Annotated in this window: 53 protein-coding genes, 2 tRNA genes and 1 pseudogene; 33 read left to right on the top strand and 23 right to left on the bottom strand. The window is 68.7% G+C overall.

The annotated features are described in order from the left end of the window. Positions 1 to 216 precede the first annotated feature (216 nt). The 5 genes from J0I43_RS11025 (at position 217) to J0I43_RS11005 (ending at position 6020) form a co-directional block, all read left to right on the top strand. Positions 217 to 966 carry a phosphate ABC transporter ATP-binding protein gene (locus tag J0I43_RS11025; protein ID WP_367267556.1) on the top strand — a complete coding sequence of 250 codons (750 nt, stop codon included), beginning with the start codon at positions 217 to 219 and terminating at the stop codon, positions 964 to 966. A 10-nt stretch (positions 967 to 976) separates the two neighbouring features. After that, on the top strand, positions 977 to 1852 hold the full coding sequence (locus J0I43_RS11020) for a lytic transglycosylase domain-containing protein (RefSeq protein WP_292863424.1): 876 nt from the start codon (positions 977 to 979) through the stop codon (positions 1850 to 1852). A gap of 143 nt (positions 1853 to 1995) precedes the next feature. Continuing rightward, positions 1996 to 3294 carry an aspartate kinase gene (locus tag J0I43_RS11015; protein WP_292863421.1) on the top strand — a complete coding sequence of 433 codons (1299 nt, stop codon included), beginning with the start codon at positions 1996 to 1998 and terminating at the stop codon, positions 3292 to 3294. An 84-nt stretch (positions 3295 to 3378) separates the two neighbouring features. Beyond that, positions 3379 to 4452, top strand: a complete 1074-nt coding sequence (locus tag J0I43_RS11010; protein WP_292863418.1) for an aspartate-semialdehyde dehydrogenase — start codon at positions 3379 to 3381, stop codon at positions 4450 to 4452. 95 nt (positions 4453 to 4547) lie between these two features. Further along, positions 4548 to 6020, top strand: a complete 1473-nt coding sequence (locus J0I43_RS11005; RefSeq protein ID WP_292863415.1) for a malate:quinone oxidoreductase — start codon at positions 4548 to 4550, stop codon at positions 6018 to 6020. On the opposite strand, the gene J0I43_RS11000 is transcribed toward J0I43_RS11005, so the two are convergent. Both J0I43_RS11000 and J0I43_RS10995 read right to left on the bottom strand, forming a co-directional pair. Then, positions 6010 to 7245, bottom strand: coding sequence for a sigma-70 family RNA polymerase sigma factor (locus J0I43_RS11000; protein ID WP_292863412.1), 1236 nt, complete (start codon positions 7243 to 7245; stop codon positions 6010 to 6012). The genes J0I43_RS11005 and J0I43_RS11000 overlap by 11 nt on opposite strands. Next, positions 7242 to 7673, bottom strand: coding sequence for a YciI family protein (locus J0I43_RS10995; protein ID WP_292863409.1), 432 nt, complete (start codon positions 7671 to 7673; stop codon positions 7242 to 7244). The genes J0I43_RS11000 and J0I43_RS10995 overlap by 4 nt, the downstream gene beginning before the upstream one ends. Before the next feature lie 94 nt (positions 7674 to 7767). Between J0I43_RS10995 and J0I43_RS10990 the strand changes: the two genes are divergently transcribed. Then, positions 7768 to 8370, top strand: coding sequence for a thymidine kinase (locus J0I43_RS10990; RefSeq protein ID WP_292863406.1), 603 nt, complete (start codon positions 7768 to 7770; stop codon positions 8368 to 8370). Here J0I43_RS10990 and J0I43_RS10985 read toward each other — a convergent pair. Continuing rightward, the gene (locus J0I43_RS10985) at positions 8363 to 9202 is read right to left on the bottom strand and encodes a DUF1295 domain-containing protein (protein ID WP_292863403.1); all 840 of its coding nucleotides are present in this window, start codon (positions 9200 to 9202) and stop codon (positions 8363 to 8365) included. The genes J0I43_RS10990 and J0I43_RS10985 overlap by 8 nt on opposite strands. A 112-nt stretch (positions 9203 to 9314) precedes the next feature. Here J0I43_RS10985 and J0I43_RS10980 point away from each other — a divergent pair, with 112 nt between their 5' ends. After that, the gene (locus J0I43_RS10980; RefSeq protein ID WP_292863401.1) at positions 9315 to 10067 is read left to right on the top strand and encodes a FadR/GntR family transcriptional regulator; all 753 of its coding nucleotides are present in this window, start codon (positions 9315 to 9317) and stop codon (positions 10065 to 10067) included. A gap of 11 nt (positions 10068 to 10078) precedes the next feature. Beyond that, the gene (locus J0I43_RS10975) at positions 10079 to 11335 is read left to right on the top strand and encodes an alpha-hydroxy acid oxidase (RefSeq protein WP_292863399.1); all 1257 of its coding nucleotides are present in this window, start codon (positions 10079 to 10081) and stop codon (positions 11333 to 11335) included. Between the two features lie 94 nt (positions 11336 to 11429). Here J0I43_RS10975 and J0I43_RS10970 read toward each other — a convergent pair whose 3' ends face one another. From J0I43_RS10970 to J0I43_RS10955, 4 genes are all read right to left on the bottom strand, one after another. Further along, entirely contained in the window at positions 11430 to 12194 is a 765-nt protein-coding gene (locus J0I43_RS10970) for an HAD-IIB family hydrolase (RefSeq protein WP_292863396.1), read from the bottom strand. Positions 12195 to 12296: 102 nt separating this feature from the next. Continuing rightward, positions 12297 to 12370 (bottom strand) — tRNA-Pro (locus tag J0I43_RS10965). A 48-nt stretch (positions 12371 to 12418) separates the two neighbouring features. After that, complete coding sequence (locus J0I43_RS10960) at positions 12419 to 13372, bottom strand: metallophosphoesterase (RefSeq protein WP_292863394.1); 954 nt, start codon at positions 13370 to 13372, stop codon at positions 12419 to 12421. After that, a complete protein-coding gene (locus J0I43_RS10955; RefSeq protein ID WP_292863391.1) occupies positions 13372 to 15945 on the bottom strand; it encodes a transglycosylase domain-containing protein in 2574 nt (857 codons plus the stop codon). Before J0I43_RS10955 ends, J0I43_RS10960 begins: the two co-directional genes overlap by 1 nt. Before the next feature lie 138 nt (positions 15946 to 16083). Between J0I43_RS10955 and J0I43_RS10950 the strand changes: the two genes are divergently transcribed. The 4 genes from J0I43_RS10950 to J0I43_RS10935 are packed head-to-tail and all read left to right on the top strand — an operon-like array spanning position 16084 to position 17533. After that, entirely contained in the window at positions 16084 to 16308 is a 225-nt protein-coding gene (locus tag J0I43_RS10950; RefSeq protein WP_292863388.1) for a hypothetical protein, read from the top strand. Continuing rightward, positions 16305 to 16769, top strand: a complete 465-nt coding sequence (locus J0I43_RS10945) for a RidA family protein (RefSeq protein WP_292863385.1) — start codon at positions 16305 to 16307, stop codon at positions 16767 to 16769. Before J0I43_RS10950 ends, J0I43_RS10945 begins: the two co-directional genes overlap by 4 nt. 60 nt (positions 16770 to 16829) lie before the next feature. After that, entirely contained in the window at positions 16830 to 17228 is a 399-nt protein-coding gene (locus tag J0I43_RS10940) for a VOC family protein (RefSeq protein WP_292863382.1), read from the top strand. Further along, a complete protein-coding gene (locus J0I43_RS10935) occupies positions 17225 to 17533 on the top strand; it encodes a helix-turn-helix domain-containing protein (RefSeq protein WP_292864432.1) in 309 nt (102 codons plus the stop codon). The genes J0I43_RS10940 and J0I43_RS10935 overlap by 4 nt, the downstream gene beginning before the upstream one ends. Here J0I43_RS10935 and acs read toward each other — a convergent pair. Continuing rightward, entirely contained in the window at positions 17526 to 19490 is a 1965-nt protein-coding gene (gene acs / locus J0I43_RS10930) for an acetate--CoA ligase (protein ID WP_292863379.1), read from the bottom strand. The two genes, J0I43_RS10935 and acs, sit on opposite strands and share 8 nt — an antisense overlap. 454 nt (positions 19491 to 19944) lie before the next feature. Here acs and J0I43_RS10925 point away from each other — a divergent pair, with 454 nt between their 5' ends. The 6 genes from J0I43_RS10925 (at position 19945) to J0I43_RS10900 (ending at position 24342) form a co-directional block, all read left to right on the top strand. After that, positions 19945 to 21084, top strand: coding sequence for a TadA family conjugal transfer-associated ATPase (locus J0I43_RS10925; protein ID WP_292863376.1), 1140 nt, complete (start codon positions 19945 to 19947; stop codon positions 21082 to 21084). Beyond that, on the top strand, positions 21081 to 21974 hold the full coding sequence (locus J0I43_RS10920; RefSeq protein ID WP_292863372.1) for a type II secretion system F family protein: 894 nt from the start codon (positions 21081 to 21083) through the stop codon (positions 21972 to 21974). Before J0I43_RS10925 ends, J0I43_RS10920 begins: the two co-directional genes overlap by 4 nt. Positions 21975 to 22020: 46 nt before the next feature. Continuing rightward, positions 22021 to 22272 (top strand): DUF4244 domain-containing protein, encoded by a 252-nt coding sequence (locus J0I43_RS10915; protein WP_292863369.1) that lies wholly within the window; start codon positions 22021 to 22023, stop codon positions 22270 to 22272. Further along, positions 22269 to 22637: a TadE family type IV pilus minor pilin gene (locus J0I43_RS10910; protein ID WP_292863366.1), complete on the top strand. Its 369-nt coding sequence runs from the start codon at positions 22269 to 22271 to the stop codon at positions 22635 to 22637. Before J0I43_RS10915 ends, J0I43_RS10910 begins: the two co-directional genes overlap by 4 nt. Next, positions 22637 to 22972: an Rv3654c family TadE-like protein gene (locus J0I43_RS10905; protein WP_292863363.1), complete on the top strand. Its 336-nt coding sequence runs from the start codon at positions 22637 to 22639 to the stop codon at positions 22970 to 22972. Before J0I43_RS10910 ends, J0I43_RS10905 begins: the two co-directional genes overlap by 1 nt. A 464-nt stretch (positions 22973 to 23436) precedes the next feature. Continuing rightward, the gene (locus J0I43_RS10900) at positions 23437 to 24342 is read left to right on the top strand and encodes an NAD(P)-dependent oxidoreductase (RefSeq protein WP_292863360.1); all 906 of its coding nucleotides are present in this window, start codon (positions 23437 to 23439) and stop codon (positions 24340 to 24342) included. 14 nt (positions 24343 to 24356) lie between these two features. On the opposite strand, the gene J0I43_RS10895 is transcribed toward J0I43_RS10900, so the two are convergent. From J0I43_RS10895 to J0I43_RS10875, 5 genes are all read right to left on the bottom strand, one after another. Beyond that, positions 24357 to 25262 (bottom strand): AfsA-related hotdog domain-containing protein, encoded by a 906-nt coding sequence (locus J0I43_RS10895; protein ID WP_292863357.1) that lies wholly within the window; start codon positions 25260 to 25262, stop codon positions 24357 to 24359. Then, on the bottom strand, positions 25259 to 26350 hold the full coding sequence (locus tag J0I43_RS10890; protein WP_292863354.1) for a hypothetical protein: 1092 nt from the start codon (positions 26348 to 26350) through the stop codon (positions 25259 to 25261). The genes J0I43_RS10895 and J0I43_RS10890 overlap by 4 nt, the downstream gene beginning before the upstream one ends. Beyond that, positions 26313 to 26945 carry an ATP-binding cassette domain-containing protein gene (locus tag J0I43_RS10885; protein ID WP_292863351.1) on the bottom strand — a complete coding sequence of 211 codons (633 nt, stop codon included), beginning with the start codon at positions 26943 to 26945 and terminating at the stop codon, positions 26313 to 26315. The genes J0I43_RS10890 and J0I43_RS10885 overlap by 38 nt, the downstream gene beginning before the upstream one ends. 73 nt (positions 26946 to 27018) lie before the next feature. Further along, entirely contained in the window at positions 27019 to 28080 is a 1062-nt protein-coding gene (locus J0I43_RS10880; protein ID WP_292863349.1) for a peptidoglycan-binding domain-containing protein, read from the bottom strand. Further along, on the bottom strand, positions 28077 to 28721 hold the full coding sequence (locus J0I43_RS10875) for a hypothetical protein (RefSeq protein ID WP_292863346.1): 645 nt from the start codon (positions 28719 to 28721) through the stop codon (positions 28077 to 28079). Before J0I43_RS10875 ends, J0I43_RS10880 begins: the two co-directional genes overlap by 4 nt. 159 nt (positions 28722 to 28880) lie before the next feature. Here J0I43_RS10875 and J0I43_RS10870 point away from each other — a divergent pair, with 159 nt between their 5' ends. Beyond that, complete coding sequence (locus J0I43_RS10870) at positions 28881 to 29540, top strand: response regulator transcription factor (protein WP_367267551.1); 660 nt, start codon at positions 28881 to 28883, stop codon at positions 29538 to 29540. Next, positions 29537 to 30790, top strand: coding sequence for a HAMP domain-containing sensor histidine kinase (locus J0I43_RS10865; RefSeq protein ID WP_292863340.1), 1254 nt, complete (start codon positions 29537 to 29539; stop codon positions 30788 to 30790). Before J0I43_RS10870 ends, J0I43_RS10865 begins: the two co-directional genes overlap by 4 nt. 62 nt (positions 30791 to 30852) lie before the next feature. Here the strand turns inward: J0I43_RS10865 and J0I43_RS10860 are convergent, their stop codons facing one another. Then, on the bottom strand, positions 30853 to 31143 hold the full coding sequence (locus J0I43_RS10860) for a hypothetical protein (protein ID WP_292863337.1): 291 nt from the start codon (positions 31141 to 31143) through the stop codon (positions 30853 to 30855). A 235-nt stretch (positions 31144 to 31378) separates the two neighbouring features. Between J0I43_RS10860 and J0I43_RS10855 the strand changes: the two genes are divergently transcribed. From J0I43_RS10855 to J0I43_RS10835, 5 genes and pseudogenes are all read left to right on the top strand, one after another. Continuing rightward, positions 31379 to 32047, top strand: coding sequence for a ScbR family autoregulator-binding transcription factor (locus J0I43_RS10855; protein WP_292863334.1), 669 nt, complete (start codon positions 31379 to 31381; stop codon positions 32045 to 32047). Between the two features lie 711 nt (positions 32048 to 32758). Beyond that, a pseudogene (gene topA / locus J0I43_RS10850) lies at positions 32759 to 35428 on the top strand (type I DNA topoisomerase); the annotation flags it as partial. Continuing rightward, positions 35428 to 36048, top strand: a complete 621-nt coding sequence (gene tmk, locus J0I43_RS10845; protein WP_292863331.1) for a dTMP kinase — start codon at positions 35428 to 35430, stop codon at positions 36046 to 36048. The pseudogene topA and the gene tmk, both read left to right, overlap by 1 nt. A 55-nt stretch (positions 36049 to 36103) precedes the next feature. Beyond that, positions 36104 to 37258: a DNA polymerase III subunit delta' gene (locus J0I43_RS10840; RefSeq protein WP_292863328.1), complete on the top strand. Its 1155-nt coding sequence runs from the start codon at positions 36104 to 36106 to the stop codon at positions 37256 to 37258. Continuing rightward, the gene (locus J0I43_RS10835) at positions 37255 to 38817 is read left to right on the top strand and encodes an alpha/beta hydrolase (protein ID WP_292863325.1); all 1563 of its coding nucleotides are present in this window, start codon (positions 37255 to 37257) and stop codon (positions 38815 to 38817) included. The genes J0I43_RS10840 and J0I43_RS10835 overlap by 4 nt, the downstream gene beginning before the upstream one ends. A 38-nt stretch (positions 38818 to 38855) precedes the next feature. On the opposite strand, the gene J0I43_RS10830 is transcribed toward J0I43_RS10835, so the two are convergent. From J0I43_RS10830 to J0I43_RS10820, 3 genes are all read right to left on the bottom strand, one after another. Beyond that, entirely contained in the window at positions 38856 to 39515 is a 660-nt protein-coding gene (locus J0I43_RS10830; RefSeq protein ID WP_292863322.1) for a methionine ABC transporter permease, read from the bottom strand. After that, a complete protein-coding gene (locus tag J0I43_RS10825) occupies positions 39508 to 40560 on the bottom strand; it encodes a methionine ABC transporter ATP-binding protein (RefSeq protein WP_292863319.1) in 1053 nt (350 codons plus the stop codon). Before J0I43_RS10825 ends, J0I43_RS10830 begins: the two co-directional genes overlap by 8 nt. Positions 40561 to 40627: 67 nt before the next feature. Next, complete coding sequence (locus tag J0I43_RS10820) at positions 40628 to 41536, bottom strand: MetQ/NlpA family ABC transporter substrate-binding protein (RefSeq protein ID WP_292863316.1); 909 nt, start codon at positions 41534 to 41536, stop codon at positions 40628 to 40630. A 253-nt stretch (positions 41537 to 41789) separates the two neighbouring features. Between J0I43_RS10820 and J0I43_RS10815 the strand changes: the two genes are divergently transcribed. Next, a tRNA-Thr gene (locus J0I43_RS10815) sits at positions 41790 to 41865 on the top strand. A gap of 47 nt (positions 41866 to 41912) precedes the next feature. Here the strand turns inward: J0I43_RS10815 and J0I43_RS10810 are convergent. Next, the gene (locus J0I43_RS10810) at positions 41913 to 42086 is read right to left on the bottom strand and encodes a hypothetical protein (RefSeq protein WP_292863313.1); all 174 of its coding nucleotides are present in this window, start codon (positions 42084 to 42086) and stop codon (positions 41913 to 41915) included. 167 nt (positions 42087 to 42253) lie between these two features. Between J0I43_RS10810 and J0I43_RS10805 the strand changes: the two genes are divergently transcribed. The 4 genes from J0I43_RS10805 to J0I43_RS10790 are packed head-to-tail and all read left to right on the top strand — an operon-like array spanning position 42254 to position 46180. Then, positions 42254 to 42676, top strand: coding sequence for a hypothetical protein (locus J0I43_RS10805; RefSeq protein WP_292863310.1), 423 nt, complete (start codon positions 42254 to 42256; stop codon positions 42674 to 42676). 20 nt (positions 42677 to 42696) lie between these two features. Further along, the gene (locus tag J0I43_RS10800) at positions 42697 to 44961 is read left to right on the top strand and encodes an efflux RND transporter permease subunit (protein WP_292863307.1); all 2265 of its coding nucleotides are present in this window, start codon (positions 42697 to 42699) and stop codon (positions 44959 to 44961) included. Continuing rightward, positions 44958 to 45539 (top strand): isochorismatase family protein, encoded by a 582-nt coding sequence (locus tag J0I43_RS10795; protein ID WP_292863305.1) that lies wholly within the window; start codon positions 44958 to 44960, stop codon positions 45537 to 45539. Before J0I43_RS10800 ends, J0I43_RS10795 begins: the two co-directional genes overlap by 4 nt. Next, entirely contained in the window at positions 45536 to 46180 is a 645-nt protein-coding gene (locus J0I43_RS10790) for a DUF2510 domain-containing protein (protein WP_292863302.1), read from the top strand. Before J0I43_RS10795 ends, J0I43_RS10790 begins: the two co-directional genes overlap by 4 nt. A gap of 32 nt (positions 46181 to 46212) precedes the next feature. Here the strand turns inward: J0I43_RS10790 and J0I43_RS10785 are convergent, their stop codons facing one another. The 4 genes from J0I43_RS10785 to J0I43_RS10770 form a co-directional block, all read right to left on the bottom strand. Then, a complete protein-coding gene (locus J0I43_RS10785) occupies positions 46213 to 46959 on the bottom strand; it encodes a membrane protein insertase YidC (protein ID WP_292863299.1) in 747 nt (248 codons plus the stop codon). An 80-nt stretch (positions 46960 to 47039) separates the two neighbouring features. Beyond that, on the bottom strand, positions 47040 to 47330 hold the full coding sequence (locus J0I43_RS10780; RefSeq protein WP_292863296.1) for a DUF6412 domain-containing protein: 291 nt from the start codon (positions 47328 to 47330) through the stop codon (positions 47040 to 47042). 456 nt (positions 47331 to 47786) lie between these two features. Next, on the bottom strand, positions 47787 to 48206 hold the full coding sequence (locus tag J0I43_RS10775; RefSeq protein WP_292863293.1) for a recombinase family protein: 420 nt from the start codon (positions 48204 to 48206) through the stop codon (positions 47787 to 47789). After that, positions 48206 to 48580 carry a sulfate permease gene (locus J0I43_RS10770; protein WP_292863290.1) on the bottom strand — a complete coding sequence of 125 codons (375 nt, stop codon included), beginning with the start codon at positions 48578 to 48580 and terminating at the stop codon, positions 48206 to 48208. The genes J0I43_RS10775 and J0I43_RS10770 overlap by 1 nt, the downstream gene beginning before the upstream one ends. 204 nt (positions 48581 to 48784) lie before the next feature. Here J0I43_RS10770 and dprA point away from each other — a divergent pair, with 204 nt between their 5' ends. Further along, entirely contained in the window at positions 48785 to 49780 is a 996-nt protein-coding gene (gene dprA / locus J0I43_RS10765; RefSeq protein WP_292863287.1) for a DNA-processing protein DprA, read from the top strand. A gap of 69 nt (positions 49781 to 49849) precedes the next feature. After that, positions 49850 to 51103, top strand: a complete 1254-nt coding sequence (locus J0I43_RS10760; RefSeq protein ID WP_292863284.1) for an RNA-binding domain-containing protein — start codon at positions 49850 to 49852, stop codon at positions 51101 to 51103. A gap of 4 nt (positions 51104 to 51107) precedes the next feature. On the opposite strand, the gene mobF is transcribed toward J0I43_RS10760, so the two are convergent. Beyond that, positions 51108 to 54653 (bottom strand): MobF family relaxase, encoded by a 3546-nt coding sequence (mobF, locus tag J0I43_RS10755; protein WP_292864429.1) that lies wholly within the window; start codon positions 54651 to 54653, stop codon positions 51108 to 51110. A 251-nt stretch (positions 54654 to 54904) separates the two neighbouring features. Between mobF and J0I43_RS10750 the strand changes: the two genes are divergently transcribed. Then, positions 54905 to 55654, top strand: a complete 750-nt coding sequence (locus tag J0I43_RS10750) for a DNA cytosine methyltransferase (protein WP_292863281.1) — start codon at positions 54905 to 54907, stop codon at positions 55652 to 55654. The last annotated feature ends 143 nt before the right edge of the window (positions 55655 to 55797 follow it).

The raw sequence follows: 55797 nt of genomic DNA, 5'->3' as shown, positions 1-55797 counted from the left end.
ACCACCGTCGACACCGTCGAGCCGGCCGCCGCCTCCGACGCTCCGCAACCGCCGGCGGTTCGGCGCTTCCTCGGACGTCGGGCCGGGCGCGCGCCCGAGAAGTCCGCCACCCTCCCGCCGAGCGTCCTCTCCGACACCGCCGGCACTCTCCTCGCGCTCGAGACCCCCTTCGTGCGCGTGTCGTCGTCCTCACCCGCTCAGCTCGACGCCCGCGCCATCTCCGCCTGGTTCGGCGATCACCAGGTGCTCCATGACGTGTCGCTCACAATGCCGTCCGGTCAGGTGACGGCGCTCATCGGTCCGTCGGGCTGCGGCAAGTCGACCTTCCTGCGGATCCTCAACCGGATGCACGAGCTCGTGCCCTCGGCATCCCTCGCGGGCGAAGTCCTCCTTGACGGCGACGACATCTACGACGCGTCGCATCGGCTCGTCGATGCGCGCAAGAAGATCGGGATGGTGTTCCAGAAGCCCAATCCCTTCCCGGCGATGTCGATCTACGACAACGTCCTCGCCGGTCTCAAGCTCACCGGGGTGAAGGCGGGCCGCGACGAGAAGGATGCCATCGTCGAGCGCTCGCTCACCTCCGCGGGGCTGTGGAAGGAGGTGCGCGACCGGCTGCGGGCTCCCGGCGGCGGGCTCTCCGGCGGCCAGCAGCAGCGCCTCTGCATCGCCCGCTCGGTCGCGGTGCGCCCGCGGGTCCTGCTCATGGACGAGCCGTGCTCGGCACTCGACCCCACGTCGACGCGCGTGATCGAGGAGACGATGACCGAGCTCGCCCGCGAGGTCACGATCGTGATCGTCACCCACAACATGCAGCAGGCGCAGCGCGTGTCGCAGCAGTGCGCCTTCTTCCTCGCGTCGCAGGGCCAGCCCGGCCACATCGTCGAGCACGGCGACACCGACGTCATGTTCGATTCGCCCATCGACCCCCGCACGTACGACTACGTGAACGGCCGCTTCGGATGAGGCTCCGCCCATGACCTCCCTTCCTCCCTCGTTCCGCGAGCGGCGTCGCGATCGCGACCGTCTGCGCCCGGACTGGCCCGGTCGCGTCCTGGCCATCATCGGGGCGGCGGCCGTCGTCGTCGCCGTCGTCGCGTTCTTCCCGCACGACGGCCGCGTCACCGAAGCCGCTCCGCTCGCAAGTGCCCTCCGCGAGAGCATCGCCGTCCTGCCCGCGCACGGAGCGGTGCGCTCCGAGACCAGCGCCGCGGAGGACCTGTCGGATGCCGCGGCGTCCAGTCTCGGCGGCTCCGAGCCGGGCATGCAGGCGATCCGATCGGGGGTCGCGTCGCCGCAGCCCGATGCGGAGTGGGTCGGTCGGCTCTCCGCGGCCACCGGCATCCCCCCGCGCGCGCTGCGCGCCTACGCCGCGGCGCAGCTGCGCACCGACATCGACGACCCCGGATGCGGCGTGGGCTGGAACACGATCGCCGCGATCGGCGCCGTCGAGTCGGGGCACGGCACCCATGGGGGAGCGAGCGTCGGCGTCGACGGGCGGGTCAGTCCGGCGATCCTCGGCCCGGCGCTCGACGGCGACGGCGTCGCGCTCATCGCCGACACCGACGGCGGCGCGCTCGACGGCGACACCCGATGGGATCGTGCCGTCGGCCCGATGCAGTTCATCCCCGAGACCTGGCAGCGCGTCGGGATCGACGCCGACGGCGACGGCGTGGCCGACCCCCAGGACATCGACGACGCCGCCGCAGCGACCGCACGCTACCTGTGTGCGGCGGGATCCATGACCGACGCCGTGGGCTGGCGCCGTGCCGTGTTCAGCTACAACCACCTCGATGCATACGTCGACGACGTGGCCCATCAGGCGAACACGTACGCAGCGGCGCGCGGGTAGCGGACCCCCGCCGCGGCCCCGTCACATGGCCGGACGGGCATCCGCCGCTCTCTACAATGGGCGAGGGCGCGGATGCGCCCGGCTGAGCGGTGCGGCATCCGCACACGCTCGACACCACCACCGACCTACGCGGAGTTCCACACGTGGCGCTGATCGTCCAGAAGTACGGCGGGTCCTCCGTCGCCGACGCGGAGAGCATCAAGCGCGTCGCCAAGCGCATCGTCGACGCTCGGCGAGCGGGTCACGACGTCGTCGTCGCCGTCTCGGCGATGGGCGACACGACCGATGAGCTCCTCGACCTGGCACACGATGTCGCCCCGATCCCGGCGCCGCGCGAACTCGACATGCTGCTGAGCTCGGGGGAGCGCATCTCGATGGCGCTTCTGGCCATGGCGATCCACTCGATGGGCTTCGAGGCGCGCTCCTTCACCGGCAGCCAGGCCGGCATGATCACCGACGGCACCCACGGCGCCGCGCGCATCGTGGACGTGACGCCCGTGCGGCTGCGCGAAGCGCTCGACGAGGGCGCCATCGTGATCGTCGCGGGGTTCCAGGGCTTCAACCGCGACACCCGCGACATCACGACGCTCGGCCGCGGCGGCTCCGACACGACCGCCGTCGCGCTCGCCGCCGCCCTGCAGGCCGACGTCTGCGAGATCTACAGCGACGTCGACGGCATCTTCACCGCCGACCCCCGCGTCGTCCCGAAGGCACGCAAGCTCGAGGTCGTCTCCGCCGAGGAGATGCTCGAGCTCGCCGCCAACGGCGCCAAAGTGCTCTACATCCGTGCCGTCGAGTACGCGCGCCGTCACGGCGTCATGATCAACGCCCGTTCCACCTTCAGCTCCGGCCAGGGCACGTTCGTGCTCGGCGAGGGCATGACCGTCCCCGCCGCGATCGCGGCCGTCGCAGAGGAGTCCGCCATGGAAGAGCCCATCGTCGCCGGTGTCGCCACCGACCTCGGCCAGGCCAAAGTCACGGTCATCGGGGTTCCCGACGTCCCCGGCAAGGCGGCGGAGATCTTCAGCGTCGTCGCCAAGAGCGGCGCGAACGTCGACATGATCGTGCAGAACGTGTCGGCGGCCGCGACCGGTCGCACCGACATCTCCTTCACGCTTCCCAAGTCGGATGCCGCGGTCGCGCTCCGCGCCCTCGCCGGCGAGCAGGGCTCGGTCGGTTTCGAGAGTCTCGTCCACGACGACCAGATCGGCAAGCTCTCCGTGGTCGGCGCCGGCATGCGCACGCACTCGGGTGTCTCAGCGACGCTCTTCGAGGCGCTGTCGACGGCGGGAGTGAACATCGAGATGATCTCGACGTCCGAGATCCGCATCTCGGTCGTGGTGCGCGGCGACGACCTCGCCGAGGCGGCGCGCCTCGTGCACACCGCTTTCGGTCTGGACGGCGATGTCGAGGCCGTCGTCCACGCCGGCACGGGGCGCTGACACGGCATCCCGCCTCGTCGCCAGGTCCCCGGCCTCCGCGACCCCGGTAGAATCGCCGAAACCCACTCCACGCAAGGATCCGCCATGACCCGCATCTCCGATTCAGGACTCTCCGTCGCCGTCGTCGGCGCCACCGGCCAGGTCGGCACGGTCATGCGCGAGATTCTCGTGGAACGTGCGTTCCCGATCCGTGAGCTGCGCCTGTTCGCGACGGCGCGTTCGGCCGGTCAGGCAGTCGAGTTCGGCGGCGAGACGGTGATCGTCGAGGATGTCGCCACGGCCGACCCGGCCGGCATTGACATCGCCCTGTTCTCCGCCGGCGCGACCGGTTCGCGCGCACACGCCCCGCGCTTCGCCGCGGCCGGCGCGGTCGTCATCGACAACTCCAGCGCCTGGCGGATGGACCCCGAGGTTCCGCTCGTCGTCAGCGAGGTCAACCCGCACGCGGCGGTGAACCCGCCCAAGGGCATCATCGCGAACCCCAACTGCACGACGATGGCCGCGATGCCCGTGCTGAAGCCCCTGCACGAGGCGGCCGGTCTCGAGCGCCTCATCGTCAGCACGTACCAGGCGGTGTCCGGTTCCGGTCTCGCCGGCGCGCAGGAGCTTCTCGGCCAGGTCGAGGGCGTCCTCGCGCAGAACCACACCCTCGATCTCGTCCACGACGGCTCCGCGGTCGACTTCCCGCAGCCGGAGAAGTACGTCGCCCCGATCGCCTTCGACGTGATCCCCTTCGCCGGGAACCTCGTCGACGACGGCGACAACGAGACCGACGAGGAGAAGAAGCTCCGCAACGAGAGCCGCAAGATCCTCGAGCTGCCGGGCCTCCTCGTCGCCGGTACGTGCGTACGCGTTCCGGTCTTCACCGGTCACTCGCTGTCGATCCACGCCGAGTTCGCCGAGGACATCACCCCCGAGCGCGCACGCGAGATCCTGGCATCCGCGCCCGGTGTCGTCCTCGAAGAGGTGCCCACGCCGCTGCAGGCGGCCGGCAACGACCCGAGCTACGTGGGCCGCATCCGCGCCGACCAGTCCGCGCCTGCCGGCAAGGGGCTCGTCCTGTTCGTGAGCAACGACAACCTCCGCAAGGGCGCCGCCCTGAACGCGGTGCAGATCGCGGAGCTCGTCGCGGCACGGCTGGGTGCGCACGCCGCCTGAGCGTCTTCACCGATCGGCAAGAACCGCGATCCTTGACGAGCGTGGATGCCGCTGACGTCGGCGCGCGCCGAGAACGCCGCCTAGACTGGGACATCGTGAGTGAACCCGTCGACGTCGTCCTGATCGGCGGTGGCATCATGAGTGCCACCCTCGGAACCCTCCTGCAGCGACTGCAGCCGGACTGGAAGATCGTCGTGCTCGAGCGGCTCAGCGAGGTCGCCGAGGAGTCGTCCAACGCGTGGAACAACGCCGGCACCGGCCACGCCGCCCTCTGCGAGCTGAACTACATGCCCGAAGGCAAGGACGGCTCGGTCGACCCCGCCAAGGCGATCGCCATCAACGAGCAGTTCCAGCAGAGCCGCCAGCTGTGGTCCAGCCTGATCGAGCAGGGCGTCCTCGACGAGCCGAAGACGTTCATCAACGCGACGCCGCACATGACGTTCGTCCGCGGCGAGAAGGATGTCACCTACCTCCGCAAGCGCTACGAGGAGCTCAGGAAGCAGCCGCTGTTCGCCGGCATCGAGTACTCCGAGGACTCCCGCGTCATCAACCAGTGGGCCCCGCTGCTCATGCAGAAGCGCAAGAAGGGTGAGCCGTTCGCGGCGACCCGGGTGCCTGCCGGCACCGACGTCGATTTCGGCGCGCTCACCCGTCAGCTGTTCGACCACCTGCAGGCCGAGGGCGTCGAGGTGCGCACGAACATCGAGGCGCGGAAGCTCCGCCGCCAGAAGGACGGCACGTGGCGCGTGAGCTACCGCCACTCGCTCGGCCGCACGCCCGGCAGCCTCGACGCGCGCTTCGTGTTCGTCGGTGCGGGCGGCTGGGCCATCAAGTTGCTGCAGTCCTCGGGCATCCCCGAGATCTCCGGCTACGGGGTCTTCCCTATCGGCGGCCAGTGGCTGAAGACGTCGAACCCGGCGATCGTCGCGCAGCACAAGGCGAAGGTGTACTCACAGGCCTCCGTCGGCGCGCCGCCGATGTCGGTGCCGCACCTCGATACCCGCGTCGTCGACGGCGAGGCCTCGCTGCTGTTCGGCCCGTTCGCGACGTTCAGCCCGAAGTTCCTCAAGAACGGCCGCATCACCGACATCGTCGCGCAGGTGCGCCCCGGCAACCTCTGGCCAATGATCAAGGTCGCGATCGACAACCCGAGCCTCATCTCGTACCTGGTCGGCGAACTGCTGAAGAACCACAAGAAGAAGGTCGACTCGCTGCGCACCTTCATGCCGACGGCGAAGGATGAGGACTGGGAGCTTCTGCAGGCCGGTCAGCGTGCGCAGGTGATGAAGAAGGATGCCCAGAAGGGCGGCGTCCTGCAGTTCGGCACTGAGGTCGTGACCTCGGCCGACGGGTCGATCGCGGGTCTGCTCGGCGCCTCGCCCGGCGCGTCGACGGCGGCATCCATCATGCTCGGCCTGCTGAAGACGTGCTTCCCCGACCGCATCGCGGGATGGGAGCCGGAGCTGAAGAAGCTCATCCCGAGCTACGGCGAGACCCTCAACGGCGACGCCGCGACGGCGCGCGCCTCGGTCGAGCGCACCGCGGGAGTGCTCGGCATCACGGCCTGAGCGCCGCGGCCTTCGCGCGCAGCACCGCCGCCTCACGGTCGTTGCCCGCGAGGCCCGCCGCCGCGAGGAGCTCGGCGCGCGCCTCATCGTCGCGCCCCAGTCGGGCCAGCAGCTCGCCGCGCACACTCGGCAGCAGATGGCTGCCGGCGAGCGCAGGGTCCGAGGCCAGCGCGTCGACGATGCGCAGCGCCGTCGCAGGCCCCGTCGCCATCGACACCGCCACGGCGCGGTTGAGCTCGACGACGGGGTTCCGTGTGAGTTGCCCGAGCGCCTCGTACAGGATCACGATCTGCTCCCAGTCGGTCTGTGCGACGTCGGGCGCGGCGGCGTGGACCAGACCGATCGCCGCCTGGAGCGCATACGGCCCGCGCCCGCGGCCGAGCGCATCGGCGCGGGCGAGCGCCGCAGTGGCTCGGGCGATCTGGGGACGATCCCAGCGCCGACGGTCCTGGTCCGCCAGCAGCACCGCGCTGCCGTCCGCAGCGACGCGCGCCGCGAACCGCGACGACTGCACCTCCATGAGCGCCACGAGCGCGTGCGCCTCGGACTCGTGCGGCACGAGCCGGGCGATGACGCGGCCGAGCCGCAGCGCCTCATCGGCGAGGTCGTGGCGGATCCAGGTCGCGCCGCTCGTCGCGGCGTATCCCTCGGTGTACAGCAGGTAGACGACGCCGAGGACGCCCGCGAGCCGTTCCGGCCACTGCTGCGGGTCGGGGGTCTCGAACGGCACGCGAGCGGCCGCGAGCGTCTTCTTCGCCCGCGTGATGCGCGCCTGCACCGTCGGCACCGGCACCAGCAGCATGCGCGCGATCTCGGTCGTGGTGAGGCCGCTGACGACCCGGAGGGTGAGGGCGACCTGCGACTCGCGCGACAGCACGGGGTGACAGGCCGTGAACACGAGACGCAGCACATCGTCGGCGATCGGCTGCCACTCGGCATCCGTCGTCTCTTCGAGTTCGTGCGCCAGCACCCGGTACCGCTCGTCGAGCGCGGCGTCGCGGCGCCACTGGTCGATCGCCCGCCGCTTCGCGACGGCCGTGAGCCACGCCCCCGGGGTACGCGGCACGCCCGACTCCGGCCACTGGCGCAACGCCTCGACGAGAGCCTCCTGAGCGAGGTCCTCCGCACGGCCGACGTCGCCGGTCGCCTTCGCGAGCGTGGCGACGATGCGCGCGCTCTCGATGCGCCAGACCGCGTCGACCGCGCGGCGGACCTCCTCGCTCACCGGCCCGCAGCGGCTTCCTGATCGGCGCGCCAGCCCTTCTCCTTCTGGATGTACTCGTTGTCCTCGTACTGAGCGAAATCGCTCTCGTCGGTGACGCGGCGCACCTCGATCTTGTTCCCGGTGCCGAGCGGGGCGCGCTTGGCCCACTCGATCGCCTCGTCCTGCGTCGCCACCTGCACGGTCCAGAAGCCGTTGAACAGCTCGTGCACCTCGCCGTAGGGGCCGTCCGTCACGATCGGCGCCTCGCCGGTGAACTCGACGACGGCGCCCTGCGCGGCATCCGTCAGCCCTTCACCGGCGATGAGCACGCCGGCATCCATCATGGACTCGTTGTAGGCGCCCATCGCATTGATGATGGCCTCGAAGTCCATGTCGGCATAGTCCTGCGCGGACCCGCCGTTGCGCATGATCAGCATGTACTTGGGCATGATGTCTCCCTTGTTCGGTGGGGGCGTCGGTCGCCCTCCTACTATTGCGTCGAACGGCGTCGGATGGAATCGACATCATGCGTAAGATCCTCTGGTGGCCAAACTCTACTTTCGCTACGGGGCGATGAACTCCGGCAAGTCGACGGCGCTGCTGCAGGCCGCGTTCAACTACGAGGAACGCGGCCAGCACGTCCTGCTCGCCAAACCGGAGATCGACACGAAGGGCGCTGATCAGATCTCGAGCCGGCTCGGCGTCGAGCGTCAGGTCGACTTCCTCATCGCGCCTGGCGCCGACGTCCGCTCGCTCGTTGCGGAGCACGGCTCGCGGTATGTCGGCGCGGTCGCCTGCCTCCTCATCGACGAGGCGCAGTTCCTTACTCCCGCTCAGGTCGACGACCTTCTGCGTCTCACGGTCGAGGACGGCATCCCGGTGCTCGCCTACGGCATCCGCACCGACTTCCGCACGCACGCCTTCCCGGGGTCGGCGCGCCTCATGGAAGTGGCGCACAGCCTCGAAGAACTGAAGACGATCTGCCGGTGCGGCCGCAAGGCGCTCTTCAACGCGCGCCTGGTCGGTGGACGATTCGTGTTCGACGGCGACCAGGTCGCGATCGACGACCTCGACCACGATCAGGTCACCTACGAATCGCTCTGCGCGCAGGACTACCTGCTCGCCTCGGGCGGTCGCCTCAGCTGACCGCCCCGGTGCCCGCCGTCGCGCGGCGGCGGGGGAGCGGGACGAGCATCGACGTCTCCTTGCGGTACTGCGCGTAGGCGGGGTACTTCGATGCCGAGATCGATTCGGTGAACACCGTCGACCCGATGAAGAGCACCGTCAGGAGCACCGCTCCGACGATGGTCGGGTTGACGGCCCCGCCCCAGAAGCCGGCGCCCGCGGTCACCGCGGCGCTCGCGCCGAGTGCGTAGAAGGCCCACCACTGTGCCTGCTCGAAGAAGAAGTTGGGATGCCGAGAGAAGGCGAAGAGCCCCGACGTCAGGAAGCCCTCGGCCTCGCCGCGCTTCTTGCGCTGGTGGAACTCCCACTGCTGCTGATCCGCGATCGTCTCGCCGGCCAGCAGGAGGACGAACAGGATCGCGAAGGCGGCATCCCACCCGGTGATCGGCGCCGGGTGCTGCCACGCGACGAACGCCGGCAGAGTGATGAGCACGAGAAGCGCCATCTGGTAGAGCACGATGAAGAAGAGGTTGAAGAGCTGGAACTGCCACGACGCCATGCGTCCGCGCAGGATCGCCCAGCGGTAGTCCTCGACGCCGGAGTACCCGCCCTTCCGGGCGAAATTGAACGTGAGTCGCGCGCCCCACGCCGTGACGAGCACGGCCATGAGGACGAGCCGGGTCGAGTCGTCGCCGTGGGTGAGCGCCGCGACGGCGAAGATCCAGACGTACACGACGGGCACGATCGACCAGAGCCGATCGACCCACGAGGTGTCCTTCGTGACGAGCGAGGCGATCCAGCAGAACAGCGCGGATGCCGCGGCGACGGCGATGACGATCGGGAGCGGATCCATGGGCTCAGCGTAAGCGGTCTGCGGTGGCGACGTCGGTGTTGTATCGTTTCATTCGGTGCTTGGCGGTCGGACCACAGTGCTGTAGCGTGGTCGGACCATGGAAGGGGTCGAGATGACGGAGTCAGCATCGGAGCAGACGGTTCCCGCGCGCGCATGGCGGGTCGTGCTCGACAAGATCGAGGGCGATCTGCTCGAGGGTCGGCTCGGCCCCGGCGACCGGCTGCAGCCCGAACGCGAGCTCGCCGCGACGCTCGGCGTCGGCCGCTCGAGCGTGCGCGAGGCGCTGCGGGTCCTCGAGGTCATGGGCCTCATCCGCACGGCGACGGGGTCGGGCCCCACGTCGGGCGCCATCGTCACGGCGACTCCGCAGGGCGGTCTTGCGCAGTTGCTCCGCCTGCAGGTCGCCGCGCAGGGCTTCCCCATTCCCGACGTCTATGAGACCCGGCTGCTCCTCGAGGAGTGGGCCGTCGCCCACCTCGCAGACAGGCCCGACGCGGCCCTCGACGACGCCCGCGCGACGCTGGCGGCGATGGAGGAGACGAATCTGACGCTCGAGGACTTCCTGGCTCTCGATTCGCAGTTCCACGTGCGCCTCGCCGAGGCATCCGGCAACGTCGTCGTCTCGGCGACGATGGCGGGGCTGCGCGAGACGATCGAGAGCTACATCCGGGCGGGCGCCGCGCGCGTGCCCGACTGGGCCGCCACCTCGACACGGCTGCGTCACGAGCATGGCGAGATCCTCGCGGCGATCGAGCGCGGCGACGCCGCCGACGCCCGCCGCCGCGTTCGCGCACACATCACCGACTACTACGCCGACGCGGGACTTCCCGTCCCGACCGACGCCCCCGCCTCCACCGACCGTTGAAAGGCCACCGCATGGTCCAGCGCCAGCTCCCGAAGATCCCCGAACTGCTCGAGCTCATGCAGTTCAAGAAGCCCGAGCTCGACGGCACGAAGCGCCGGCTCGACGGTGCGCTGACGATCGCCGACCTGCGCACGATCGCGAAGCGCCGCACCCCCAAGGCGGCCTTCGACTACACCGACGGCGCCGCGGAGGGCGAGCTCTCCCTCGCGCGCGCTCGCCGTGCGTTCGAGGACATCGAGTTCCATCCCGACATCCTCCGCCCCGCGGCGGACGTCGACCCGTCGGTGGAGATCCTCGGCGGGCGCTCCGCGCTGCCCTTCGGCATCGCGCCGACGGGCTTCACCCGCCTCATGCAGACCGAGGGTGAGATCGCGGGTGCGGGCGCCGCGGGCGCCGCCGGCATCCCGTTCACCCTCTCGACCCTCGGCACGACCTCGATCGAGAACGTGCGCGCGACGAACCCGCACGGGCGCAACTGGTTCCAGCTGTACGTCATGCGTGACCGCGAGATCTCGTACGGGCTCGTGGAGCGCGCGGCGAAGGCCGGGTTCGACACGCTCATGTTCACGGTCGACACCCCGGTCGCGGGCGCACGTCTGCGCGACAAGCGCAACGGGTTCTCGATCCCGCCGCAGCTGACGCTCGGCACGATCGTCAACGCGATCCCCCGCCCGTGGTGGTGGATCGACTTCCTCACGACGCCGAAGCTCGAGTTCGCGTCGCTGACGACGACGCGCGGCACGGTAGGCGAGCTGTTGGATGCCGCGATGGACCCCACGATCAGCTACGACGACCTCGAGGTCATCCGGTCGCTCTGGCCGGGCAAGATCGTCATCAAGGGCGTCCAGAACGTCGCCGACTCGAAGCGGCTCGTCGATCTCGGCGTCGACGGCATCGTGCTCTCGAACCACGGCGGGCGTCAGCTCGACCGGGCGCCGATCCCGTTCCGCCTGCTGCCGGAGGTCGTCCGCGAGGTCGGCTCGGATGCGACGATCATGGTCGACACCGGCATCATGAACGGCGCGGACATCGTCGCGTCGATGGCGCTGGGGGCGAAGTTCACCCTCATCGGGCGCGCCTACCTGTACGGCCTCATGGCCGGAGGCCGGCGTGGTGTCGATCGCACGATCGCGATCCTGCGCAGCGAGATCGAACGCACGATGAAGCTGCTCGGTGTCGCCTCGATCGACGAGCTCGAGCCTCGGCACGTGACGCAGCTGCAGCGCCTGACACCGGTCCCGGGTGTCGGTGCCGTCGCGCCTCGGTGAGACTGCACTGGTGCGCCGAGACTGCAGCTGGTGGCTGCTGTCTCGGCGCACAGCTGCAGTCTCGCGGAAGCGATGACCGAGGAGCGCGCGAGTGTCAGCGCGTCGGCAGGGTCGGAAGGAGCCGCTCGAGGAAGTCCGCGGTGTCCTGCCACCCCTCGACGGCCTGGCAGGCGACGCCCATCGCGAGCACCGGGTAGTCGTTGCCGTGCTCGTCGAGGCGGTCGCCGACGAACAGCATGTCGTCGAGGGGGATGCCGGTGTGCGCCGAGAGCTCGCGCATGCCGTACGCCTTGTCGATGCCGCGCTCGGTGATGTCGACCGAGGTCGATCCGCCCGAGCGCACCTCGAGGTCGGGCACGCGCGCGGCGACCGCGTCGCGCAGGGCGCCCTTCTTGGCGCCCGTGGGGTCCCACGCCGACTTCGCGTCGACCGGAGCCGTCTGGCCGAGCGCCGAGAACGTGATCTGCGACCCGCGGTCCTCGAGGATGTCTCCCCAGGTCTGCGCCTCCCAGAGGCCCAGACGTCGGGCCTCCTCCTCGACGGCGGTCAGCGCACGCTGCTTCTGGTCGTCGCTCAGCGTGCGCGCGTACACGGTCTCGACGCCGCCCGGGCCGAGGCGGTAGTACTGCGTCCCGCAGGTGGGGAGGAGGTGCACGTAGGGGAGGACGGACTCCGCGGATGCCGGGAGGCGGTCGACCACCTGCGTCGTGAACTGCGCGAGCTGGCCGCCCGAGATGATCGCGACGTCGACGCGCTCGGCGAGGGCGACGAGGAGGTCGCCGATGCGGGGATCGATGGCGCTCTTGGAGGGGGCGAGGGTGTCGTCGAGGTCGAAGGCGACCAGGCGCACAGTGCTCATCGGGGGATCGGCTCGCTCTCGTGAGGGGGGTCTGCGGGTAATTCTAGGGGCGGAACCGTGAAGGGCTCCGCCGGATGATCCTCCGGCGGAGCCCTTCTGTTGTCGGGGTGACAGGATTTGAACCTGCGGCCTCTTCGTCCCGAACGAAGCGCGCTACCAAGCTGCGCCACACCCCGTGGCAACCCTCCGAGTCTACAGGGTTCGGACGCTCCTGCCGAATCGGTTCACGGCGTCGCCCGGATCTCGAGGACGGAGGCTTCGGGTCTGCAGGCGAACCGCACCGGCGCGTAGATGGAGTGTCCGAGGCCGGCCGAGACGTTGAGCGGGGCGCGGTGGCCGGCGTGGGCCCACGTGCTCAGCCCGCGGGCCTGGTCGCGGGGGATGTCGCAGTTCGCGACGAGGGCGGAGCGCGAGAACGGGATGCGCACCTGGCCGCCGTGGGTGTGGCCGGCGAAGATCATGTCGGCACCCAGGTCGGTGAAGGCGTCGAGCACCCGTCGGTAGGGGGCATGTGTCACGCCGATCGTGAGCGCGGTCTCGTCGGCACGGCCGAACAGCGGGCGGCGTCGCAGGGCGGCCACGGCGCCGGGGAGCACGTCGAGGTCGTCCCATCCGCGGTGCGCATCGCTCACGCCGAAGGCATCCAGGCGCAGCCCTGCCGTCTGGATGACGGATGCCGCGTTGTTCAGATCGACCCAGCCGAGTTCGTCCCGGAAGTAGTCGTCCATCGCCGGGGTGTCGAGGTCGACGCCGCGGTGCGAGCGCTGCGAGGGCCCCTGGAAGTAGCGCAGCGGGTTGCGGGCGGAGGGGCCGGTGACGTCGTTGGAGCCGTGCACGAAAGCACCCGGAACGCCGCGCAGGGGGGCGAACGCGGCGCGGATTCCGCGCAGTCCGTCCTCATGCCCGAGATTGTCGCCCGTGTTGATCACGAGGTCGGGCTGCACCCGATCGGCGAGGTCCGCGATCCAGCGCTGCTTACGGTGCTGCCAGGGCGCCATGTGCGCATCGGACAGGTGCAGGACGGTGAGCGATGGCGAACCCGCCGGCAGGAGCGCCAGCTCGTGCCGGCGCACCGTGAACAGGAGCCGCTCGATGCACGTGCCCCAGACGGCGGCGGAGAGACCCACCGCCCCCGCCGCCGAGACGGCGGCGAGGGCGGTGCGACGGGCGGGACCCACTAACGGCCGCCGCAGGTCTTCGCCTGGTACTGCACCGTGATCGCCGCCGTGCGGCTGACGATCGTGCCCGCCGCGGGGTCGGTGCCGGTCACGGTGCCGTCCACGGGAGCGTCGTCCTTCGCGGTGCACGACGTCGTCACCTGGCCGAAGCCCGCGGCGCGCAGTGCCGTGACCGCGGCATCCGGCTTGCCGCTCACCGCGGGGACCGCGACGCCCTGGCCGTTGCTCGGCCGGATCGTGACCGTCGTGCCGCCCGCGACGCGTCCGGCGCCCGGGTCCTGCTGGACGACGGTCCCGGATGCCTCGACGCCGTCGACCGCGTCGCCGACCGTCACCGAGAAGCCGGCGGTCTCGAGCGTCTGGGTCGCCTGGTCGATCGTCATGCCGATCACGGACGGCAGATCGCTCAGCTGCCGCTTGGTGAGGTTCGCGTCGGGCGACGGGAAGGCGTCTCCGCCGAACTTCGCGTTGGCCGCACCCTGCATCTCGGGCCAGATCGAGTTGCGGATGCGGGAGAGGACGTAGCCGTTCTCGTAGTAGTCGCTGAGCAGCGCGTCACCCTGCACGTTGCCGACCCAGACGACCGTCGCGACCTTCGTCGACGAGCCGTCCATCCAGGTGTGCAGGTACTCGTGGATACCCGTCTTGCCGAACACCGGCACGCCGTCGCCGATCTGCGCGCCGGAGCCCGTGCCGGTCATGACGCCCTGCAGCGTGTACGCGGCGGTGGAGGCGACGGCCTCGCTCATGACGCGGCTGCAGGTGGTCTGCGGGGTGATGTCCTCACCCTTCGCGTTCAGCGCCTTGTCGATCGCCTTCGCGGGGCAGAGCATGCCGTTCGCAGCGATCGAGGCGTACGCGCCGGCCATGTCGATCGGTGCGACCGCCTGGTCACCGAGCACGTTGTAGCCGAAGTTCGTGGTGTCGAGCGGAGTGCCGTCGCCCGTCATGACGCCCATCTTCATGGCGACCTGGTTCGTGGAGCAGACCGAGATCTTCTCCGCCATCGCAAGGAAGCCCGAGTTCAGTGAGTCACGAGTGAAGTTGTAGACGGTCCCGGTGTAGCCGGGGTTCGCCTCGAAGTTGCCGATGCCGTTTCCGTTGTTGCTGGAGACGACGTCCTGCGTCTGCCCGTCGCAGTTGATGACCTTCTTCGTGCCGACGCGGCCGTTGAGGGTCTCGTTGACCGAGTGCCCCTGCTCCAGCCAGTTGACGAGGCTGAAGACCTTGTAGGTCGATCCGGCGGAGTGACCGCCGCCGCCGTTCTGCAGGCGGACGTTGTAGTTCACCTGGGTGGTGGGGGCGTTCTGATCGTCGGAGCTCTCGATCGAGTACGGCCGGTTCTGGACCATCGAGAGGATGCGTCCGGTGCCGACCTCGACCTGGATGCCGGAGGCGCCGAGGTTCATGTAGTCGACACGCGCGGGGACGATCGAGATCGCGTTGAGCCCAGCCTGCTGGAGGTCGGCGTCGAGCGTCGTGTAGATCTTCATGCCGCCGCGGCGGAGGTTCGCGGCGCGCGCGTCGTCGTCCTCGCCGAAGGCGGGGTCGGTCAGCAGCACGGAGCGGACGTACTCGCAGAAGAACTCCGCGCCGGTGGCCGTCTGGCAGCCCTGGGTCTGCTCGGAGATCACCGGCGTGATCGGCGAGTTGTAGGCCTCGTCGTACTCCGCCTGCGAGATCTTGCCGAGGTCCAGCATGCGCCCGAGGACGTAGTTGCGGCGATCGAGCGTCAGCTTGTACCCGTCGGCTGCGCTGTTCTCCGGATTGCCGGCGTCGTCCTCCGTGGATCCGTCGGGTCGGTCGATGCGGTACGTGTTCGGAGCCTGCACCATGCCCGCGATCGTCGCGGCCTGCGCGACGGTCAGGTTGGCGGCATCCGTCGAGAAATAGTGCTTCGCCGCGGCGCCGATGCCGTAGACCGTGCCGCCGAAGTTGGTGATGTTCAGGTAACCGAGGAGGATCGTCTCCTTCGAGTACGCCTTCTCCAGCTGGATGGCGTAGCGCATCTCCTGCAGCTTGCGCTGGTAGCCCTCGGCGCCGCTGTTCACGGTCGTCGCGGTGAAGCAGGCCTCGACTTCGTCGTCGCTCTTGGCCTTCGACTCGCAGTTCTGCTGCAGCACGTTCTTGACGTACTGCTGTGTGATCGACGAGCCGCCTCGGTTGGAACCGTTGGATGCGTTGCCCAGGAGCGCGCTCACGGTGCCGACGAGGTCGACGCCGCCGTGCGTGTAGAAGTTCTTGTCCTCGCTCGACGTGATCGCGTCGAACATCACCGGGTTGACCTGGTCGAACGTGACGGGGATGCGGTTCTGGTCGTAGAACTGCGCCATCAGCGTGTCGTTCCCCGCGCTGTCCTTGCGGTAGAGCTCGGTCGGCAGCATCAGGGGGTCGATCTCGAGGAAGCTCGGCATGTTCTCGAACGTGTCCAGGGCGCTCGAGGCCGCATAGCCGGAGACGGCGATCGCGGGCGTGACGGTCGCCGCGACGAGGACACCGGCGATGGCGCTCAGGCCGACGAGGCCGGCGATACCGCCGAGCACGCCGGTGGCCGTGCGTTTGGGTTGAGGCATAGGGTTGATCGTAGGGGAGAACCCTGGGGGAAGCCTTGGTGGGACCGGGCGCGCCCACGACGGGCCCCGGGCGGATCCGAGACGAGTTCTGCGCCGCCCGCCCGCGCGACACCGACACCATCCGCGACAGGAGAGTCCATGACCACGTGGGAGTACCTCACGACGCCGCTGCTGATCCACAACACCGCCGCGATCCTCAACAACTGGGGCAAGCAGGGGTGGGAGCTCGTCCAGGTCGTCACCGGCCCCGAGGGCGGCCTCGTCGCCTACTTCAAGCGTCCCGTGGGGGCGGGCTCCGCGAACGCGGGGCTCGGCGCTGCCGCCGTCGCGGCCCAGCAGTTCGAGGGCGAGGCCCACGCGTGAGCGGCGCGATCTCGACGCGGCTCGCCGACCTCGGCATCCAGCTCCCCCCCGTCGTGCCCCCGGTCGCGGCGTACGTGCCCGCGAAAGCCCACGGCGACCTCGTCTACACGGCGGGGCAGCTCCCGATGATCGACGGCGCGCTGCCGGCGACCGGCAAGGTCGGCGCCGACGTGGATGCCGCCGCCGCGCAGTCCTACGCGCGCCAGTGCGCGCTCAACGCGATCGCGGCCGCGGCCGCCGCCGTCGGCGGGGTGGACCGGCTGACCGGCGTCCTGAAGGTGACCGGCTTCGTGGCATCCACCCCCGATTTCACCGGGCAGCCGGGCGTCGTGAACGGCGCGAGCCAGATCCTCGGAGAGATCTTCGGCGATGCCGGTCGGCACGCCCGCTCGGCCGTCGGCGTGCCGGTGCTGCCGCTCGACGCGCCCGTCGAGGTCGAGGTCGTCTTCACCTGGGAGTGACGACCGTCCTCGTACACGAGGGGCATTGACGAAGCGCTTGCTTTTTGCAAGTGTGTGCTCATGAACCTTTTCGTGAGCTTTCCCGTCGACGACATCGAGCGTGCGAAGGCCTTCTACTCCGCCCTCGGCCTCACGGTGAACGAGGCCATGTCCGACCACAACACGAGCTGCTTCGTGCTCGACGACGACAAGTTCCTCATGATCTCGACGCGTGCCGCGTATGCGGCGGTCGGCGGGACGGAGGAGCTCGTCGGCACGTCGGGGACCCCCTCGCCGATCACGCTGTCCTGGGCGATGTCCAGCCGCGAGGAGGTGGACGCCCTCCTCGAGCGCGCTGAGAAGGCCGGGGGCCGCATCGGCGACACCGACGACTACGACTTCATGTACCAGCGGCAGTTCGATGATCCGGAGGGGTATCACTACTCTCCGTTCTGGATGAAGCCGGAGACCGGCGCCTGACCGCCGACGAGCCGGACGGGCTCGAGCACGCGCTCGGCATCGTCGGGCAGAGGTGGGCGCTGCTCATCGTCGATCGGCTGCGTGCGGCGCCGCTGCGATATGGAGATCTGCAGCGGGACCTCGGCATCCCCACCAACATCCTCGCGACGCGGCTGCGCGAACTCGAGCAGGCCGGGGTGCTGTACCGGCTGCCGCTGAAGCACAACACGCGCGCGTACGCGCTCACCGAGCGCGGGCTCGAGCTCGGTGACGCGCTCGACGCCCTGCGACGGTGGGGCGCCTCGGCGCCCCACCCGGCTACTTGACCTGCGCGGAGATGACGCTCATGACCGCTGTGTCGGCGAGGGTCGTCGTGTCGCCGACCTCGCGCCCCTCGGCGACGTCGCGCAGCAGGCGGCGCATGATCTTGCCCGAACGGGTCTTGGGCAGCTCGCCGACGATGTAGACGTCGCGGGGGCGCGCGATCGGGCCGATCTGCTCGCCGACCCACTTCCGCAGGCCGTCGGCGAGGCCTTCCGGAGAGTGGGCGTTCAGGTAGCTCTGCTTCACGATGACGAAAGCGACCACCGCCTGGCCCGTGGTCTCGTCGGAGGCGCCGACGACGGCCGCTTCGGCGACGGCCTCGTTGCCGACGAGGGCGGATTCGATCTCCGTCGTCGACAGGCGATGGCCCGACACGTTCATGACGTCGTCCACCCGCCCGAGGAACCAGACGTCGCCGTCCTCGTCGAGACGCGCGCCGTCGCCGGCGAAGTAGTAGCCCTTGTCCTCGAACATCTTCCAGTAGGTCTCGACGTAGCGCTCCGGGTCGCCCCAGATGCCGCGCAGCATCGACGGCCAGGGCTTCGTCAGCACGAGCAGGCCGCCATTGCCGTTCCCGACGTGCTCGCCCTTCTCGTCGACGACGTCGACGGCGATGCCGGGGAGCGGCACCTGTGCGCTGCCGGGCTTGGTCTCCGTGACGCCGGGGAGGGCCGACACCATGATCGCGCCGGTCTCGGTCTGCCACCAGGTGTCGACGATCGGCGCGGCATCCGCACCGATGATCTCGCGGTACCACATCCACGCCTCGGGGTTGATGGGCTCGCCCACCGAGCCGAGCAGGCGGATCGACGACAGGTCGAACTGCTGCGGGATCTGCCGCCCGAGCTTCATGAAGGAGCGGATCGCGGTCGGCGCGGTGTAGAGGACGGTGACGCCGTACTTCTCCACGATCTCCCACCAGCGGCCCGGGTGCGGCGTGTCCGGCGTGCCCTCGTACAGGACCTGCGTCGCGCCGTTCGCGAGCGGACCGTACGCCACGTAGGAGTGCCCGGTGATCCAGCCGATGTCGGCGGTGCACCAGAACACGTCGCTCTCCGGGTGGATGTCGTGGACGATGCGGTTCGTGAAGGCGGCCTGCGTCAGGTACCCGCCGGAGGTGTGCAGGATGCCCTTCGGCTTCCCGGTGGTACCGGAGGTGTACAGGATGAACAGCGGGTTCTCGGCGGGGAACGGCTGCGCCTCGTGCTCGGCGGACGCAGCCGGAACGGCGTCGTGCCACCAGACGTCGCGACCCTCGGTCCACCCGACCTCGTTCTCGGTCCGCCGCACGACGAGCACGTGCTCGACGGATGCCTGAGGCCCGGCACCGCGGTCGGCGAGGGCCTGATCGACGGCCGGTTTGAGCGGCGAGACGCGCCCCTTGCGGTAACCGCCGTCGGCCGTGATCACGACCTTCGCGCCGGCGTCGTCGATGCGGGTGCGCAGGCTGTCCGCCGAGAAGCCGCCGAAGATGACCGAGTGGATGGCGCCCAGCCGCGCGACAGCGAGCATCGCGGCGATCGCCTCGGGGATCATGGGCAGGTAGATCGCCACGCGGTCGCCCGCGACGACGCCGAGGTCGGTGAGCACGTTCGCGACCCGCTTGACCTCCTCGGTGAGCTCCGCGTACGTCACGCGGCGCTCATCGCCCGGCTCGCCTTCCCACAGAAGTGCGATGCGATCGCCGTTGCCCGCCGCGACATGCCGGTCGAGGCAGTTCTCGGCGACGTTGAGCTCACCGTCGGCGAACCACTGCGCGAACGGCGGGCTCGACCAGTCGAGGACCTGCGTGAACGGCGTGCGCCAGTCGAGCGCACGCGCCTGCTCGGCCCAGAACGCCTCTCGATCCGCGTCGGCCTCGGCGTAGAGCTCCGCCGTGGCGACCGCATTCGCGGCGAACTCGGGCGAGGGGGCGAATCTGCGGTTCTCGGTCAGCAGGTGGTCGATCTGACTGCTCATGGGCGCGCTCCTTTGCGGCGGTCCTGAGACGGGAGCGGGAGGCTCTCCGAAGGATGCAGGAAATCTAGCCACCGCACTCGGTCCGCACTACCTCCGATAGTAGGGACGGGGTGTGACACGGCGGCATCCGCCCGCAGAAGCGGAGAGATGACCGGCCCCGACAGATATATCGGTGCGCGGGGCCGTTTCGGGCAGGAGCGGCGGGCATCGTTGCGTATGCTCATTCGCGGCCGAACTCTTTGATTCTGGCATCGCGGCGGCCGCGTTCCCCCCACATGCGGCTGTCGCTGAGACGGCATCCCATTTCCCCCGATGGGATGCCGTCTCACTTTTCCGGCGGCGCGTTTTCCGCCCGCGCGTCATCGCCTCCTCCACAGGCGCCTGGTTTTCGGATCTGTCCACCGATCGCGGCTGCGCGCGACTCGCGCGCCATCGCAGCGCCTACCGTCGGGGCATGTCCGATCCCTTCGTCGTCCGTCGTCGCGTTCCCGAGGCCGTGCGCCGCGTGGACGTGCGTGCGGATGCCTCGGCGTCCGTCCCTGCGATCGTCCCTGGGATCGTCCCTGAGCGGGGCGCGCCGACGACTTCTGAACGGCACCGCGCGAGGGATGCCGCGGACCCTGCAGCTCCCGCGGCGCTCCGCGCGCGGCCGACGCGACGACAGCTGCCCGACCACCCGGCACTCGCGCCGCTGCGCGACGTCCTGAGCGACCCCGAGGTCACCGACGTGTTCGTCAACGGCGAGGACGGTCTCTTCGTCGATCGCGGCGCGGGCGTCGAGCATGTGCCGCAGTGGCGTGCCGGCGCGGAGGAGCTGCGAGAGCTCGCCGTCGCCCTCATCGGGATCGGGGGCCGTCATCTCGACGACGGTGCGCCGCTCGTCGACGTGCGCTGGGAGCACGGCACGCGCGTACACGCCGTGCTGCCGCCGATCGCGTGCGCGGGAGCGGCGATCTCGATCAGACTGCCCTCAGCGGAGATGCCCGATCTCGACGAGCTCGGGCGACGCGGCATGTTCGATCCTGTGACCGGTGCACGCCTGGAGGCCCTCGTCGCGGAGCGCGTGAACCTGCTCGTCACGGGAGCAACGGGAGCGGGCAAGACGACGCTGCTCGCTGCCCTCCTCGGGCGGGTGCCCGCGAGCGAGCGGATCGTCACCATCGAGGATGTCGCGGAGCTCCGCATCGCGCACCCGCATCACGTGCGTCTGGAGGCGCGCCAGCCGAACCTCGAGGGCGCGGGCGCCGTGTCTCTCGCGCGTCTCGTCCGCGAGGCTCTGCGCATGAGACCGGACCGGCTCGTCGTCGGGGAATGCCGCGGAGATGAGGTCCGAGAGCTGCTCATGGCCCTGAACACCGGGCACGCCGGCGGCGCGGGGACGGTGCACGCCGGCGGCATCCGCGAAGTCCCGGCCCGTCTCGAGGCATTGGGAGCGCTCGCCGGGCTCGACGATCACGGTGTCGCCCGGCAGGTCGTGAGCGCGATCGGCGTCATCGTCCACGTCGAGCGGGGGAGCGACGGCGTACGCCGCATCGTCGGCTTCGCCCGCCCCGTGCTGACCGAGGGACGACTCGGCGTCGAGGCGATGACATGAAGAGGCGCACGGGGCATGGCGGCACGGGGGATGCCGACACGGGCGCGGAGTCGGCCCAGCGGCTCGCGGTCCTGTTGGAAGCGGGGATCGCGCCCCCACGGGCATGGCGGCTGCTCGCCGAAGCGGGCGACCCCGTCGCCGAGGCGGTGGCGTCGTCGCTGCCGGGCACGCGGGTCGGAGACGTCCTGGAAGCGCACGGGGAGACGTGGCGGCAGATCGCGATCGTGTGGGCGGTCGCCGAGACGGTCGGCGCGCCGCTCGCATCGAGTCTGCGCCGCTTCTCCGCCGCGCTCAGCGACGCGCAGGAGACCCGCGACGACGTGGCCGTCGCGCTCGCCGAACCCGCGGCGACGGCGCGACTCGTCGGATGGATGCCGCTCGTGGCGATCGCCTTGGGGCTCGTCCTGGGGTTCGACATCCTGTCCACGCTGACGCAGCCGTTCGGAATTGCGAGTCTCGTGATCGGCATCCTCCTCATGCTCCTCGCCCGGCGCTGGAGTGCACGTCTGGTGAGGGCGGCCCAGCCCCCGCCGGACCTCCCGGGGCTGCAGGCGGACGCCGTCGCGGTCGCCCTGTCGGCGGGGGTCTCGGTGGATCGGGCGCTCGCCGTCGTCGCCGCCTCGGGCGGCGGCACACCGTCGGACGAGACGACGACCGTTCTCGCTCTCGCTCAGCGGGCCGGAGCGCCGGCGGTCGAGCTCCTCCGGTCGGGCGCAGCCGACGCCCGACGGCGGCGGCGCACCGAAGGCCGACTGCGCGCCGCGCGACTCGGGTCGCGACTCCTGCTGCCGATGGGACTCTGCACGCTCCCCGCCTTCCTCCTGCTCGGCGTCGCGCCGATGTTCCTGTCGGTGCTCGCCGGCTCCACCCCGATCCTCGCCGTGCCATGACGCGGCTGTGCACGTGCCCGCCATCCAACGAACGAAGGAGCAACACATGTCTCTCATCCCCTTCCCGGTCCGCCGTCCTCACGACATCGATGCCGTCGCATTTCCCTCGCTGCCGCCCCTGACGCAGCGGCGCGCCGCCGCCCTCTTCGGCGACGAGACGGGCGCCGCAACCGCTGAGTACGTCGTGGCGACGATGGCCGCGGTCGCATTTGCGGGCCTGCTGGTCGTGATCATGCGCTCCGACGAGGTGCGCGGCATGCTGACCGACCTCGTCCGTCGGGCGCTCACCGTCGCATGAGCAATCCAATCCGCCGGCGCCCGCGTGCGCCGGCACGGTGGGACGAGCGCGGATCGGCGACGGCGGAGTTCGCCGTCGTTCTTCCCGCCGTCGTCCTGGTGGTCGCCCTGGCGATCGGCGGGCTCGCCGCCGCCGGTCGTCAGGTGCGTCTCGAGCACGGCGCAGCACAGGCATCCCGACTCGCCGCCCGCGGTGAGTCCGACGCCCGTGTGACCGCGATCGTCGCGGCGGTCGCCGGGGGTGCGGTCGAATCTGTGTCGCGCGACGGCGGTCTCGTGTGCGTCGTCGCCTCAGCGCCCGCGGGCGTGCCGCTCCCCCTGCCCGAGCTGCGCGCCCGCGCGTGCGCACTCGGCGAGGGCGGCTGATGGCCGGCGTCGCCGCGGCGGTCGGTGTGCTCGCCGTCTCGGCGACCCTCGCGGTGGGCATCGGCGCCGCGTCAGCGGCGGCGGTGCGTTCGGCGCACGCTGCAGGTGCCGCGGATGCCGCCGCGCTCGCCGCGGCGGACACGACGAGCGGCGCGCTCGACGGCATTCCCTGCGACGCCGCCGCGCAGGTCGCAGGGGCGGCAGGGGCACGACTCGTCTCGTGCGACCTCGACGGGCTGGTCGCGACCGTCCAGGTCGAGGTGGGGGCGGGCCCGTTCGCCGCGCGCGGGCGTGCGCGTGCGGGCCCGCCGCCGCATCCGGTCGGGGAGCCTTGAGACAGTCGGGGGAGCGAGGGGACACGTCGTCGGGGCGGGACGAAGCGGCGGCGCCGGCGGACGTCACGGCGCCGCGAACTCGGCGACAGCCCTGAGTGCGCCGACATCTCCGTGAGAGAACACGCTTCCTAGTTCACCGTGAGCTCGCCGAAGCGAGGATTCCGTGACGGTGTCGTGCCGGGTCCTCAAGCTCGCCCGCCAGCCCTACTACCGCTGGCGAAACGATCCCGCCTGCGACGCGGACAGCCTCCGGGCGTATCAGATCAAAGCCCTGCACAACGCACCTCACGACGACCCGACGTGAGTCCACGCAAGCGAGTGCAATCTACTCCAGCGACGATGGATCAACTTGAGGCTTTTCTGTGCCGTGCTCGGTTTACCAGGGACAAACGATGCCAGGCTGTGTCGATGACGACCTTCGTTGATTGCCCGGCTCGCAGATGACGGCCGGGTCCCGTGTCGCAGTGACTGGCGCGACCGGTTTCATAGGTAGCCGAGCTGTGCGTGCGCTCCTCGCGAAGAACGCCGATGTCGTGGCTCTTCAGCATCGGTCGGCATCCACTGAGAGTTCCGTAGACGTCATCAAGGGAGATCTTGGTACCGGCGATGGATTTTCGGAGCTTCTGCAGGGTGCTCGCGTCCTCGTGCATTGTGCGAGTTACATCGGCGACGATGAGCGATTGCAAGAGCGTGTGAACATCACAGGTACAGCCCATCTGGTCGAAGCTGCCGAGCATGCTGGTGTCGAGAGGATCGTCTATCTCAGTACATCTGCGGTGTATGGCGGCGGCATCGCCGGCGGCACCGAAGACGAACTTCTGGTAGCACCCGGCTCTTCGTTGAGTGCGTCGAGACGCGCCGCCGAACAGGCGGTGCTGCGTGCGGGTGGTGTCGTCGTTCGTCCTCATGCGGTTGTCGGCGCCGGCGATCGATGGTTCCTGCTGTCGGTGCTGGCTGCGACGGTCCGGTTCAACGCTTGGATCGAGGGTGGGGAGTCCCGCGTTTCGGTCGCCAACGCCGCACAGGTGGGGGATGCCCTCGCGCTGTTGGGCATGGACGAGGATTGTCCACGCGGCGCGGTGTTCCACAGCGGCGGACCTGAACCAGTGCGTCTGCGGGGTCTGATTGAGCCTGTGCTGCGCAGCGCGGGGTGTGCGCTGCCGACGCAAACACTGAGTGGAGATCATCTTCGTCGAGTTGCCGATCAGTACGGCATCTCTCGGTCGCAGCTAGCGATGGTAGCGCAGGACAACTGGTTCGATGCGCGGAGGCTGCTGTCGCGTTACCCGCAGCTCGCGCAGACTCCAGAACTCTCTGCGTCCGATATCGGCTGGTATGTCTCGGCTCTCCGCGCATCGATCGAGTTGTGAGCAGAGGCTCGCGGTCATCGTGCAATGACGGGGGAGCCGCCCCGTCCCATGGGGCTCCCGGTTCTTGCCCGTGCGATGGGCGCACCAGACTGTGTGAACTCCGTGCTGGTGAGTGCCCCTTTGTTGGTCAGCAGTGACACATCGGAGCCGAACTCGGCGAACTTCGAACAGACCAGGGATATCGATCCGGGCTGGACACCGTTCAGAGCCATGTGAGCTGCGATGGCTGCTTCTGCCAGCAGCATGCCCGGAACATGATCCGCGTCGTGGTCGTAGAAGAACGGATGCGGATACTCCCAGCCTAGAGTCGCTCGTAGCTGGACGTCATCGTTCGATCTGTCGTGTAAGAGCGCGGTTCCTGGAGCCATAGCAGCGTTCGATGTGGCGACGGCGGCGCGTCGAATGAGCCGGTATGCGCGGGGAGGCAGACAGTTGATGTGGCCGTGACCAGTCCCGATCAGTTGGTCGCCGAGCCAGAAATCCGTCTTCGCGACCAGTTCGACGAGCACACCGTGGTGTTCTCTGGAAGACTCGACGTTGCACGAGACCTCCAGCGTGAGATCGTCACCGCCTGTCCACACCGGCGCGCTCGTCGTCCACGAAAACGACGTTTCGTTCAGAATGAAAGCCCATTCGAGCGGCACGTTTCCTCCGAGGTGGCCGAGCGCGAGTCCTACCTGGCGGAGAGCTTCCACTGCGATGATGAGCGGCAATTCGTCCCTCTCCGCTGACCACATCGTGTGCCGACGGAGGATACGGACAACGAAGCGACAGAGATCCTCTTCGCGACGAAATCTCGTCACCAGGATCTCGCTGAGAGACCGCTTGTGTATCGCTGCCTGAGGTACATCGATCCAGGTTGCCATCGGGGTGGGTGTGATGGGGACCGTTCGATTCGTGGACAGCGGGGTCGATGTCATGTTCGCTCCTTGAAGTACCGGAAGAGGTGTTTCTCGCGAGTGGCGATGCCGGCCAGAGCGGCACCGATCAGGGCGGCTCCTCCTGCGGCAGGCAGCGCGGGAGCGACGATGGGGATTAGTGTTCTCAGCTGGCTTAGGTCGCTGGCGGACGACGCGGTAGCGAGGGCGCCGAAAGCTCCCAGCGAGATCGCACCTGCAAGCACTGCGCCCAGCAGAGCCCACGCAGCTGTTTCGAGTGTGATGCCGAGCACGAGCCCACTGCGGCTCTGGCCGGCGTGCAGGGCCGCAGCGTGTTCCAGACGCCGAAGTCTGACGCTCACCCAACCGAGGCCGAACGAGACTCCTGCGGCAAGCGGAGACGCGAAGCGGGTGATGCGGCTCTCGAACTCTCGCTGTGCGTCGAAGCTCGACCCTTGGGCCCTATTCAACTGAGCGATCTGCAGCGGATCCGTGGATCCGGTGGCAAATGCAGAGGATCTCAGCAGTACGTCCGTGTCGTCGCTCAGCGGCCACGCCGAAGCCCAGCACTCGTCGAATGAGCCAGTGCCCGTCGGTACCGGAAGGAGCACGGCATAGGCCAGTCGGCTATCGCGGCCGTCGTCGGGGTAGCGATAGGTCCCTGCGATCGCGAGGGGGCCATCCGACGTCGCCAATGTGTCTCCAGCGGCGACGGCCAGCGTTGTGGCGAGAGTCTTCGATACCCAGGCCCCCTCCCGACGGATGGGTGCATCGGCGAGGAGCGCGATGAGGCCGGGGGTGACGCTGAAGGCGGGCACGGTGGTCGTCGGCAGCGCGCTGAACTGCACGGCTGCGTCGGCGACGAGCGCACCAGAAGCCTCGATGGATCCGGAGCCCGTGAGGTGGTCGCAGGCGGCGCCGGAGATCGAGCCTTGCAGCTGCAGAACGCGAGTCGATGCCCCCGATGCTCGGAACGTTTCCGCGCGGGTTTCGAGGCCGTGGATGGCGAGGGCATCTGCGAGCACGAGTCCGGCGAGGATCGCGCTCAGCAGCAGCGAGAAGGTCACAGCTCGGCTCGTGCCGGAGATCAGGTTACGCGCCGCTTCGGAGAGGATCGCTGTTGCTCTCATCTTTGCCGCCTTCCAAGTTTGAGACCACTGAGGTGCGCTCCGTCAGCGGGTGCGCTGCGAGATCCACCGTGTAGGTGCAGGCATCTCTCGTTCCTTGGTCGTGGGTGGCGACGAGGACGATCGAGCCTCCGTCTGCGACGTGCCTCAGGGTGGCGTTCACCGTGCGGGCGGTGGTCTGGTCCAGCTGCGCGGTGGGTTCGTCGACGAGGAGCAGATCGGGTGCGATGCACACGGCTCGGGCCAGCATCAGACGTTGGGCTTCGCCCCCGGAGAGCGCGTGAAACGGCCGTTCGGCGGTGTTTTCCAGTCCGAATCCGCTGAGCACATCCCTCGCCCTGTCGCTGGCGTCTCTGCGGGAGCTCCCTTGGGCCAGCAGCGGGAACGCCACGTGGTCCAGCGCCGTGCGGTGAGCGACGCCGTGAGGATTCTGGAAGACCCATCCGGTGGTGCGGATACCAGGCTTGTCGATCTGACCTTCCACGGGTTTTTCCCATCCGGCGAGGATCGACAGCAGCGTGGACTTCCCGCTGCCGGAGGGGCCGCAGATCGCGACCACGTCGCCTCTGCGGAACCGGAAGCTCACGTTCTCGAACAACAGCGGGCCGCCGCGGAAGGCGTGGCCGAGCCCCTCCGCTCGGATCTCTGCATCTGCGCGGCCGCGGAGTTCCTTAGTTTTCGCAGCTGGTCGCCGTGATCGCAGCACCAAGGTTCACCTCCGTCGGAGGGTTCATATCGCGGTGCGGCTCTATCGCGACCAGCGACGCCCCGAGCGAGGACCCGAGCACGATCACGGGATACGAGACCGTCCCCGATTGCAGGCAGCCGCGGTGGGTTCCGTCCGCGTCGCTGTTCGCGATTCCGAACACGGCTGAGGCTGGCACTTGGAGCGCGTCGACGCTCGCCGTCAGCGCGAGGGTGGCGGGTACTTGCGTCGACGGGTCTCCGGCCAGCACCGTCTGAGCATCTTGGGTGGCTTCCACCGCGTCGAGAACTCCGTGGTCGGTGATCGAGGTCGCTCCCGCGGGAAGGTTTCCCGTCACGCCGAACACGGTGAGGGTGCGGTCGCCGGCGACGAGATCCGTTGGCGCACTGTCCATCACGACCTGTTGGAGAGACCCGGACTTGGTAGCAAGCGCCGTTCCTGGAGAGACCTGAGCGCCGAGGCTCGCGTTGCAGGTGCTGGTGGCTAGCTGTTCCTCGGGGATCCAGACGATCTCCGACAGGGCGAGTGTCGTGCTCTTGGGCATGCCCGCTGCCGCGCGCAGATCACGGACAGCCATCGCCGTGGCCCAGTCGAAGTACCCGTCGGCGTCTACGGGATAGCCCAGACGCTGCAGCTCGCTCTGGAGGGCTGCAACGTCGGCGCCGCGCGTAGAGGACTCGAAGTCTCGGAAGGGCGGCACGCTCAGATGCAGCGCGAGCAGGGGGGCATCGTTGACACGCGCCGCGACCGTGCCTGAACTCAGGGTTCCACCGATCGTGCATGCTGTTGCCGTGACCACTCCCGACGTGTTCGCCGTCACCGAGACATCGGGGCCGGGGACCAGCCTGACCTGCACCTTCCGGCTGTCCGAGAACTCTCGCGCCGTCACCGGGGCGGACAGCGTCGGCGCACTGCTCTGGAGGGCTTCGGGCGCACTGGCTGGTCTCAGGTAGATCCCCGTGAGGAGGGCGACGCCGACCAAGGTCACGACACACACCACCGTGAGCGCGACGGACCGGCGGGTCACTGCTTCCCAACCGTGATCGTGTAGCCGGCGTTGCTGAAGCACGTCTGCGCTTCCGATGACATCGGGTCGAAGGTTGCGTCCTTGAACGCGTTGTCCAGATCAGAGCGGAAGTTGCTCGCCGTGTAGCTCGCGTCGACGAGCCCTGCTTTATTGAGGCACTGCACGGCGAGCTGTTCCTGATCGACGATGAGATCGGGGTTGCCCTGCTGGGTGATGAACAGCGCCTCGATAGGCGCCAGTTCCGCTGAGCACTCCGTGCCCACGTCCATGTACTTCTCAACCGCGGAGTCACCATCCAAACGCGGCGGTGTGATCTGGTAGCTGCCGTTCGCCAGCTGCGTGTAGGTCTCCTCGTAGCCGGCGTCCGACATGCACACCCGGTAGAGACGATGAGCCTCGTCGTAGTCGGCCTGGGAGATCTTGCCCGTCGCGATCGCCCGGTTCAGCACTTCGATGACGAAGGGGTTCTTCTCGCCGTCGAGAGCCTGCTGGAACAACTCGGTGAGGCTCCCCGCCAACTTGGCAGTCGTCTGGTTGCTGGAGCCCTCGTAGGTGCCCTGAGTCGTCGTGGTGCAACCTGTCAGCAGCAACGCCGCCGTGGCGAACGCAGCAATACCGATCGCGATTCTCTGCTTGCTCATCGTGTCTCCATCCGTCGGTCCTGTTTGGCTTGCAATCCGTTCTATGGAGGACGCGATCAGCGTCGCGTTACTGCGAACCTCACGCAGCGCTAACGCTCCGGCTGACAGAGTGGAGACACATGTATCAACGTTGAACCATCAACGGAGCGAGGAGGCGCGATGAGAGTGATGGTCGTCGAAGACGATCCGGTGCTCGGCGATACCCTCCGGGACGGACTGGCCGCGGAGGGCTTCACCGTCGATCTGGCCCGCGAGGGACGCACGGCATTGGAGCGCCTGGGCGAGATCGATATCGATGTGCTCGTGCTCGATCGGGATCTCCCGGGCATCTCCGGAGACACCGTCTGCAAGAGCCTGCGCGAGTACAACGACGACACCCGAATCCTGATGCTCACCGCGGCCGCTTCGGTGATGGACCGTGTCGACGGCCTGGACCTCGGTGCCGACGACTACCTCACCAAGCCGTTCGCGTTCGTCGAATTGGTCGCGCGAATCCGCGCTCTCGGACCCCGCGCCCGTGTCGTCAATGCACCAATCATCGAACGGGGGCGTCTCCGTGCAGACACCGTTCGTCGTCGCGCGTATCTCGAGGACGAACCTGTGAGGCTCTCGCCGAAGGAGTTCGAAGTGCTCGAAGCGCTGCTACGTGCCGATGGTGCTCCACTGCGTTCGGATCAACTGCTAGATATCGCCTGGGACACCCCAGACACCGTGACCGGCAGCGTCGTGAGAGTCCTGATGCATTCGCTACGCAAGAAGCTCGGCCGCGATCTGATCGAGTACGAGCAGGGTCACGGCTACCGGATAGGACAGCCATGACGTCGCCTGAGACTGCGCATCCGCGCCGCCGTTCCCTCGCGCTTCGACTCACGGTGCTGTCCACGGCTGCCTTCGCGCTGGCAGCGGCGATCCTGCTGGTCGCGGAGTACTTCCTGCTGCAGTACGTAGTCGAAGTGAGCGTCGAGGCCACCACCGGCAGCTCGTCGCAGGGCGAGAACCCCGGAGACCTCGACGGCAAGACCATCGTGTTCCGTGTCGCCAAAGACCTTGCCGACACCGTGATGCTGCTCTCGATCGTCACGGCGGCAGTCATGGTTCTGCTCGCCGGCATCGCGGTATGGTTCGTCGCGCGCAAGTCCCTCGGCCGCATCGCCGGGGTCACCGCATTGACGCGAGCGATCACCGAGCAGAACCTCGACCAGCGTCTGGATCTCGCCGGCCCGAAAGACGAGATCAAAGACCTCGGCGACACCATCGACGAGATGTTGAGCAGACTTCATGCTGCGTTCGAACAGCAGGACAGCTTCGTCGCGAACGCCTCCCACGAGCTACGCACTCCCCTGGCAGGCATCCGCGCATCGCTCGAAGCCTCTCTGTTGCACGACGAGATCGCTGACGCTCCGAGAGCTGCGATGTCGCGAGCTCTCGTCGCCAGTTCCCGAGCCGAGAGCATTCTCACCGCGCTCTTGCAGCTTGCGCGCGCGAGACGAGTGGCTTCTGATCATGCAGAGGTTGTGGATCTTCGAGAGGTTGTATCAGCCGTCGTCGGGCTGTTCGAAGAAGACCGGTTCGAGAGGATGCCGTCCTCCGTCGAAGACGTCCGGCTCATCAGGCACTCGTTCGAACTCGACCTCGAGGAGGCAACGATCCTGGGCGACGAGGTATTGATCACTCAAGCGGTGCAGAACCTCGTCGGCAACGCGATTCTTCACGGCGCCGCCAACGAACCGATCGTGATCCAAACGCGTGTTCACGCGCACCCCGAATATGAGCTGTCTGTCTCCGGTATGCGCAGCACGCCGGGAGCTGCTGTCCTCCTCGTACGCAGCGGTGGCGAGATCATCGCCCCAGCCGTCGCGGCGAAACTCGTCGAACCGTTCAACAGAGGAGCCCGTACACGCCACAACGACGCCGCTGCCGGGGATCCGGGCATAGGCCTCGGGCTCTCTATCGTGCGGGCCATTGCTCAGCAGCACGGCGGATGGGTGAGCGTGAACCCTCAAGCCGCCGGTGGACTTGAGGTGGAAGTCACGCTGCCCTCGAGTACAGAGGAAACCATCACCTTGTGAGAAACGAGAACGGCGTCCTGGCCTCGATGCTGCAAGTCAGGACGCCGTTCTGGAGGGGACGATCAGCGGAACTGGTACCAGGCCGTGCCGCTGGACAGCCCACAGGATGCCCAGGCATTCGACGTTGACGAACCCCACTGGGAGAGCGACGATGCGCACCCGTGCTGTGCGTACGACCGCCCCTGAGTACCGCCCGAGGTCCACGTCCACGCCTCGGCGCGGACGAGTGAAACCTCGGTCTTGCCGCTACCTGCGGCCATCGCCGGCGCCGTTGCCGCGAACACACCGCCGAGCGCGAGTGCACCCGCCAGCACGCCTGTCGCCACTCGCTTGCCGTACTTCGTCTTGATCATGGTGAACTCCGATCTGTTCTTGTGTGCTCGATGGTGAGCACAGGGCCATCGTCGCGGGTTCTCTCAGCACATGTCAAGGAAATTCAAACAGAACACTCTGTTTTGTATGCCGTTCTCCTCGCGACGCGCTGAGGCCTTCGGTGGGCCTTTGGATCATGGCTCCGAACGTGTAGTTCTCTCCGTCATCCTCGAGCGGTATGAGAATCTGAGAATGTCCGCGGGTAGTCTCGGCAACGTGTCGACGGCAACTGAAACGCCCCAACGCCAGCAGCGGGCTCTGCAGACTCGTGCGCAGATCATTCGTGGCGGCGCGAAGGCTTTCGTCAAGAATGGGTACGAGGGTGCGACGCTGGCCGCGATCCAGAAGGAAACACAGGTCTCCAACGGGGCCTTCTACTTTCACTTTGCCACCAGGCAATCGCTGGCTCTGACGGTGCTCGAGGAGTACGAAGACCTCGTCCGCAGAATCGTCACTGCGGAGGCATCAGCTAGCTCAGCACTGGAATCGCTGATCTCGGCATCTCTGCGATTCTCGAAGGCGATCAAGAGCGACCCCATTGCTCAGGCCGGTGTGGTTCTGAGCACTGAGCGTTCGAGCTTGCCCGAACGGTCCGTTCGACAGGCCTACGACGTCTGGCGCGATCAGGTCACCATGGCTCTCACACTTGCGCAGCAGCAAGGAGATCTTCGAGACGATGTAGATGTGGCCGAACTGAGCATGTTCTTCGTCGCGTCCTTCACAGGGATCCAACTCGCGTCAGCGGTGAATACTCGACGCCGAGACCTCATTGAACGAGTGCGAGCTGCATGGATGCTACTGCTACCTGGGCTGGTTCCAAATGAGCATCTTCACCGCATGCTCGACTTCGTTTCGGGGCCTGCGAAGCAACGGACTCGCAAGTGACAGCGAGCGGAGGGCAGCTCCGTCAACACCTTGAGAAGAGTACGCCGGACGGTTGTGTTGCACGACAGGTGTCAGAGAGACATCGTTCGGTTCAAACAGTGTGAGATGAACGTGGAGCCTCTTGGCGCGAAACTAAATGGCGACGCGCGCAGGCTACCGCTGTCGTGCCGGCATATCGCTGTGCCGGAGCGTGATCGCGTCGAGACTGAGAGTCTTCCACGGAACGTTATCGCGTAGTCCATCGTCACCAGGACGGTCTTCTTCGCGTACGGCTTTAGTTGCATTGCGTGGTCGATGATGTCTCGGTAGCCGTCGACGAGTGCAACGCGCGACAGATCGTCGACCAGAACACGGATGTTGGCGGCGCCTGCAGGGAGCCCCGGCTCGCTGTCGGAGCGTGCGGCGCCGCCGCATTCGGTCGGGGAGCCGTGAGAGGCGAGACGACGGTGGCGGCGGACGAAGACGGCGGCGCCCCGGACCTCAGGCCGCCTCGCTCACAGCGAACCGCGGGCGCCTCACAGCCTCTTCATGTCCGGCACGTGTGTATGGTGTGCATCGACGAAAGGACGCCCCGTGGCCCCGAGTATCAAGGCAGCTGGCACCAAGGCAGCTGGCGCCAAGGCGCCTGGCACCAAGGCAGCCGACACGACGGCACCCGGAGCCAAGGCGCCCCGCGCGAAGGCGGCCGCGCCCGCGGGCAAGAAGCTCGTCATCGTCGAGTCGCCGACGAAGATGAAGTCGATCCAGGGCTACCTGGGCGATGGCTACGAAGTGCTCAGCTCGGTTGGCCACATCCGCGACCTCGCCGAGAAGAAGGACATCCCGACCGAGCTCAAGAAGACCTCGGTCGGCAAGTACTCGATCGACATCGAGAACGGGTTCACCCCTCTCTATGTGGAGAGCGACCGCGGCAAGAAGACCGTCGCCGAACTCAAGCGTGCATTGAAGGGCGCCGACGAGCTCCTCCTCGCGACCGATGAAGACCGCGAAGGCGAAGCCATCGCGTGGCACCTGCTCGAGGCGCTGAAGCCGAAGGTGCCCGTGCGCCGCATGGTCTTCCACGAGATCACGAAGGACGCCATCCGCGCGGCCGTCGACAACACGCGTGAGCTCGACCTCGCTCTCGTCGACGCGCAGGAGACGCGCCGCATCCTCGACCGCCTCTACGGATGGGATGTCTCCGACGTCACGCGCCGCAAGGTCGGTCAGGGGACGTCCGCCGGGCGCGTGCAGTCCGCCGCCACCCGCCTTGTCGTCGACCGCGAGCGGGAGCGCATCGCGTTCGTCTCGGCCGAGTACTGGGACGTCGAAGCGCTCGCCGTGCCCGCCACGGACGCCTCCGCCGGGTTCGCCACGCGCCTCGCGCGCCTCGACGGCGCGCCGTTGGCCCGCGGCACGGACTTCGACGACGCCGGCCAGCTCAAGAAGGCCGTCGTCGTCCTCACCGAATCGCAGGCGCGGGATCTCGCCGCCGCTCTCGAGAAGGCCGGTGAGGTCGCGGTCACCGCGATCGAGGCCAAGCCGGGGACGCGCAGCCCCAAGGCGCCGTTCACGACCTCGACCCTCCAGCAGGAGGCGGGCCGCAAGCTCTCGATGAGCGCGAAGCACACCATGGGTGTCGCACAGCGTCTCTACGAGAAGGGCTACATCACCTATATGCGCACCGATTCGACGTCGCTGTCGACGCAGGCGATCGCCGCCGCACGCGCGCAGGCGGTCTCGCTCTACGGCGACCGTGCGGTGCCGGCGAACCCGCGCAGCTACGCGAACAAGAGCAAGAACGCGCAGGAGGCGCACGAGGCGATCCGCCCGTCGGGCGACCACTTCCGCACTCCCGCGTCGGTGGCATCCGCCCTCGATCGCGACGAGAGCCGCCTGTACGACCTCATCTGGAAGCGCACCGTCGCATCGCAGATGTCGGATGCCAAGTACGAGACCACGACCGTGACCCTCGAAGCCGATGCGGCCGGCCGCGTCGCGTCCTTCACCGCGTCCGGCACGGTCTACACCTTCAAGGGGTTCCTCGAGGCGTACGAAGAGGGCCGCGACGAGAAGCGCGGTGACGCCGATCGCGCCGACGACCAGTCGCTGCCTCAGCTGGCCGTCGGCGACGTCCTCGACCTCCGCGAGATCGAGCCGAAGGGCCACGCCACGAGCCCTAAGCCACGCTACACCGAGGCGAGCCTCGTGAAGGCGCTCGAGGAGAAGGGCATCGGCCGCCCGTCGACGTTCGCGTCGATCATCGACGTCATCCTGAACCGCGGCTACGTCACCAAGCGGGGCCAGGCGCTCGTGCCGAGCTGGCTCGCGTTCAGTGTCGTGCGTCTGCTCGAACAGCACTTCACGGAACTCGTCGACTACGACTTCACCGCCGCTCTCGAAGACGACCTCGATGCGATCGCGCGAGGCGAGCAGCAGCGGGTGGAGTGGTTGAAGGACTTCTACTTCGGGTCGGACGCGCACGTGGGCCTGCGCAACATCCTCGACAACCTCGGCGAGATCGACGCCCGTGAGATCAACGCGACCCGCATCGGCGACGTCGCGACGCTCCGCTTCGGGCGGTACGGGCCGTACCTCGATGTGCCGACGGGGGAGGGGACGTCGCGGATCGTCAACATCCCGGAGGACCTCGCCCCCGACGAACTGACCCCCGAGAAGGCGCGCGAGCTCATCGACGCTCCGATCGCGGGCGACCGCGTGCTCGGGCAGAACCCCGAGACGGGGCGCGACATCGTCGTGAAGGACGGTCGCTTCGGGCCGTACCTCGAAGAGGTCATCCCGGCCGAGCCCGAGCCGGAGCCGGCACCCGTCGCCGACGCCGCCGAGACCGCGCCGAAGAAGCGCGTCGCCAAGAAGAAGGTCGAGGCTCCCAAGCCGCGCCGCGCATCGCTGTTCAAGAGCATGTCGCCCGAGACGATCGACCTCGACACGGCGCTCAAGCTGTTCTCGCTGCCGCGCACCGTGGGGGTGGATCCGGAGACGGAAGCCCCCATCACGGCTCAGAACGGCCCTTACGGCCCCTACCTGAAGAAGGGCACCGACTCGCGGTCGCTGCAGAGCGAGGACCAGATCTTCGACATCACGATCGAGCAGGCGCTCGAGATCTACGCGCAGCCGAAGTACGCCAACCGTGCCGCGACCTCGCTGAAGGAATTCGAGGCCGACCCCGTGAGCGGCAAGCCCATCCGCATCAAGGACGGCCGGTTCGGCGCCTACGTCACCGACGGCACGACGAACGTCACGATCCCCAAGGGCCAGACTGCCGACGACATCACGTTCGAGGTCGCGGTGCAGATGCTCGCCGACAAGCGCGCGAAGGGCCCGGCGCCCAAGCGCACGACCCGCCGCACGACCACGACGCGCAAGCCCGCCGCCAAGAAATGACGCGCGGCGTCTGGATCACGTTCGAGGGCGGCGACGGCGCCGGCAAGACGACGCAGGCGACGCTCCTGGAGCGGTGGCTGCGAGACGAGGGTCGCACCGTCGTCCGCACGCGCGAGCCCGGTGGCACGGAGGTCGGCGTCCTCGTCCGCGATATTGTCCTGCACCATCGCGGCGACATCGCCCCGCGAGCCGAGGCGCTCCTTTACGCCGCCGACCGCGCGCACCACGTCGCGACGCTCGTGCGTCCCGCGCTTGCGCGCGGCGAGATCGTCATCCAGGACCGCTACCTCGATTCCTCGGTCGCCTACCAGGGAGCGGGGCGGGTGCTGGATGCCGCACAGATCCGTGACCTGTCGCTGTGGGCCACGGACGGCGCGCTCCCCGACCTCACGGTGCTGCTCGACCTCGACCCGGCATCCGCGCGCGCCCGTCTCGACGCGGACGACAAGCCGTTCGACCGGCTCGAGGCCGAGAAGGCGGACTTCCATGCCCGCGTCCGTCAGGCCTTCCTCGACCTCGCCGCCGCCGAGCCGGAGCGCTTCCTCGTGCTCGATGCGTCGCTCCCCGCCGACGACCTCGCCGCGGCGGTCCGCGCGCGCGTCGCGGCCGTCCTCTGACCTCCGCGCGGGGACGGGCGCGGCCGCGTCGGCGGCACACCGTAGGCTGGTGCGCATGACCAGCGCCGCGCCGACCGACCTGCCGTGGGGTGAGGTCTGGGGCCAGGACGAGGCGCTGGCGCAGCTGCAGTCCGCGGCGTCCGATCCGGCGCACCTCGCGCACGCCTGGCTCATCACGGGGCCGGCGGGGTCGGGCCGCTCGACGCTCGCCGCCGCCTTCGCTGCGGCGCTCATCGCCGAGCCCGGGGACGAGGCCGCGATGCGGCAGGTGCTCGCCGGCACGCACCCCGACCTCACCGCGCTGCGCACCGAGGGCGTCATCATCTCGATCAAGGACGCCCGCGCCCTCGTCGAGCGCTCCTACTTCTCACCGTCGCTCGGTCGCTACCGCGTGATGGTGATGGAGGACGCCGACCGCATGGTCGAACGCACCTCCAACGTGCTGCTCAAGGCCCTGGAGGAGCCGCCGGAGCGCACCGTGTGGATCCTCTGCGCTCCGAGCGAAGCCGACCTCCTGCCGACGATCCGCTCCCGCGTCCGCACGCTGCGGCTGCGCGAGCCCGACATCGCCGACGTCGCGCGCCTCATCGCGGCGCGTACGGGCGTCGACGAGGCTCTCGCCGAGCAGTCCGCGCGTCTTGCGCAGCGTCACATCGGCATGGCCGTCCGGCTCGCAACGGATGCCGAGGCGCGCGCCCGCCGCGATGAGACGCTCCGCGCCGTCCTCGCCGTCCGCGGCGTCGGCACCGCCGTCGAGACCGCCGCGCGCATCGTCCAGCTCGCGACCGACGACGCGAAGGCCCTCACCGCGGAGCGCGACGAATCGGAGCGAGAGGCCCTGCTGCGCACCCTCGGCATCGCGCCCGGCGCCGCCGTGCCGCCCGCCGTCCGTGGTCAGCTGAACGCCCTCGAGGACGATCAGAAGCGGCGCGCGACGCGGAGTCTGCGCGACGGCATCGACCGGGTGCTTACCGATCTCGAGTCGATGTTCCGCGACGCGCTCATGCTGCAGTTCGGCCAGTCCGCCGACCTCATCAACCGCGAGCTCGCGGACGACATCGCGGCGCTCGCGGCCGCGTGGACTCCCCGCCGCACCCTCACCGTTCTCGATCAGATCTCGGCGACCCGCACGAACCTCGAAGGCAACGCCGCCCCGGCGCTCGCCCTCGAGAGCATGCTCATCACGGTCGCCAGCGGAAGGACCCCGTGAATCGTCTCCCTCGTTTCGCCACCGCCGTCGCCGGCCTCGCCATCGCGGCGACCGTGCTCTCCGGATGCCTCTACGCCGCCATCCCGCCGGAGACCGTCGCGAGCCCGGCGCCCAGCCGCGAGCCGGTGACCGACGGCGCACCCGCCGGCTTCGAGGACTTCTACGCGCAGAGCCTTGACTGGACGTCGTGCACCGGCGCGGATGCCGGGGCGTACGACTGCACGACCGTCACGGCCCCGCTCGACTGGACCGATCCCGGTGCCGGCACGATCGATCTGGCGGTCATCCGCCGCGCAGCGACGGACGGCGAGGCGATCGGGTCGCTTCTCACGAACCCCGGCGGTCCCGGTGCGAGCGGTTACGACCTCATCGCCGACTCGGCGTCGTTCGCCGTCGGCACAGCGCTCCTCGACGCGTATGACGTCATCGGTTTCGACCCGCGCGGCGTCGGCCGTTCGACGGCCGCCACCTGCCTCGACGGCGACGCGATGGACGCCTACCTGTATGACATCCCGGCCGATCCGCGGGGGAGCGACGGCTGGCGCGCCGAGCTGACGGCGCGCAACGAGCAGTTCGTGTCGGCGTGCGAGGCGAACTCCGGCGGCATCCTGCCGTACGTCACGACGGACAATGCCGCGCGCGACATGGATCTGCTCCGCGCCGTACTGGGGGACGCGAAGCTCAACTACCTCGGCTATTCGTACGGCACCTTCCTCGGCGCGACGTACGCCAAACTCTTCCCCGAGCGCGTCGGGCGCCTCGTGCTCGACGGCGCGATCGACCCGTCCGTGTCGGGGCTCGACGTCGGCACGACGCAGGCGGTCGGGTTCGAATCGGCCCTGCGCGCGTACATGGCCGACTGTCTCTCATCGAACGACTGCCCCTTCACCGGATCGGTCGACGACGCGATGGCGGACCTCGCGACGCTCCTCGCGAGTGTCGACGCGTCGCCTCTGAAGGCCTCCGACGGGCGGATGCTCGGCGCCGACTCGCTCATGACGGCGATCATCGCGGCGCTGTATTCGCAGGACAGCTGGAGCTACCTCACGACGGCGCTGTCCAACGCCCTCTCGGGAGACGCCGACATGGCCTTCATGCTCGCCGACTTCTACAACGGCCGCATCGGCGTCGGGACCTACCAGGACAACTCGACGGAGGCGTTCCGCGCCTACAACTGCATGGACTACCCCCTCGACACGTCGCAAGCCGACAAGGATGCCGCGGACGCGCTGATCGCGCAGAAGGCACCCACGATCGCGCCGTACTGGGACGGCGTGGACGTCTGCGAGAGCTGGCCGTACCCGCCCACGGGTGTGCGCGAGCGCATCACCGCCGACGGCGCCGCGTCGATCGTCGTCGTGGGGACGACCAACGACCCGGCGACGCCGTACGCGTGGTCGCAGTCGCTCGCCGAGCAGTTGTCCTCCGGCGTCCTCATCACGCGCGAGGGGGAGGGGCACACGGGCTACAACAAGGGCAACGCGTGCGTCGACGACGCTGTGGAGGCGTACTTCCTCGACGGCACCGTCCCGCAGAACGGCCTCACCTGCTCGTCCTGAGGCCGCGCCTGCGATCCGGGGGATCAGCTCGCGGGTGATCAGCGGCGCAGGATGCGTCGCGCGAGCGTGTTGCCGACGAGCTGCACGACCTGCACGATGACGATGATCACGAGCACCGCCGACCAGGTCACCCACGGGTTGAACTGCTTGAACCCGAAATTGATCGCGAACTGGCCGAGACCGCCGGCGGCGACGACGCCCGCCATCGCGGTCATGTCGACGAGGGCCACGACGACGAACGTGTAGCCGAGCACGAGCGGCCCGAGCGCTTCGCGCGGGATGAGGCGGAAGAGGATTCGCGACCGGCTCGCACCCGCAGCGCGCGCCGCCTCGATGACACCGGGCCGCACCGTGAGCAGGTTCTGCTCGACGATCCGGCTGATCGCGAACAGCGAGGCGATCGTGATCGCGAAGATCGCGAACGGCACGCCGATCCCCGGGAGGCCGACCCCTCGGGCGAGGGGCTGGACGGCCGCGAGCAGGATGATGAACGGGATCGGCCGGAACGTGTTGACGATGACGTTGAGGATGCCGAAGACGACGCGGTTCGGGAAGAGGCTGCCCGCGCGGGTCGCGTAGAGCGCCATCCCGAGCACGAGGCCCGCGAGGCCGCCGAAGATCAGACCGGCGGTCGCGACGTAGAGGGTTTCGAGCGTGGCATCCCACAGCTGCGGGAGCAGGTCGATGAGCCTATCCATGGGAGTCCTCCTCCTCCGGGTCGTGTTCCGTCAGCGCGGTGACGGCCGATGCCGCCGTGAGGGCGCGGTCCACGGCATCCGGATCGCCCGTCACCGCCAGCGTGAGGTGACCGAAGACGCGCCCGCCGATGTCGTTGATGCCGCCGTGGACCACCTCGAAACGCACGCCGTGCGCGGCGAACGCGGCGAAGACGTCGGCCTGAGCGGCGGCGCCGTCGCGGACGTCGAGAGTGACGATGCGGCCGGGGTGGCGCGCGCGGAGGGTGGCGAGGTCGTCGCCGGTCGGGACGTCCTCGATGATGCTCGAGACGAACCGTGCGGTGGCCGCGTGGCGCGGAGCGGAGAGGATGTCGAAGACGGCCCCCTGTTCGATGATGCGACCGTTCTCCATGACCACGACACGGTCGGCGAGGGTGCGGATGACGTCCATCTCGTGCGTGATGACGAGGATCGTGACTCCGAGCTCGTCGTTGACGCGCTTCAGGAGGCCGAGGACTTCGGCCGTCGTGTCCGGGTCCAGGGCGCTCGTGGCCTCGTCGGCGAGGAGGATGCGTGGGCTCGTGGCGAGAGCGCGGGCGATGCCGACGCGCTGCTTCTGTCCGCCGGAGAGCTGCTCGGGGTAGCTGCGGGCCTTCTCTGCGAGGCCGACGAAGTCGAGGAGCTCGCTGACGCGCGCGCGGATCTCCGCCTTGGGGCGCCGCGCGATCTCGAGCGGGTAGGCGACGTTTCCGGCGACGGTGCGCGAGTCGAAGAGGTTGAACTGCTGGAAGATCATGCCGATGTCGCCGCGGAGGCGCCGGAGATCGCGCTCGCCGAGGCGGGTGATGTCGACACCGTCGATCTCGACCGCACCGGTCGTCGGCGTCTCGAGCGCGTTCACGAGGCGCAGGACGGTCGACTTCCCGGCGCCCGAGTAGCCGATGATCCCGCAGATCTCGCCCGCGGCGATCTCGAGGGTCACATCGTCGACCGCGGTGACGGATGCTGCGTCGCGGCCCCCCGCGGAAAAGGTCTTCGTCACGCCGTCGAGGCGGATGAGCGTCATGGATGCCTCCTGGCACGGAACACGCGTGTGCGGCCCGCCCCGAGGAGCGGGCCGCACACGCGGGCGATCACTGGTTCGCGCGGATCTGGTCCTCGGTCTTCTTGAGCGAGGCGACGAGGTCGCTGGCCGGCGTCTTCAGGAGCACGGCGGTGCCGCCGGAGGCCTCGAGCACGCCGTCCTGCACGGCCTGGGTCTCCTGGTAGATCTTCACGAGCTTCAGGTAGGTGGGGTTGTCCGCATCTGCGGCGCGTGCCGCGAAGATGTTGATGTACGGGAACGCGGCGGGGTCGGACGGGTCGTCCTGCGCGAGCAGCTGGTCGGCGGTGAGACCCGACTTCGAGACGAAGTCGTTGTTCACGACCGCGCCGGCGAAGTCCGGGAGGGACGACGCGGTGAAGTCGGCGGCGACGGCCTCGACCTTGACCTTGGAGCTCGGCTCGATGTCGGCCGTCGTGGAGAAGACCGAGCCGCCGTCCTTCAGCTCGATGAGCTTCGCGGACTGCAGCACGAGGAGCGCGCGGGCCTGGTTGGACTCGTCGTTGGGAACGGCGATCGTCTCGCCGGCGGGGATGTCGGCGACATCCTTGTACTTCGTCGAGTACAGGCCCAGGGGGTAGATCGCGGTCGCGCCGATCGGCACGAGGTCGTCGCCCGCGGCCACGTTGTAGGTCGCGAGGTAGATGATGTGCTGGAACTGGTTGAGGTCGAGCTCGCCCGCCGAGAGGGCCGGGTTGGGCTGGTCGTACGAGTCGAAGTCGACGATCTCGACATCGATGCCCTCGGCCGCGGCCGCTTCCTTGTAGGTCTCCCAGTACGGGTCGCCGGCGCCGACGACGCCGATCTTGACGGGGCCGGTCGACGTGGCGTCCCCGCTCGCCGCGGGCGCGGCGGAGGACGAGCATGCGCCCAGGATCAGGGCGAGCGGGAGGGCGAGCGCTGCGGCGAGCGTCTTCGCGGTGAGGGACTTCTTGGACAAAGTGGTGCTCCTTGGGGTCGGTGCACCGCGCCGGCGCGGTGGGCTCGTGACCCGGCTGTCCGCGCTCGCCTCATCGCGGTGCCACATCGACGGTAGGCGCCGGTCCCTGGTCGGCCGAAATCGGGCCGTAACACGGTGACACCGGATGCCGCGACGCGTGACACCCCGGCATCCGCGTGCGTGGTTCGCGGCACACCTTCGAACCCTGTAAGATCGATCTTCGTGCACGGCGTCACCGCCTCGCACGAAAAGCGCCGCCCTAGCTCAGTCGGCAGAGCATTTCACTCGTAATGAAAAGGTCAAGGGTTCGATTCCCTTGGGCGGCTCCAACCAGAAGCCCGGATCTCGCTGGACGATCCGGGCTTCTCGTCGTCTGCTACTTGAAGGCGTCCTTGAGCATCGTGAGGTACAGCACGGCGAACAGTGCGACGACGCCGACGTTCACGCCGAGCCTGATCCAGACGTGGTCACGGAGGAACAGCACATCGACGGCGATGATGATCGCGCCCATGGTGATGAGGTACAGCACGACGAAGACGGTGTGTGTCATTGCTGTGTCCTCTGTTCGGTGCGGGGTCGCTGCAGGTTCGGTCCAGCGCCATCATCGCGCCGGTCGCCCCGATCGGTCAACGTCGGCGCTGACCCCGAGAGTGTCCGATCGAATGCACTGACTGTGGAATACTTCGAGGTCAGCCCGCGCGAGCCAGGAGGCCACCCGTGACCGGCGCGTCCGACGTCATCGACATCCTGTTCGAGATCTTCGCCTGGATCGGTTTCGGGGGATTCGTCCTTCTCGCGGTGGCCGCCGTCGTCGTGTGGGCCGCCGACGGCACGTGGCTCCCCGCCGAGGCGATCGTCGATCGGGAGCGCGATGCCGCCACACAGCACGAGACGACGATCGTGCGCTGGTACGACGCCGACGGCGATGCCAACAGCGCCGTCGCGAGCCCGCAGGATGCCGCGGAGCTCGCCGGGCGGGACGCGGCATCCATCTGGTATCGCCACGGGTGGACGGGGCGGATGCGGCTGACGCGGCGCTCACCGGGGCTCCACCGGCTCCTCTGGAGCGCCACAGGGATGCTCGCGCTCGGCATCCTCGCGGTCGCCGCGAGCATCATCCTCTATTTCTCGCGGGGCTGATTGCTAGCTAAGCTAGCGATATGACCGCGCGCAGGGATGTGCCCACCCGCTGGCTCCGCATCGGGATCCCGGTGCTGCTCGTGTTGATCTGGCTCGTGGGCGGATCGATCGGCGGCCCGTACTTCGGCAAGGTCGACGAGGTCGCGACCAACGATCAGTCCAGCTTCCTTCCCTCGTCGGCCGAGGCGACACAGGTGCAGGAGCGTCTCTCCGACTTCACCGGCGGCGACACGATCCCGGCGGTCGTCGTGGTGACGGGCGACGGCGCGCTCACCGACACGCAGCTGTCGGACATCGACGACCTCGCGAAGTCGATCGGGGCGGTCGACGGGGTCGGTGAGATCTCGCCGGCGCTGCCGTCCGACGACGGAGAGGCCGTCCAGCTGTTCGTGCCGATCGACTCCTCCGGTGACGTCGACGAGACCGTCGCCGCCGTCCGCGAGGTGATCGCCGACGACCTGCCGGCGGGGCTGGATGCCTGGGTCACAGGTCCCGCGGGCTTCACGACCGACCTCGTCGCGGGCTTCCTCGGGATCGACGGGCTGCTGCTCGGCGTCGCGCTGGGCGCGGTGTTCATCATCCTCGTGATCGTGTACCGCTCGCCGCTGCTGCCGATCCTCGTGCTGCTGACCTCCACCTTCGCGCTGTGCGTCGCGCTCCTGACCGTGTGGTGGCTCGCGAAGGCGGGCGTGTTCGTCCTCAACGGGCAGGTGCAGGGCATCCTCTTCATCCTCGTCATCGGCGCGGCGACCGACTACGCGCTGCTCTACGTCGCCCGCTTCCGAGAGGCGATCGGGCGCGGGGAGGCACGCTGGCAGGCGACGACGTCGGCCTGGCGCGGCGCGTTCGAACCCATCCTCGCGTCGGGCGGCACCGTGATCGCGGGCCTTCTCTGCCTCCTTCTCAGCGATCTCGCGACGAACCGGGCGCTCGGCCCGATCGCGTCGATCGGCATCGTCTTCGCCGTGCTGTCGGCGTTGAGCTTCCTGCCCGCACTCCTCGCGCTCACCGGGCGGGCGGCCTTCTGGCCGTTCATCCCGAAGCCCTGGGCGAACGCCGACCCCGGGGATGCCGCGGAGGCGCTCGTCGCCGACCCGCACGCGCCGGTGCGCGGTTTCTGGTCGCGTCAGGCGCGTCTGATCGCGCGGCACGCGCGCCCGGTCTGGATCGTCACGACGATCGTGCTCATCGCGGCCGCCGCCGGCGTTCTGCAGCTGAAGGCCGATGGTGTGCCCCAGTCGGATCTCGTGCTCGGGGCGTCCGAGGCGCGCGACGGTCAGGACGTCCTGGCGCAGCACTTCCCGGCGGGATCCGGCAGTCCGGCCTACGTCATCGTGCCCGAGGACCGCGTCGCCGATGCGGCGCGCGTGCTCACGGATGCCGAGGGCATCGACAGCATCGCCGCGGTGTCGCAAGACTCGGCATCCGGCCAGATCGGCGTCGCACTCGATGGCGGCGACGTCGTGTACTCCGTCGCGGGACCGCCGCAGGCTCCGGGCGCGCCGGTACCCGCGCCGACCGTGTCCGATGGAGACGTGCTGCTCGTCGCAACCCTCACCGACGCGGCCGACTCCGTCGCCGCGGAGGACGCCGTGCGGGGCCTCCGCACCGCGCTGGCCGATCAGCTCGGTGCCGGGACCACGTTCGTCGGCGGCCCGACCGCGATCGACGTCGACACCAACGACACCTCGATCCGCGACCGCACCGTCATCATCCCGGTGATCCTCGTCGTGATCCTCGTCATCCTCATGCTGCTGCTGCGCGCGGTCGTCGCGCCGCTGCTGCTCATCGCGAGCGTCATCCTCTCGTTCGGCTCCGCTCTGGGAGTGAGTGCGCTCGTGTTCAACCACGTCTTCGACTTCCCCGGGGCGGATCCCGCTGTGCCGCTCTACGGGTTCGTCTTCCTCGTGGCGCTTGGCGTCGACTACAACATCTTCCTGATGTCACGCGTCCGCGAGGAGTCGCTGGCTCACGGCACGCGTCCCGGCATCCTGCGGGGCCTCGTCGCGACGGGAGGGGTGATCACGTCCGCGGGTCTCGTGCTCGCCGCGACATTCGCCGCGCTGGGCGTCATCCCGATCCTGTTCCTCGCGCAGCTCGCGTTCATCGTCGCGTTCGGTGTGCTGCTCGACACCTTCGTCGTGCGCTCGCTCCTCGTTCCCGCGGCCGCCTACGATCTGGGGCGGGTGATCTGGTGGCCGTCGAAGCTCTCGCGGACGGATGCCGCATCGAAACCCGTCGAGGCGATGACGCGCGCCGAGTACCGGGCTAGCCTCGAAGAATGACCAGGGCACTCTTCATCGTCGACGTGCAGAACGACTTCACCGAGGGAGGTGCGCTCGGTGTCGCCGGCGGTGACGCCGTCGCCGCCGGCATCACCGCGCATCTCACCGAGCATGCGGGGGAGTACGCCGTCATCGTCGCGTCGCGCGACTGGCACGACGCGGACTCCGACAACGGCGGTCACATCGCCCTCGAGGGGCCGCCCGACTTCGTCGACACGTGGCCCGTCCACTGCGTCGCCGGCACGACCGGTGCGGAGTACGACCCGGGCCTGGACACCTCAGCCGTGACCGTCCACGTCAAGAAGGGGCAGGGAAAGCCCGCCTATTCGCTGTACGAGGGCGCGACGGATGACGGGGAGACGGTTGCCGCGCTCCTTGCCGCGCACGGCGTGACCGAGGTCGACGTCACGGGGATCGCCACCGATCACTGCGTGCGTGCGTCGGCGCTGGATGCCATCGAGCACGGCATCCACGTCAGGGTTCTCACGGGCCTCGTCGCAGGCGTCGCTCCGGAGGCATCCGACGCGGCGCTCGCTGAGCTCGCACATGCCGGTGCCGAACTGGTGGGCGCCGCATGAGCGCGCCCGCCGGCTGGTACCCCGACCCGACCGATCCGTCGCGGCAGCGCTGGTGGGACGGCGCGCAGTGGGCGGCGCCCGCTCCCGCGGCGCAGTACGCGCCGGCGCCGCAGTATGCTTCGGCGCCGCAGGTCGCGTCTCCCGTCGCAGCCCGGGTCGCGGTCGACACGAACACGGTCTGGGTGTGGCTCGCCATCGCGATGTCGGTGCTGCCGATCGGCGTGCTGTTCCTCATCGACTGGGACGGCTACTTCGCCGCGCTGGCGCAGGCAGGCAGCGGTGTGAACCCGACCGCGGACCTCCTGGCATGGGAAGCGCATGTCTTCGCCGTGTCGGCGCTCAGCTGGATCGCGATGGCCGCCTTCATCGTGTTCTCCTGGCTCGATTGGCGGGAGCTCCGCCGCCGTGGCGTGCCCGCGCCGTTCCACTGGGCGTGGTCGTTCTTCGCCCTCCTCAACAGCGGCCTCGCCGTCTACATGATCGGGCGGGCCGTCGTGCTGAAGCGCCGCACGGTCGCGGGCGGCTGGCCGCCGCTGTGGGTCTGGATCGGAACGACCGTGCTCACCTTCGTCGTGGCGATCGTCTGGATGATCGGCTTCGTCTCGAAGCTCTTCACCGTCGTCGGGGGGATGGCCGCCTGAATCGGCGCGGCGCCCGCGACGACGTCGACACGTCACGCGGGCGCCGGGTACCGCCGCCGAAGGACGAGGCGCTGGACGAGCGTCCACGTGACCGTGGTGAGCAGGTACAGGCCCGCGGCGAGCGGGACGAAGAGTGCGACCACGGCCGTCGCGAACTGCAGCACACCCAGGAGGCCCGCCGGCGGGGCCGCGATTCCGGAGGCCCCGGGCGAATCCGACGGTGCCGGGCGGAACAGTCGGCGGGTGAGTTCGCCGACGAGGGCGATCGCGAGCACGAGGCATCCGATCACGATCCACGTCATCGGATCGGCGGAGCCCGCCCGCACGGCGCCGAAGAGGCTGGTGCCGAGGGGCACACCGAAGAGGGTCTGCGTGAGGAGCTCGTTGGCGTGACCGCCGATCATCGGGTGCAGGAACACGGAGTAGAGGAGCCCCACGATCGGCGCCTGGAGGAGGATCGGCAGACACCCCGCGAACGGAGACGCCCCCTCGGCGCGATAGAGCTCCATCGTCTCGCGCTGGAGCCGTTCGCGGTCGCCGCGATGGCGCTTCTGCAGCTCGCGCAGGCGCGGTGCGAGCCGGGCGCGGGTCTGCTCGGCTTTCGCCTGGGCGATGCCCGCCGGGATGAGCGCCGCGCGAACGATGAGAGTGACGAGCACGACGGCGATGGCGGCGGAGAGTGCGCCGGTGGCCGGCGTGAAGAGAGTGATGAGGGCCATGAGCCCGGTGTAGGCGAGGTCGAGAAGGGTCGAGAGAACAGGCAGGGTCGTGAGGTCCACGGGGCATCCATTCGTCGGAGCGATCAGGTCGGCTGATCGGCCGCGAGGGATGCCGGGGCGGGTGCCCGGGCGGATCGACGCTACGCGGCCGCGAGCACCTGACCGGGACCGCGTCGGCGGACGTGCCCCGCCGCGTCGGGATCGCTCTGCGCGAGCGGGGCGCGCAGCTCCGAGCGGCGCGTCGGGTGGGACGTGGCGCCGCGCGGGTTCGCGCGTGCCGCAGCGCCGACGATCGCCACGACGAGCATCGTCAGCGCGAGGGCCACGGCCGCGACCACGGCGATCGAGCTGCTCGCCGCCGGATCGGCGAGGGCAAGAAGGCCCGCCGTGGCGAGCACTGCACGGAGGACGCCGGCAATGATGTCGATCATGCTGCCTCCCGCCGCTGCGTCCGTGGTGGACCTTCCTGGGCGCTTCTCAAACCCCCGTCCGGCGCTGAGAACCCTGATTTCCCGTGTTCTCCGGGGGGCTGGGGGGCGACCGCCACGGTCGAAGTCGTCTATGAGACACGATACGCGAGGTCCGGTGGCGAAAAATTCGGTGCAGTCTCAAACACGATTGCGGCCGATGAGGCAGGCTGAGCTGGTCGCCGACTATGTAGCAGGGATGCCCGTCAAGGCGATGAGCGAGAAGTACGGTGTGCACCGCGGCACGATCCCGGATGTCGTCAAACGCGCAGGTGTCGCGGTACGAGTCGCGGGCTTGGACGCTGACGAACAAGCACGAGCGTCATCCCTCTACGAGAGCGGGATGACGCTCGTGCAGGTCGCCCGTCGCATGGAGATCGGTGACGAAGCCGTGCGCCAGGCGGTCTTGGATGAGGGCGGTCAGATTCGACCGCGAGGGCGACGTCCGCGGGCACAGTCGTAGCGACCCTGAACGGAGTCGGTGGTGCGCATCGCGGCCATGATCTGCATGGGGAAGCTTGACGGAGAGTTGAGCGGATAGGTGCCGATGTTCGCGGCATAGACATCAACGCCTGCATCAAGTAGCGCGGTGGAAATGCGGATGTTTTCGCTATGCGACCGGCTGATCCTGTCGAACCTTGCGACGAGGAGGACGGTGACCGTCCCGCCCACCACATCCGTCGTCAGTTCTTTCAGGGCGGGATGTTCCCGGTCTTCATCGTGGTAGTTGCGGGTGATGTCGTATCCGAGTTCGGCGGCCAGCTTCTGACAGGCTTCTCGCTGCCACTCGTGCTCGGTGGAGTTCGGGCCGGCACTCCGGGTGTAGGTCACGACGTTCATTAGGCCACGCTCGGTTCCGTGTAGGCAGCCGACTCCATCGACTCGTGTTGACGACGCGCTCGGCGGCGTGCGACGGCCTCCTGAGCCCGGACGCGAGCCAGGAGAACCAGGCTGACCGGGCCCATGATGAGGAACTTGAATGCGTTCCAGATCAACAGGATCACGAGAAGGTTGAGCCAGCCGGGAGCACCGTCCGCAATGAGGTTGGTGCAGGTGCTCGCGGCGAGCAGGTACGGCGCGGCCAAGAACATCGCGGGGACGCCCCACTTGAGACCTCGGCGAGTGCGAATCAGGTCGAGAAGGATGTTGGTGAGCATGTAGCGCCGTAGGAAATAGCGGGTACGGACGCTCAGAACCCAGAGCAGGCGGATCATTTGTACTGTCCTCTCAATGCGCGGTCGAATGACGAGACAGTGCATAGAGAGTGGCCCGAAGGCCTGCCCCGAAAGGACGCCAGATCAAGGAGGAATCTGCCTCGATTCCAGAATACGACTCGTCGGCGACATTCGTAAGAGGTGCACGCTTCGCGCCTGGCTCCGAGCGCGCACCTGCCTGGCACAGATTGATGGGAGCCGGGCATGGTCACGATCACCTCTCTCGCCAAGGACGAGCGAACTGCCAGGGTCGCGCTCGCCGCCATATTGGAGCCGGATGACTCGGTGACGGGCAGGCTCGTGGCCGCGGTCGGTGCGGTCGAGACCGTGCGCCTGGCCGCAGGCACCGGCGCACTCTCGAAGAAGGTCGATGCGGTCGAGGGCGAGTTGTGGCGAAGGAAGACCGCCCCTCGCCTTGATGCGCGCACAGTCACGCGGGCGCTGTCTGAGACCGACCGGCTGGGGCTCCGCGTCATCGTGCCAGGTGACAGCGACTGGCCGGACGGGCTGAACGATCTCGGCGACCGCGTGCCGACCGCGTTGTGGGTGCGCGGGGCCGGTTCGTTTCTGACCACGCCTCTTCATGATCGGGTGACGATCACGGGCGCCCGCGCAGCCACTGGGTATGGCGAGCACGTCGCCGTCGAACTCGCCTCCGATCTGGCAAGTAGCGAACGAATCGTCGTCGCTGGCGGTGCCTATGGCATCGACCGGGCCGCCCACACCGCCGCCTTGGCTGCGGGAGGGCAGACGATCGCGGTGCTCGCTGGCGGCCTGGACCGTCTCTACCCGGCAGGCAACCACGAGCTGTTGGCAGGCATCGGGGACGTTGGTCTTCTCGTCAGCGAAATGGCGCCCAGTGCTGCGCCGACCAAGTGGCGCTTTCTCGCCCGCAATCGCATCCTGGCCGCGATCTCGGGCGCGACCGTGATCGTGGAGGCCGGCTACCGTTCGGGCTCGCTCAACGTCGCTGCCCGCGCCGCCCAGCTCGGGCGCCCGGTCGGCGCGGTTCCCGGTCCAGTAACCAGCGCAGCGAGCTCGGGCACTCACCGGCTGCTCCGCGAAGGCATCGCCTCCCTCATCACCGACGCCGGCGATGTCAACGTCCTCACCCGCCCGCCCGCCGCAGCCAACGGGCGAGCGGTTGAGCATGACACCGGGATCGGCCACTCTGCGCGTCGTCCAGGACGATCGTTGTAGTTGCGTCAGCTCCGCGGTGCGCGTCCGCAAGTCACGGGCGATGTCCTCGCGCATCCCTACGCTTGGAACATGACCTTCACCGCATTGCATCGCGCCCTCGGGGTCGCGCCGGGGCCGTTGACCGATGAACTGCTCGATGCGGCGGTGAACGGCGGTGTGACCGAGGCGAACGACTTGGATTGGAAGTCTGAGCTTCCACCGGCGAAGGGGCTGCCGCAGACGGACTTCCCTAAGGATGTCGCCGCAATGGCGAACAGCGGCGGCGGCGTCATCGTCTTCGGCGTGCGGGAGTCGCAGAAGGCCGCGACGGAGCGGGTCGATGTCGGCGAGTTCGATGAGGCGCACGAGCGGTCGCTACGCAGCGCCGCGATCACCGCCATCTCCCCGCCGGTGTTCGGGCTCAACGTGCACCGGCTCGGAGATGAAGGCAAGCGTGCCGTCGTGGTTGAGATCCCGTCAAGCATCGACGGCCCGCATCTGATCTACAGGAACGACTACTTCGGTGCGCCCGTGCGCAACGACTCGGACACCGTGTGGATGAAGGAGCGCCAGATCGAGGCGATGTATCGAGCCCGGTTCGATGAGCGCCGCCACGCCACCGAGGCACTGGACACCCTGTTCGCCGAAGCCGCAGGTGGGCGCAGCACGCGCGAGCGCGCCTGGCTGATTGCCGTCGCCCATCCCCGTATCCCCCGATTTCGGGAACGACTGACTCGAGACCAGGCCCGCGACACACTCACCAAAGCCAAGAGCTTGGGTGATTTCTACGCAGGCAAGGGCGGGATACATCCACTCGACAACGTCGATCAGCACAACCCCCGGCCGGGGCTGCGCCGCTGGGTTGCCGTCAACACCGCGACCGGCGATCGCTCAACGTGGAAGGAAGCTTGGGCGAGCATCCACCATGACGGGTCGGTGACCCTCGCGGCCGCAGTCGGCGGGCATCGCATGAGCAGCGACGCCTACTTCGAGGGTTGGCAAATCGAATCGGCGGCGATCGAGTGCAGCATCGCGGACCTGATGGCACTCGTCCGCGTTTCCGCCGAGGCGACCGACAACGACGAGTACGACATACGAGTCGGGATCGAGTGGACCGGCGAGCAACCGCTGACCATCCTCACAACGGACAACCAAGGCTTCACATACGACGGCGTGTCCACCCCACTGCACCGCTACACCCCGGTCGAGACCACTGTGAACGCGGTCGAGCCCGCCCTGGACTACTACTGGCACGTCCACGACCTCGCCCAGGACTGCGTGAACCAGGGCGGCGTCTCGAACGTGCGGATGATCCAGCCCCCGGAACGCACCGACCCGCAATAGGCCGCTACAGCGTCGGCCCAACACGTCGAGTTCCTGTGCGCCGCGTGCCTTCTTGCTCTCGCTGCTCGGCCTCGGCGAGGTTCTGTGCCCGGTCGAGCGCAGCGCGGGCGCGGGCGGCGTCGACCTTCTGAGCATCTGCCTCCGCGGGTGCGCCAAGCGGGAGCGGATCGGCGATCCCGTAGCGATCCCGATACGCCGCGATGGTGCGGGCGGCATGCCGCCACATTTGCACTGCTCGTCCCTGCTTCGGTTGCTTCCCGAGCACCACGATCCACTCCTGACCGTCGCTGACTGCGGCATCGAGAATCGCGTCTGCGCGGGCTTCGATGAGGTCGCGTCGTTCGGTGAGCGCCTGCCGGAACTCGGTGCTCATGACTCCCGTGGCTTCGGGGATCAGCCCGGCGATCAGTCGCGGCGCCTTGCGGGCGCGTCCGGAGCCGGTGGGCCGCTCGGTGGCCTTGGCGACGCGGTAGTGGAGGACGGCGGCGATGTCGTCGGCGTCAGCGAATCGTCGTGCTCGGACGAGGCGCGGGAGTAGCGTTTCGGTGTCGTGGTGGTTGGCCTCGGCCCGGCGCAGCTCGGCGGTCAGCGCGCCGAACGCCGGAGAACTGATCGCGGCCTCTGCCTCCTCGTCAGTGAGTCCCGACGCACGGACGAGGAGAGCCCAGCGGTCGCGTTGCGCGGCAGCGGCGATCGTCTCGTACTCGGCCGCAAGCTGGGCGATCGACCCCCATGCCTCCTGCTCAGCGGTGATCGTTTCGTGGGCGGAGAGCTCGGCGCCGACATGCTGCAGCACCCCCAACAGCACGCTTCGTGCGGTGGCTTCGATGTTGTCTCCGGGGTGCGGACTCGTGTGGGCGTCGTCGGGTTTGTCGACGGTGACGTAGGCCATGTTCGCTTCGCGACCGCGGGTGAGGGCGACGTACAGGTTCTCCCGAGTCATCGAAGCGTCGACCAGGACGTGCGCAGTGTCGGTGGTGATGCCCTGCGCGCGGAAAGAGGTGACCGCGTAGCCGAGGTCAAGGTGTTCGGCCACGTACCCGGCCGGGAGCACCACCGACCCGCCCCAGCGTCTCGTGGCGCGACGGAGAGTGAGGGAGCCGTCGTCGCGGACCTCGGTGACTGTCCACCTGTCGCCGTTTCGGACCCAGCCGCGGCCAGCGCGCAGGCGTCGGTCGTTGCGGCGGGTGATGACCGAATCCCCGGCCGCGGCGCGAGTGCCGTCGTGCAGCTCGACCTCGCGCAGCGCGTTCACCGTGCCGTCGAGGATCAGGTCTGTGCGGGCGCGCTGGTTGAGCGCGAGGACGGATTCGTTCGAGTCGGTGACCAGCACCGTCGCAAGCCCGGCGAACCGGTCGGCACGCCACGCGGCGTAGGCGGTGTCGATCATCGTCTCCGTCTCCCCGCCGATGATTCGGCCGTGCTCCAGGTAGGTGTCGATGACCTCGGTGCGCCCGTGGCGCAAGCCGAGCGAGGCGGTCTTCTCCCACGGGTTCGTGAACCTGTGGACATCGACCAGCTCAGGGGCATCGTCCCGGTCCTGGACCAGCAGCGAGAACGCCCCACCGGCATCGACCGACTGGAGCTGCGCGTAGTCGCCCACCAGGAGAACCTTCGCGCCGGCTTCGGCTGCGAGGCTCGTGATCCGGTCGAGCGAGAGCGTGCCGGCGAGGGAGGCTTCGTCAAGGATCACGAGCTGGCCCGTGCGGAACGCGGCCCCGGTGCGTTCGTGGGTGTCCCACCACTTCGCCGTGTTCTCGGTCTGGATGCCGAGGTCGTCGGCGAGGACCTGTGCCGCGACCGCGGAGGGTGCGAGTCCGACCACCGAGCCGGGGCCGTGCTCTGCCTCCCACGCCCGGCGAAGCGCGTTCATGGCCGTTGTCTTGCCCGCCCCGGCCGGACCCACGAGGACATCGACGACGCGGCCGGAGACGGCGACTTTCGCCAGCGCAGCGGCCTGATCGTCACCGAGCATCTGCCCCTTCCGGTCGGGCCGCGCCGCAATCCGCTCGACCGTCGCCAGCGGCACGGTCGGGCCGGTTGCGGTCCGGGATCGCTTGAGGAGGCGGTCTTCGGCCGCCAGCAGCACCTCGGAGGAGAACACGGTCGAGTGCTTCGGCCGGAACACGCTGGTCCCGTCCGGTCGCTGGAACACCGCAGGGCTCGACGCGAGCTCCGGCGGCGTCAGCCGTAGCGAAGCGGCCTCGGCGGCGTCCACGATCAGGCCGACGACGGCCTCTCGATCCTCGGTGGTGGCGAACCGGTAGCCCATCGCCTGCCGGGCCGCCTCGGCGGTCAGGTTCCATCGCCGCCAGGTGGACCGCTTCTCACCGACCGCCTCAACCACGCTTCCCCCGAGCGAGGCGATCACCTCCAGCGGCACATCGTCCGCGCGGAGCAGTAGCGGCTCCTCGTTCGCGGTCACACCCTGCGCCCACGAGGTCGCATTCGATCCGAGAATGCGACCGGCACGGCGCCGCCAGTCAGCGGTGAGGTCGGCCAGCGAGTGGACCTCCTTCTCCGGACGGGTCGAGAGGGTTGCTTGGGCGCGGAGCTTCATGATCGTCGCCGGAGCCGGCCGCCGACCGTGCTTGGTGACGTACTGCTCGATGAGGCGGTCTGTCTCGACGTCGATGTGCCGCGACCTCGTGGAGAACGCAGCCAGCAGCTCCTCCGGCACCCCGACGATCGCCCACGCCGGGTTCCGGTCGCGGCCCATATCGCGGGACTCCCACTCCACGCCGAACGTGCGGGTTAGGTGGTCGGCGAATACGGCTTCGTGCAGTTCCGAGAGGGCGACGGTCGCGGCGTGCATCGGCCGCCCGTCGAGGGAGCGCCATTTGCCGTCGAGGACGGTCTGCACCTTGTTCGAGATGACGACATGCGTGTGCAAGTGGGGATCGCCCGCACGGGAGTCGTAGTGGTCGTACCCGGTTGCGATCAGCCCGTGAACGTCTACCTGCGCAACCGCGCCGTTGCGGCCGGTTGCGCCCGTGCGGGTGGCTGCAACCTCTCGCTCCATGTACACAATCACCTCCGCAACCGCCGCATGATGCGCCTGCCCGATCAGGGCTTGGGTTCCTGCGTCCGCGACCGCCCACAGCACCGAGGCGGACTTCGGGATGGAGAACGTGAAGTCGTATCCCGCAACCGCCCGCCGCGTGCCCCGCTCTGCCTCCTCGGTCTCGATTGCGGCGACCGCTTCGGCCCGAGCGACCGGACCGAGCGCAGGATCGAGGTCCGCGACGCGCCCAGCGACCCGCTCTGCGACGGGCTGGTACGCGGGGTAAGCACGGCCCAACGGCTTCCCGGTGATCGGGTCGCGGCCCATGCCGACCAGGAGCTGGAGCTGGGCTTCGGAGACCTGATCGCCCTCCACGATCTGACCGCCGCCGAGGCCGGCGATACCGGCACCGAGCCACCTACCGGGCGGCGAGCCCTCAGCGTTGTAGTACCTCGTCAACGGCGTCGAAAGCGACCGATCGCCGTCCGCCGCGGCGACCGTGCGCAGAAGGTACTTGTAGCCATCGCCCGCCGACATGACGCGCATCGAAACCGTCACCGTCTTGCCTCCGCTCGCTCGTCGGGGAGGTGAGCGACCGGCCGCCCGAAGGGCGGGCGACCTCGATCTGCAAGAGGCGTGGTGGCTCTGAGGGAAGGGGAGTCAAGGGCACCGGGATCGGACGACGCGTAGCTGTCGGCTGGACACGGGAGGCGTGGCGAGCACCTGTCACGTGACCAGCTCGGCATCGAGTTCGCAAGTGGACGACGGCCGGGGATCACCGATCTGCCGGAGTCCTCATGCGCGAACCGACCGATGCGAGCAACGACGACTGTCGTCTGCGGATCGGGTCGCTGTTCTCCGGGTACGGCGGACTCGACCTCGCCGTCGAGGAGGTCTTCGACGCTCGCACAATCTGGTTCTCTGAGATCAACGAGCCCGTCGCCCGCGTCTTCGCCCACCACTGGCCCGGCGCCCCGAATCTCGGCGACATCACCACCATCGACTGGCGCGCCGTCGAGCCCGTCGATGTTCTGTGCGGCGGATTCCCCTGCCAGGACGTCTCCACAGTTGGCAAACGCGCCGGCCTCGCGCCCGGCACCCGCTCCGGCCTGTGGGCTCACATGGCGACCGCTATCGAGGCGCTGCAACCCGAGTGGGTCGTCATCGAGAACGTCCGCGGGCTGCTCTCCGCACCCGCGATCCGCCCGAGCCCGGAAGGAGACGACGATGAGCGACGCAACCCCTCAGCCGCAACCCCTGGCGGCGCAACCCTTCGCGGTGTGGAACCCGACCCGTGGGGTCTGGGAGACCAGCCAGCCCGACCTCTACGGGCACTTGGCGCCGTACTCGGAGACCTGGCCGACCTCCGGTACGACGCACAATGGATCGGCCTACCCGCTTCCGCCATCGGCGCACCACATCCCCGGTTCCGCATCTTCATCCTCGCCCGCCGCACTGTTTCGCACCCCGCTCGCATCCGACTCGATCAGAGGCAACGAGCCAATCGAACGGGTGCGCGCCCGGCGCGGGACCATTACGCTGGGTGAGTCCCATAGCGTGGTGTCACTTCCCGCGGGGGTCTCGTCGTTGTAGACGATGGGGGGCCACCGTGGGATGACCAGTTGTTTCCGGCAAGAAGCAAAGAAGAGATCCCACGATGACCCAGAACCAGTCTGCCTTGACGACCCTG

The organism is Microbacterium sp. (genome assembly GCF_017305435.1).
Lineage (GTDB): Bacteria > Actinomycetota > Actinomycetes > Actinomycetales > Microbacteriaceae > Microbacterium.
Note: the sequence above shows the minus strand (reverse complement) of the source record. Positions and strands in the feature narration are given on the sequence as shown.

Bases quoted from the DNA above. Each gene is read 5' to 3' on its own strand.
- J0I43_RS11020 (WP_292863424.1), top strand. From the start codon at position 977: ATGACCTCCCTTCCTCCCTCGTTCCGCGAGCGGCGTCGCGATCGCGAC.
- J0I43_RS11010 (WP_292863418.1), top strand. From the start codon at position 3,379: ATGACCCGCATCTCCGATTCAGGACTCTCCGTCGCCGTCGTCGGCGCC.
- J0I43_RS10995 (WP_292863409.1), bottom strand. From the start codon at position 7,673: ATGCCCAAGTACATGCTGATCATGCGCAACGGCGGGTCCGCGCAGGAC.
- J0I43_RS10985 (WP_292863403.1), bottom strand. From the start codon at position 9,202: ATGGATCCGCTCCCGATCGTCATCGCCGTCGCCGCGGCATCCGCGCTG.
- J0I43_RS10980 (WP_292863401.1), top strand. From the start codon at position 9,315: ATGACGGAGTCAGCATCGGAGCAGACGGTTCCCGCGCGCGCATGGCGG.
- J0I43_RS10975 (WP_292863399.1), top strand. From the start codon at position 10,079: ATGGTCCAGCGCCAGCTCCCGAAGATCCCCGAACTGCTCGAGCTCATG.
- J0I43_RS10970 (WP_292863396.1), bottom strand. From the start codon at position 12,194: ATGAGCACTGTGCGCCTGGTCGCCTTCGACCTCGACGACACCCTCGCC.
- J0I43_RS10955 (WP_292863391.1), bottom strand. From the start codon at position 15,945: ATGCCTCAACCCAAACGCACGGCCACCGGCGTGCTCGGCGGTATCGCC.
- J0I43_RS10950 (WP_292863388.1), top strand. From the start codon at position 16,084: ATGACCACGTGGGAGTACCTCACGACGCCGCTGCTGATCCACAACACC.
- J0I43_RS10940 (WP_292863382.1), top strand. From the start codon at position 16,830: ATGAACCTTTTCGTGAGCTTTCCCGTCGACGACATCGAGCGTGCGAAG.
- acs (WP_292863379.1), bottom strand. From the start codon at position 19,490: ATGAGCAGTCAGATCGACCACCTGCTGACCGAGAACCGCAGATTCGCC.
- J0I43_RS10925 (WP_292863376.1), top strand. From the start codon at position 19,945: ATGTCCGATCCCTTCGTCGTCCGTCGTCGCGTTCCCGAGGCCGTGCGC.
- J0I43_RS10920 (WP_292863372.1), top strand. From the start codon at position 21,081: ATGAAGAGGCGCACGGGGCATGGCGGCACGGGGGATGCCGACACGGGC.
- J0I43_RS10915 (WP_292863369.1), top strand. From the start codon at position 22,021: ATGTCTCTCATCCCCTTCCCGGTCCGCCGTCCTCACGACATCGATGCC.
- J0I43_RS10910 (WP_292863366.1), top strand. From the start codon at position 22,269: ATGAGCAATCCAATCCGCCGGCGCCCGCGTGCGCCGGCACGGTGGGAC.
- J0I43_RS10905 (WP_292863363.1), top strand. From the start codon at position 22,637: ATGGCCGGCGTCGCCGCGGCGGTCGGTGTGCTCGCCGTCTCGGCGACC.
- J0I43_RS10895 (WP_292863357.1), bottom strand. From the start codon at position 25,262: ATGACATCGACCCCGCTGTCCACGAATCGAACGGTCCCCATCACACCC.
- J0I43_RS10890 (WP_292863354.1), bottom strand. From the start codon at position 26,350: ATGAGAGCAACAGCGATCCTCTCCGAAGCGGCGCGTAACCTGATCTCC.
- J0I43_RS10875 (WP_292863346.1), bottom strand. From the start codon at position 28,721: ATGAGCAAGCAGAGAATCGCGATCGGTATTGCTGCGTTCGCCACGGCG.
- J0I43_RS10870 (WP_367267551.1), top strand. From the start codon at position 28,881: ATGAGAGTGATGGTCGTCGAAGACGATCCGGTGCTCGGCGATACCCTC.
- J0I43_RS10865 (WP_292863340.1), top strand. From the start codon at position 29,537: ATGACGTCGCCTGAGACTGCGCATCCGCGCCGCCGTTCCCTCGCGCTT.
- J0I43_RS10860 (WP_292863337.1), bottom strand. From the start codon at position 31,143: ATGATCAAGACGAAGTACGGCAAGCGAGTGGCGACAGGCGTGCTGGCG.
- tmk (WP_292863331.1), top strand. From the start codon at position 35,428: ATGACGCGCGGCGTCTGGATCACGTTCGAGGGCGGCGACGGCGCCGGC.
- J0I43_RS10840 (WP_292863328.1), top strand. From the start codon at position 36,104: ATGACCAGCGCCGCGCCGACCGACCTGCCGTGGGGTGAGGTCTGGGGC.
- J0I43_RS10830 (WP_292863322.1), bottom strand. From the start codon at position 39,515: ATGGATAGGCTCATCGACCTGCTCCCGCAGCTGTGGGATGCCACGCTC.
- J0I43_RS10825 (WP_292863319.1), bottom strand. From the start codon at position 40,560: ATGACGCTCATCCGCCTCGACGGCGTGACGAAGACCTTTTCCGCGGGG.
- J0I43_RS10810 (WP_292863313.1), bottom strand. From the start codon at position 42,086: ATGACACACACCGTCTTCGTCGTGCTGTACCTCATCACCATGGGCGCG.
- J0I43_RS10800 (WP_292863307.1), top strand. From the start codon at position 42,697: ATGACCGCGCGCAGGGATGTGCCCACCCGCTGGCTCCGCATCGGGATC.
- J0I43_RS10795 (WP_292863305.1), top strand. From the start codon at position 44,958: ATGACCAGGGCACTCTTCATCGTCGACGTGCAGAACGACTTCACCGAG.
- J0I43_RS10790 (WP_292863302.1), top strand. From the start codon at position 45,536: ATGAGCGCGCCCGCCGGCTGGTACCCCGACCCGACCGATCCGTCGCGG.
- J0I43_RS10780 (WP_292863296.1), bottom strand. From the start codon at position 47,330: ATGATCGACATCATTGCCGGCGTCCTCCGTGCAGTGCTCGCCACGGCG.
- J0I43_RS10775 (WP_292863293.1), bottom strand. From the start codon at position 48,206: ATGAACGTCGTGACCTACACCCGGAGTGCCGGCCCGAACTCCACCGAG.
- J0I43_RS10770 (WP_292863290.1), bottom strand. From the start codon at position 48,580: ATGATCCGCCTGCTCTGGGTTCTGAGCGTCCGTACCCGCTATTTCCTA.
- dprA (WP_292863287.1), top strand. From the start codon at position 48,785: ATGGTCACGATCACCTCTCTCGCCAAGGACGAGCGAACTGCCAGGGTC.
- J0I43_RS10760 (WP_292863284.1), top strand. From the start codon at position 49,850: ATGACCTTCACCGCATTGCATCGCGCCCTCGGGGTCGCGCCGGGGCCG.
- mobF (WP_292864429.1), bottom strand. From the start codon at position 54,653: ATGCGCGTCATGTCGGCGGGCGATGGCTACAAGTACCTTCTGCGCACG.
- J0I43_RS10750 (WP_292863281.1), top strand. From the start codon at position 54,905: ATGCGCGAACCGACCGATGCGAGCAACGACGACTGTCGTCTGCGGATC.